General features: G+C 65.8%; 52 protein-coding genes (1 of these 52 cut by a window edge). 31 read left to right on the forward strand and 21 right to left on the reverse strand.

Features of this window, described 5'->3' with window-relative positions:
• Positions 1-54: 54 nt before the first annotated feature.
• Entirely contained in the window at positions 55-1,410 is a 1,356-nt protein-coding gene (locus U5805_RS16245; protein ID WP_322104512.1) for an APC family permease, read from the reverse strand.
• A 220-nt stretch (positions 1,411-1,630) separates the two neighbouring features.
• On the reverse strand, positions 1,631-2,467 hold the full coding sequence (locus U5805_RS16250) for a carbon-nitrogen hydrolase family protein (protein ID WP_322104513.1): 837 nt from the start codon (positions 2,465-2,467) through the stop codon (positions 1,631-1,633).
• A gap of 153 nt (positions 2,468-2,620) precedes the next feature.
• On the opposite strand from U5805_RS16250, the gene U5805_RS16255 reads away from it, so the two are divergent.
• A complete protein-coding gene (locus U5805_RS16255; RefSeq protein WP_322104514.1) occupies positions 2,621-3,472 on the forward strand; it encodes a helix-turn-helix transcriptional regulator in 852 nt (283 codons plus the stop codon).
• Between the two features lie 22 nt (positions 3,473-3,494).
• On the opposite strand, the gene U5805_RS16260 is transcribed toward U5805_RS16255, so the two are convergent.
• The 5 genes from U5805_RS16260 to U5805_RS16280 all read right to left on the reverse strand — a co-directional run bounded on the left by U5805_RS16260 (position 3,495) and on the right by U5805_RS16280 (position 6,449).
• Complete coding sequence (locus U5805_RS16260) at positions 3,495-3,974, reverse strand: rubredoxin (protein WP_322104515.1); 480 nt, start codon at positions 3,972-3,974, stop codon at positions 3,495-3,497.
• A gap of 40 nt (positions 3,975-4,014) precedes the next feature.
• On the reverse strand, positions 4,015-4,146 hold the full coding sequence (locus U5805_RS16265; RefSeq protein WP_322104516.1) for a hypothetical protein: 132 nt from the start codon (positions 4,144-4,146) through the stop codon (positions 4,015-4,017).
• Positions 4,147-4,465: 319 nt separating this feature from the next.
• Positions 4,466-5,023 carry an FUSC family protein gene (locus tag U5805_RS16270; RefSeq protein WP_322104517.1) on the reverse strand — a complete coding sequence of 186 codons (558 nt, stop codon included), beginning with the start codon at positions 5,021-5,023 and terminating at the stop codon, positions 4,466-4,468.
• 188 nt (positions 5,024-5,211) lie between these two features.
• Positions 5,212-5,625 carry a DoxX family protein gene (locus U5805_RS16275; protein ID WP_322104518.1) on the reverse strand — a complete coding sequence of 138 codons (414 nt, stop codon included), beginning with the start codon at positions 5,623-5,625 and terminating at the stop codon, positions 5,212-5,214.
• A gap of 98 nt (positions 5,626-5,723) precedes the next feature.
• Positions 5,724-6,449, reverse strand: a complete 726-nt coding sequence (locus U5805_RS16280) for a pirin family protein (protein WP_322104519.1) — start codon at positions 6,447-6,449, stop codon at positions 5,724-5,726.
• Positions 6,450-6,561: 112 nt separating this feature from the next.
• Here U5805_RS16280 and U5805_RS16285 point away from each other — a divergent pair, with 112 nt between their 5' ends.
• The 4 genes from U5805_RS16285 to U5805_RS16300 all read left to right on the forward strand — a co-directional run bounded on the left by U5805_RS16285 (position 6,562) and on the right by U5805_RS16300 (position 10,571).
• Positions 6,562-7,470, forward strand: coding sequence for a LysR family transcriptional regulator (locus U5805_RS16285; RefSeq protein WP_322104520.1), 909 nt, complete (start codon positions 6,562-6,564; stop codon positions 7,468-7,470).
• Between the two features lie 409 nt (positions 7,471-7,879).
• Positions 7,880-8,443: an alkyl hydroperoxide reductase subunit C gene (gene ahpC, locus U5805_RS16290; RefSeq protein WP_322104521.1), complete on the forward strand. Its 564-nt coding sequence runs from the start codon at positions 7,880-7,882 to the stop codon at positions 8,441-8,443.
• Positions 8,444-8,621: 178 nt separating this feature from the next.
• Positions 8,622-10,223, forward strand: a complete 1,602-nt coding sequence (gene ahpF / locus U5805_RS16295) for an alkyl hydroperoxide reductase subunit F (protein ID WP_322104522.1) — start codon at positions 8,622-8,624, stop codon at positions 10,221-10,223.
• 81 nt (positions 10,224-10,304) lie between these two features.
• Complete coding sequence (locus U5805_RS16300) at positions 10,305-10,571, forward strand: cupin domain-containing protein (RefSeq protein ID WP_322104649.1); 267 nt, start codon at positions 10,305-10,307, stop codon at positions 10,569-10,571.
• Between the two features lie 98 nt (positions 10,572-10,669).
• Here the strand turns inward: U5805_RS16300 and U5805_RS16305 are convergent, their stop codons facing one another.
• Both U5805_RS16305 and mprF read right to left on the reverse strand, forming a co-directional pair.
• Positions 10,670-12,022, reverse strand: coding sequence for a virulence factor family protein (locus tag U5805_RS16305; protein ID WP_322104523.1), 1,353 nt, complete (start codon positions 12,020-12,022; stop codon positions 10,670-10,672).
• On the reverse strand, positions 12,019-14,628 hold the full coding sequence (mprF, locus tag U5805_RS16310; RefSeq protein WP_322104524.1) for a bifunctional lysylphosphatidylglycerol flippase/synthetase MprF: 2,610 nt from the start codon (positions 14,626-14,628) through the stop codon (positions 12,019-12,021). The genes U5805_RS16305 and mprF overlap by 4 nt, the downstream gene beginning before the upstream one ends.
• A gap of 598 nt (positions 14,629-15,226) precedes the next feature.
• Here mprF and U5805_RS16315 point away from each other — a divergent pair.
• The gene (locus U5805_RS16315; RefSeq protein WP_322104525.1) at positions 15,227-16,399 is read left to right on the forward strand and encodes a porin; all 1,173 of its coding nucleotides are present in this window, start codon (positions 15,227-15,229) and stop codon (positions 16,397-16,399) included.
• Between the two features lie 138 nt (positions 16,400-16,537).
• Here U5805_RS16315 and U5805_RS16320 read toward each other — a convergent pair whose 3' ends face one another.
• Positions 16,538-16,990 (reverse strand): DUF2917 domain-containing protein, encoded by a 453-nt coding sequence (locus tag U5805_RS16320; RefSeq protein ID WP_322104526.1) that lies wholly within the window; start codon positions 16,988-16,990, stop codon positions 16,538-16,540.
• Between the two features lie 558 nt (positions 16,991-17,548).
• Between U5805_RS16320 and U5805_RS16325 the strand changes: the two genes are divergently transcribed.
• From U5805_RS16325 to U5805_RS16345, 5 genes are all read left to right on the forward strand, one after another.
• A complete protein-coding gene (locus U5805_RS16325) occupies positions 17,549-17,770 on the forward strand; it encodes a hypothetical protein (RefSeq protein WP_322104527.1) in 222 nt (73 codons plus the stop codon).
• Complete coding sequence (locus U5805_RS16330; protein WP_322104528.1) at positions 17,751-18,479, forward strand: GntR family transcriptional regulator; 729 nt, start codon at positions 17,751-17,753, stop codon at positions 18,477-18,479. Before U5805_RS16325 ends, U5805_RS16330 begins: the two co-directional genes overlap by 20 nt.
• 578 nt (positions 18,480-19,057) lie before the next feature.
• Positions 19,058-20,305, forward strand: a complete 1,248-nt coding sequence (gene frc / locus U5805_RS16335) for a formyl-CoA transferase (RefSeq protein ID WP_322104529.1) — start codon at positions 19,058-19,060, stop codon at positions 20,303-20,305.
• A 77-nt stretch (positions 20,306-20,382) separates the two neighbouring features.
• A complete protein-coding gene (locus tag U5805_RS16340; RefSeq protein WP_322104530.1) occupies positions 20,383-21,195 on the forward strand; it encodes a fumarylacetoacetate hydrolase family protein in 813 nt (270 codons plus the stop codon).
• A gap of 83 nt (positions 21,196-21,278) precedes the next feature.
• The gene (locus U5805_RS16345; RefSeq protein ID WP_322104531.1) at positions 21,279-22,229 is read left to right on the forward strand and encodes a hypothetical protein; all 951 of its coding nucleotides are present in this window, start codon (positions 21,279-21,281) and stop codon (positions 22,227-22,229) included.
• A gap of 69 nt (positions 22,230-22,298) precedes the next feature.
• On the opposite strand, the gene U5805_RS16350 is transcribed toward U5805_RS16345, so the two are convergent.
• A complete protein-coding gene (locus U5805_RS16350; protein WP_322104532.1) occupies positions 22,299-23,243 on the reverse strand; it encodes a LysR family transcriptional regulator in 945 nt (314 codons plus the stop codon).
• A gap of 379 nt (positions 23,244-23,622) precedes the next feature.
• Between U5805_RS16350 and oxlT the strand changes: the two genes are divergently transcribed.
• Together oxlT and U5805_RS16360 are read left to right on the forward strand one after the other, a co-directional pair.
• The gene (gene oxlT / locus U5805_RS16355) at positions 23,623-24,972 is read left to right on the forward strand and encodes an oxalate/formate MFS antiporter (protein WP_322104533.1); all 1,350 of its coding nucleotides are present in this window, start codon (positions 23,623-23,625) and stop codon (positions 24,970-24,972) included.
• A gap of 22 nt (positions 24,973-24,994) precedes the next feature.
• Positions 24,995-26,005: a LysR family transcriptional regulator gene (locus U5805_RS16360; RefSeq protein ID WP_322104650.1), complete on the forward strand. Its 1,011-nt coding sequence runs from the start codon at positions 24,995-24,997 to the stop codon at positions 26,003-26,005.
• A gap of 122 nt (positions 26,006-26,127) precedes the next feature.
• Here U5805_RS16360 and U5805_RS16365 read toward each other — a convergent pair whose 3' ends face one another.
• Positions 26,128-27,105 carry a 2-dehydropantoate 2-reductase gene (locus U5805_RS16365; RefSeq protein ID WP_322104534.1) on the reverse strand — a complete coding sequence of 326 codons (978 nt, stop codon included), beginning with the start codon at positions 27,103-27,105 and terminating at the stop codon, positions 26,128-26,130.
• Between the two features lie 184 nt (positions 27,106-27,289).
• On the reverse strand, positions 27,290-27,910 hold the full coding sequence (locus U5805_RS16370) for a LysE family translocator (protein ID WP_322104535.1): 621 nt from the start codon (positions 27,908-27,910) through the stop codon (positions 27,290-27,292).
• Between the two features lie 206 nt (positions 27,911-28,116).
• Between U5805_RS16370 and U5805_RS16375 the strand changes: the two genes are divergently transcribed.
• From U5805_RS16375 to U5805_RS16415, 9 genes are all read left to right on the forward strand, one after another.
• On the forward strand, positions 28,117-29,526 hold the full coding sequence (locus tag U5805_RS16375) for a DUF2252 domain-containing protein (RefSeq protein ID WP_322104536.1): 1,410 nt from the start codon (positions 28,117-28,119) through the stop codon (positions 29,524-29,526).
• A 129-nt stretch (positions 29,527-29,655) separates the two neighbouring features.
• Positions 29,656-30,588, forward strand: coding sequence for a transporter substrate-binding domain-containing protein (locus tag U5805_RS16380; RefSeq protein WP_322104651.1), 933 nt, complete (start codon positions 29,656-29,658; stop codon positions 30,586-30,588).
• 32 nt (positions 30,589-30,620) lie between these two features.
• The gene (locus U5805_RS16385; protein ID WP_322104537.1) at positions 30,621-31,385 is read left to right on the forward strand and encodes an SDR family oxidoreductase; all 765 of its coding nucleotides are present in this window, start codon (positions 30,621-30,623) and stop codon (positions 31,383-31,385) included.
• 88 nt (positions 31,386-31,473) lie between these two features.
• On the forward strand, positions 31,474-31,674 hold the full coding sequence (locus U5805_RS16390; protein WP_322104538.1) for an oxidoreductase-like domain-containing protein: 201 nt from the start codon (positions 31,474-31,476) through the stop codon (positions 31,672-31,674).
• Positions 31,675-31,979: 305 nt separating this feature from the next.
• Positions 31,980-32,864 carry an NAD-dependent protein deacetylase gene (locus tag U5805_RS16395; RefSeq protein WP_322104539.1) on the forward strand — a complete coding sequence of 295 codons (885 nt, stop codon included), beginning with the start codon at positions 31,980-31,982 and terminating at the stop codon, positions 32,862-32,864.
• A 76-nt stretch (positions 32,865-32,940) separates the two neighbouring features.
• The gene (locus U5805_RS16400) at positions 32,941-33,558 is read left to right on the forward strand and encodes a pyridoxamine 5'-phosphate oxidase family protein (RefSeq protein ID WP_322104540.1); all 618 of its coding nucleotides are present in this window, start codon (positions 32,941-32,943) and stop codon (positions 33,556-33,558) included.
• A gap of 42 nt (positions 33,559-33,600) precedes the next feature.
• Positions 33,601-34,221: a DUF938 domain-containing protein gene (locus U5805_RS16405; RefSeq protein ID WP_322104541.1), complete on the forward strand. Its 621-nt coding sequence runs from the start codon at positions 33,601-33,603 to the stop codon at positions 34,219-34,221.
• 128 nt (positions 34,222-34,349) lie between these two features.
• Complete coding sequence (gene gndA, locus U5805_RS16410) at positions 34,350-35,759, forward strand: NADP-dependent phosphogluconate dehydrogenase (protein WP_322104542.1); 1,410 nt, start codon at positions 34,350-34,352, stop codon at positions 35,757-35,759.
• Positions 35,760-35,981: 222 nt separating this feature from the next.
• Positions 35,982-36,308 carry a DUF4148 domain-containing protein gene (locus U5805_RS16415; protein WP_322104543.1) on the forward strand — a complete coding sequence of 109 codons (327 nt, stop codon included), beginning with the start codon at positions 35,982-35,984 and terminating at the stop codon, positions 36,306-36,308.
• Between the two features lie 432 nt (positions 36,309-36,740).
• Here U5805_RS16415 and U5805_RS16420 read toward each other — a convergent pair whose 3' ends face one another.
• The gene (locus U5805_RS16420) at positions 36,741-37,559 is read right to left on the reverse strand and encodes a DUF2968 domain-containing protein (protein WP_322104544.1); all 819 of its coding nucleotides are present in this window, start codon (positions 37,557-37,559) and stop codon (positions 36,741-36,743) included.
• Positions 37,560-37,688: 129 nt separating this feature from the next.
• A complete protein-coding gene (locus U5805_RS16425) occupies positions 37,689-38,009 on the reverse strand; it encodes a hypothetical protein (protein WP_322104545.1) in 321 nt (106 codons plus the stop codon).
• A gap of 273 nt (positions 38,010-38,282) precedes the next feature.
• Here U5805_RS16425 and U5805_RS16430 point away from each other — a divergent pair, with 273 nt between their 5' ends.
• Complete coding sequence (locus U5805_RS16430) at positions 38,283-39,011, forward strand: peptidoglycan DD-metalloendopeptidase family protein (RefSeq protein ID WP_322104546.1); 729 nt, start codon at positions 38,283-38,285, stop codon at positions 39,009-39,011.
• 243 nt (positions 39,012-39,254) lie between these two features.
• Positions 39,255-40,259, forward strand: a complete 1,005-nt coding sequence (ltaE, locus tag U5805_RS16435; protein ID WP_322104652.1) for a low-specificity L-threonine aldolase — start codon at positions 39,255-39,257, stop codon at positions 40,257-40,259.
• A 145-nt stretch (positions 40,260-40,404) separates the two neighbouring features.
• Here ltaE and U5805_RS16440 read toward each other — a convergent pair whose 3' ends face one another.
• Positions 40,405-41,916 carry an MFS transporter gene (locus tag U5805_RS16440; RefSeq protein WP_415914616.1) on the reverse strand — a complete coding sequence of 504 codons (1,512 nt, stop codon included), beginning with the start codon at positions 41,914-41,916 and terminating at the stop codon, positions 40,405-40,407.
• Positions 41,917-42,460: 544 nt separating this feature from the next.
• Between U5805_RS16440 and U5805_RS16445 the strand changes: the two genes are divergently transcribed.
• The gene (locus U5805_RS16445) at positions 42,461-44,914 is read left to right on the forward strand and encodes a glycogen/starch/alpha-glucan phosphorylase (RefSeq protein ID WP_322104548.1); all 2,454 of its coding nucleotides are present in this window, start codon (positions 42,461-42,463) and stop codon (positions 44,912-44,914) included.
• Positions 44,915-44,971: 57 nt separating this feature from the next.
• Here U5805_RS16445 and U5805_RS16450 read toward each other — a convergent pair whose 3' ends face one another.
• Entirely contained in the window at positions 44,972-45,397 is a 426-nt protein-coding gene (locus U5805_RS16450; RefSeq protein WP_322104549.1) for a DUF6232 family protein, read from the reverse strand.
• 205 nt (positions 45,398-45,602) lie between these two features.
• On the opposite strand from U5805_RS16450, the gene U5805_RS16455 reads away from it, so the two are divergent.
• The gene (locus tag U5805_RS16455; RefSeq protein WP_322104550.1) at positions 45,603-47,975 is read left to right on the forward strand and encodes a GNAT family N-acetyltransferase; all 2,373 of its coding nucleotides are present in this window, start codon (positions 45,603-45,605) and stop codon (positions 47,973-47,975) included.
• Positions 47,976-48,050: 75 nt separating this feature from the next.
• On the opposite strand, the gene U5805_RS16460 is transcribed toward U5805_RS16455, so the two are convergent.
• Genes U5805_RS16460 through U5805_RS16470 form a run of 3 tightly spaced genes read right to left on the reverse strand, consistent with a single transcriptional unit; the run spans position 48,051 to position 49,255 of the window.
• Positions 48,051-48,596, reverse strand: a complete 546-nt coding sequence (locus tag U5805_RS16460) for a hypothetical protein (RefSeq protein WP_322104551.1) — start codon at positions 48,594-48,596, stop codon at positions 48,051-48,053.
• On the reverse strand, positions 48,581-49,036 hold the full coding sequence (locus U5805_RS16465; RefSeq protein WP_322104552.1) for a hypothetical protein: 456 nt from the start codon (positions 49,034-49,036) through the stop codon (positions 48,581-48,583). Before U5805_RS16465 ends, U5805_RS16460 begins: the two co-directional genes overlap by 16 nt.
• 18 nt (positions 49,037-49,054) lie before the next feature.
• Positions 49,055-49,255 (reverse strand): hypothetical protein, encoded by a 201-nt coding sequence (locus U5805_RS16470; protein WP_322104553.1) that lies wholly within the window; start codon positions 49,253-49,255, stop codon positions 49,055-49,057.
• Between U5805_RS16470 and U5805_RS16475 the strand changes: the two genes are divergently transcribed.
• Together U5805_RS16475 and U5805_RS16480 are read left to right on the forward strand one after the other, a co-directional pair.
• Complete coding sequence (locus U5805_RS16475) at positions 49,245-50,084, forward strand: alkaline phosphatase PhoX (protein ID WP_322104554.1); 840 nt, start codon at positions 49,245-49,247, stop codon at positions 50,082-50,084. The genes U5805_RS16470 and U5805_RS16475 overlap by 11 nt on opposite strands.
• Positions 50,085-50,222: 138 nt before the next feature.
• Complete coding sequence (locus tag U5805_RS16480) at positions 50,223-52,265, forward strand: tetratricopeptide repeat protein (protein WP_322104555.1); 2,043 nt, start codon at positions 50,223-50,225, stop codon at positions 52,263-52,265.
• An 85-nt stretch (positions 52,266-52,350) separates the two neighbouring features.
• Here U5805_RS16480 and U5805_RS16485 read toward each other — a convergent pair whose 3' ends face one another.
• Positions 52,351-53,184 (reverse strand): IclR family transcriptional regulator, encoded by an 834-nt coding sequence (locus U5805_RS16485; protein ID WP_322104556.1) that lies wholly within the window; start codon positions 53,182-53,184, stop codon positions 52,351-52,353.
• A gap of 193 nt (positions 53,185-53,377) precedes the next feature.
• Between U5805_RS16485 and U5805_RS16490 the strand changes: the two genes are divergently transcribed.
• The 3 genes in view from U5805_RS16490 to U5805_RS16500 are tightly spaced (each overlapping or abutting the next) and all read left to right on the forward strand, a layout consistent with a single transcriptional unit that may run on beyond the window.
• Positions 53,378-54,451 carry a sugar ABC transporter substrate-binding protein gene (locus tag U5805_RS16490; RefSeq protein ID WP_322104557.1) on the forward strand — a complete coding sequence of 358 codons (1,074 nt, stop codon included), beginning with the start codon at positions 53,378-53,380 and terminating at the stop codon, positions 54,449-54,451.
• Positions 54,448-56,001 carry a sugar ABC transporter ATP-binding protein gene (locus tag U5805_RS16495; RefSeq protein WP_322104558.1) on the forward strand — a complete coding sequence of 518 codons (1,554 nt, stop codon included), beginning with the start codon at positions 54,448-54,450 and terminating at the stop codon, positions 55,999-56,001. The genes U5805_RS16490 and U5805_RS16495 overlap by 4 nt, the downstream gene beginning before the upstream one ends.
• A protein-coding gene (locus U5805_RS16500) for an ABC transporter permease (protein ID WP_322104559.1) crosses the window boundary here: on the forward strand, positions 55,991-56,989 show its 5' portion. 39 nt of this gene lie beyond the right edge of the window; 999 of the gene's 1,038 nt are visible here — the first part of the coding sequence; it begins with the start codon at positions 55,991-55,993; its stop codon lies beyond the right edge, outside the window. Before U5805_RS16495 ends, U5805_RS16500 begins: the two co-directional genes overlap by 11 nt.

Below are 56,989 nucleotides of genomic sequence, written 5' to 3' on the forward strand. Positions count from 1 at the left end.
ACGGCCGCCTGAAGCGGCGGCCGCCGGATCGCATCGGAACGAAAATCGGCTGTTTTACACCGCCATTTCGGGCGGCGCGCGGCGGAAGCAGCGCGTGATCCAGCCGAGGTAGGCGAGGCCGAGCACGAACCACACGACGCCGAGCACGATGGCCGTTTTTTCGAGGCTGCACAGCAGCCAGATGTCGGTGATCGCGCCGAGCAGCGGGAACACCAGGCCGCCCATCATGCCGAAGCCGCGCGTGCCCGGCGCGCCGCTCAGGTACTGGCGAATCACGCAGAGGTTTACCGCCGTGAACGCGAGGAACGCGCCGAAATTGATGAACGAGGTGGAAGTGGCCACGTCCAGCTTGAGCGCGATCAGGCCGACGACCCCGGCAATCACGATATTGATCGCCGGCGTGCGAAAGCGCGGGTGAATGTAGCCGAAGATCGACCGGGGCAGCACTTCGTCGCGGCCCATTGCGTAGAGCAGCCGGCCCACGCTCGCCTGCGCCGAGATGCCCGAGGCGAACTGCGCGAGGATCAGGCCCGCGAGGAAGATCGTCACGAAGATGTCGCCGCCCACTTTGCGCGCGATTTCGAACGCGGCCGAATCCGGGTCCTTGAACACGGCGCCGGGATGCGCGAGTTGCAGCGTGTACGCGGCGATCACGAAGATCGCGCCGCCGATCAGCGCGATCAGCACGATGGCGCGCGGAATGGTCTTTTCCGGCTCGATGGTCTCTTCGGTCAACGTGGATACCGCGTCGAAGCCGAGGTACGAATACGCGGCGATCGCGGCGCCCGCCATCGTCGCCGAAAGCGGCACGTGCGGCTGGAAGAACGGCTGCGCGGTGAGCAGTCCGCCGGGACCGGCCGCCGCCGAGGCGTAGTGGCAGCACAGCACGACGAACATCGCGGCAATGCCCAACTGCACGATCATCAGCACGATGTTGAAGCGCGCCGCGAGTTCGATGCCCAGCACGTTCAGGCCGCTCGTGAGCACGATGAACGCGACGATCCAGACCCACGCGGGAATGCCCGGGAACGCGGCGGTCAGATAGGCCGCGCCGATCAGCCAGATCACCATCGGCAGGAAGAAATAGTCGAGCAGCGTTGCCCAGCCGATCAGGAAGCCCAGGTGCGCGTTGAAGCTTTTGCGCGTGTACGTGTAGGCCGATCCGGCGACGGGAAAGAGGCGCGCGAGCTTGCCGTAGCTGAGCGCCGTGAACACGATCGCGATGAGCGCGACGAGGTACGCAAGCGCGGCGGTGTCCTGGCTCGCGCCCGCGAGCACGCCGTACGTGCCGTAGACGATCAGCGGCGCCATGTAGGCAAGGCCGAACAGGAGCACGGACGGCAGGCCGAGCGTGCGCTTGAGATGCGGTGCGTGTGCGCCGCTGGCGGGCGGCGTCGAGGCGGGCTTCATGGTGCGGGTCTCTCCAGGTGCTGCGGTTTGGACGGGCGTGCGCGCGCCGCGCCATCCGTGCGGGCGGCGGGCTGCGTCGCGGCGGTGTGCTGCCGTTTAGTGCGAGTGGTGCGAGTGGTGCAGGTAGTGCGGGTGGTGCGTTTAGTGCGTTTAGTGCGGATGGTGCTGGGCGCCGGCTTTGGTGGAGGGGCCATCGCGGCTCGACCGTCCGGCGCCTCGGTCAGCGCGCCGTGGCGCGCGGCCGGATATGGAGCGAGCGGCGCCCTTGCGCGTCGTTTTCGTCGGCGAGATCGAGCATGACGCGCGCATCGTGCAGATAGCTGTAGTGCTCGCGGCTTTGCGCGAGCAGCGCGCGGTCGGCGCTGGCGTGCAGCACGGCATCTTCGTTCTTCAGCTCGCAGAGCACGTCGCCGAACGGGCTGATGAGCGCCGATTCGCCGGGGAACGTGAGGTTGTCGTCGCCGTCGCCCACGCGATTCACGAGCGCCGCGAACATCTGGTTTTCCATCGCGCGCGCCACGATGGCGCGGCGGTGTACGGGGCCGAACGGGTCCATGTTGCCGTTCGTCACGATCAGCATTTCCGCGCCGAGCGAGGCCACCGCGCGGCCCGATTCGGGAAACTCGATGTCGTAGCAGATCAGCATGCCCACGGTCATGCCCTTGAATTCGCACACTTCGAAGCGCTCGCCGGGCGTGAACACGCCCACGTCGGTGGCCCACAGATGCGTCTTGCGGTAACGCAGCGCGATCTCGCCGCGTTCGTCGATCAGCACGGTGGTGTTGTAGAAGCGCGCGCCGTCGCGTTCGGAAAGGCCCACGGCAACGCCTACGCTGGCGGCGCGCGCGGCTTCGCGCACGGCGTGAAGCGAAGGGCCGTCGAGCGTTTCGGCGATATCGCGCACGTTGTCACGCGTGGGAAAGCCGGTGAGCGTGGCTTCGGGAAAGACGATCAGATCGGTGCCCGCGCGGCGCTTGCCGATGGTGTCCAGCACGCGGGCGAGATTGGGAGCGACGGCGCCGTCCACGATGGGAATCTGCGCGAGTTCGAGTTGCATGCGTGTCTCCTGTGTTGCCTGCGATGCGGCGTGTTCGTGCGATGCGCGCGGCGCGACGGCTTAAAAAACCGCGCCAGCGTTTTGAGCGGCTATTATCACCACGTTATTTTTGTCCAGAAATTACCCAGCAGGGGTACCCTGATCGGAGGACTCATGGAAGGCGACTGGCAGGACCGCGCGTTCCATCATCACATCGCCACGCTGATCGACGCGCTCGACGGCCCCGACTTCTGGACGCGTCTCACGCGCGTGATCGAGCGCTTCGTCGCGTTCGACAATTGGGTTGCGCTGGTTTTCGTGCGCGATCGCGCGCCGCTCGTTTGCGCCGAATCGCCCACGCCGGACGGCGCCGTGGACGTGCTGTTCCGCGCGTACCTGGAGGCGATGTACCAGCTCGATCCGTTCTATATCGCGGCGTGCGAAATGCCGCGCGCGGGACTCGTCACGCTCGGCGAGGTCGCGCCCGACAACTTTCGCATGACCGATTACTACCAGCGCTATTTCAAGAGCAACATCATCGGCGACGAAGTGCAGTTCAACTTTCCGTTCGCGCATGGCAGAACGCTGATTTTTTCGCTGGGCGCGCAACGTCATTACACCGAACGCGATATTGCGCAGTTGGCCATGTTCGCGCCGTGGGTGATCGCGCTCATGCGTCAGCGGCTCGCGTACGAACCGGCGGCGCAAGGCGCTGCGCACAACGCCGCGCCCGAACGCGAGACGATGCCGGAAGGCGTGAGCGAGGCGGCACTGGAGCCGGGATTCGCGAGCCGCTTCGAAACCGTCACGCAGCAAAGCGGACGCGCGCCGCTCACGGCGCGCGAGATCGAAGTGGTGCGCTTGAGTTTGAGCGGCTTTTCCACGCGCGCGATTGCGGAACGGCTCGACATCTCGTTCGAGACCGTGCGCGCGCACAAGAAGCACATCTACGCAAAGCTCGGCGTGAGTTCGCAGTCGGAATTGTTCGCGCTGTTTTACGAGCCGATGGGGCACGCGGGCGCATGAACGCGTCGCCCGCCCGGCCGGATCAGAATTCGACCAGCGCGAAGTCTTCCTTGCCTACGTCGCAAAGCGGGCAGCGCCAGTCGCCGGGCACGTCGGCCCAGCGCGTGCCGGGCGCGAGACCGTCGTCGGGCGCGCCGGCTTGTTCGTCGTAAATCCAGCCGCAGATCACGCAAACCCATTGCCTGAAGCCGCTTTGCGCGGCGGCGGCCGTGCCGTTGCCGGCCGGCGCGGGCGCCGCGCTATCGGCATGGATATGGGCATGGAGATCGGCAGGGAGATCGGCTTGCGCATCGGCATTCATATCGGCGCGGGCGCGGGGTGCATCGAGCGCCACCACCAGCGGCGCGGCCGTGGTGTCGCGCGCGGCGAGCCGGGTTTGCAGCGTGTGGAGCAGCGCGGCGGCTTCGCCGGCGGTGAGGTCGATCCAGAAGGGATCGCCTGCGCCGTCGTTCAGGCGTTCGGGAGCGAACTGGATTTCGAGGGCGACGCCTTTCTTGTACATAAGCGAAAACGGATGACGTTGCGTCCCGAACGCGCCGCGCTTAGAGGAAGTAGCGGAACAGCGCCGAGCCCGCGACGCCGGCAATGCCGATGATCGCGAGCATTTGCAGCAGCGTGATGGATTTGCGTGCGGGCGGGTTGGCCGGAGCGACGGGACGAGGGGTGGTGTTCATAGGGCTTTCGTTGCGCGCGGAATGCGGTAGGCGTTGAGCGGTAAAAATGGGGAACCGGCGCATGGCGCGGGTTCCGTCGCGCCCGGAACGGCCGGTTTCGGCCAGGGCGAGGCCCGCGAGTGTCGCACGATTTCGCTTGCGCGGGGGGCCTTCGCGCGCAACCTGCGCCGACGCGCCGCATCGCTGCAACGTCCCTATTATCGCAGCGCTCGCGCGCCGCATTGCGCAGCGTGCGGAGATGATTTATTTCGGCCCGGTTGGCAAAAATCCGCCGATAAAACCCGCCCGCCGCATTGCCGTGCGTCGTGTGCCGCGCGCCTCAAGTGTTGAAACAGCGCCGCTCGATCGCCGAGAAAATCCAGCACACGGGCACCGCGCACGCCATGCCGATGGCGACTTCGGCCACGCGAAAGAGCGCCACGTCCCACGCCGGCCCTTGCGCGGGCACGAGCATCACGATGGTCGTGGTGATCGCGCCCAGCCGCGCCGCCGTGCTGAGCCGCAAGCACCAGCAGCCGATGATGACCACGCTCACCGCCACGAGATACGCGGCGAGATTTTCCGGCCCGAGCGTGGCCGCCGCGAAACCCACGACGCCGCCCGCCACCGCGCCGATGATCTGGTCGCGCGACTGCGCCACGGTATCGGCGTAATCGTGCTGCGTGACGGCGATAGCCGTGATTGCCGCCCAGAACGCCTGCTGCGTGTGCAGCGCGTGGCCGATGCCGTAGGCGAGGCCCGCGCCGCAGACGGCGCGCAGCGCCATCAACGTGCCTTGCACCGCGCGGCTCTTGAGCGGCAGCCGCTTGAGCGCGCCGAGCGCCGATTGTTGAAGCGACGTGAGATAAGCGTAGAGATTGTCTTGCGGGTCGGCCATTGCGCGGAATCGAATCGTCGTGCCTGCGTGATGAATGAGGGAAGCTCGCACGCAAAGCATAACAAGCGCCGCTTGCAATTCGTTCGCCGCGGCGTGCTCACTGCATGCCGGACCGCGCGGCTTCGGTACGCCGCACAACGCGAACCGGCGCGACGCCCTTGCCGCGCCGCGCCGTGCGCTGAAAACGGCTATTTTCCGTCGATGGAGAAGCGTCCGGGGCCGGCGGCCGCAAGCGCCGCCAAACCGCCCGCAATGCTCACGTTCTTGTAGAAGTTGATCATGTTGGCCATTTGCTCGCCGCCGGTCATGTTCCAGAAGTGATGGCCGATGATTGCCGTGGCGAGGGTGTAGAGCGCGAGCAGCACGGCGAGCGGGCGCGTGTAGAAGCCCACGAGAATCAGAATGCCGACGCCGAATTCCATGACCACGGCAATGACCGCCGACAGCATCGGCGCGGGCGCGCCCACGTGCGCCATGTAGCCGACGGTGCCCGCAAAGCCCGTGATTTTCTCCCAGCCGAACAGCACGAACAGCGCGGCCAGCAGAATGCGCGAGACCAGCAGCGCGGCGTCGTTGCCCTGGCCGAAAAGGTTGTATCGCATGGTGTTTCTCCGAAGATTTGTTGGTTTGCCTGACGAGCCGCGCAAACGCGCGCGGCCCGCCGGATTGATTTCAGCGATGCGTTACACCGGTACAGCGATTACGACCACAACTCCGATACTTCGATATTACGCAGATCGAACACGATCACTTCCGCATCGTGCCCGTCGGTGAAGCTCAGTTCGCGCTCCGAGCGGATACGCGCGCCGTCGCCTTCGCCAAGCGCCACGCCGTTGAGCGTCACGCTGCCGCGCGCCACGTGGACGTACGCATACCGGTTCGCGCCGAGTTCCAGCTTCGCCGTTTCCGCGCCGTCGAAGCGGCCGGCGTAGACGCGCGCGTCCTGACGCAGCAGCAGCGAGTCGTCGGCGCCGTCCGGCGAGAGAATCAGGCGCAGCTTGCCGCGCTTTTCCGCCACCGCGATGTGCTTCTGCTGATAACGCGGCTGCGCGCTTTTCTCGTTCGGCGCGATCCAGATTTGCAGGAAATGCACCGGGTTTTCCGCCGAATGATTGAACTCGCTGTGCGCGACGCCCGTGCCGGCGCTCATCAACTGCACGTCGCCGGGAACGATCACCGAGCCCGTGCCCATCGAATCCTTGTGCTCGAGCGCGCCGTCCAGCACGTACGAAAAGATTTCCATGTCGCGATGCGGATGCTTGCCGAAACCGCGCGCCGGAGCGACGCGGTCGTCGTTGATCACGAGCAGGTCGGAAAAGCCGGTTTGCTTCGGATCGTAGTAATTCGCGAACGAAAACGTGTGGCGCGAGCTGAGCCAGCCATGTTCACCGCGGCCACGTTGGTCTGCTTTGCGAAGGTCGATCATGTGTTTTCTCCGTTTCGTTGTTTCGTTTCGATGGAGTGAATTCTAGGTCAATCATTTCGCGTTGAATGGACGTAAAATACGACTCACTGTCACCTGTAAGTGGACAATAAAAATGCAGCTCGACGACATGCGTATCTACGTCAACACGGTGGACGCGGGCAATTTCACGGCCGCCGCGCACCGGCTGCGGTTGTCCAAACAGTTCGTGAGCCGCCGCGTGGCCGCGCTGGAGGCCGATCTGGGCGCGCGCCTGCTCGTGCGCAACACGCGCAAGCTCGCCGTCACCGATCTCGGCCAGGAGTTCTACGAGCGCGCGAAGCGCATCCTCGCCGACGTGGCCGAGGCGGAGCAGGCCATGTCGGACCGGCGCAGCGAGCCGCGCGGGCTGCTCAAGCTGAGCGCGCCGATGTCGTTCGGCACGGCGCATCTCTCGCCGCTCGTCGCGGAATTCCTGCGCGAACATCCCGGCGTGCGCTTCGACATGGAACTGAGCGACCGCAGCGTGGACGTGATCGGCGAGGGTTTCGACATGGCGCTGCGCATCGGCCGGCTGGCGGATTCCTCGCTGGTCGCGCAAAAGCTCGTGGACGTGCGCATGCTCGCGTGTTGCAGCCCCGGTTACCGGCGGCGGCGCGGCGCGCCGCAAACGCCCGCCGATCTCGCGCAGCACGCGTGCTTGCCTTACGGCCAGCAAGGCCGCGCGCCGTGGGAATTTATCGTCGATGGCGTGCGCACGCCGTTCGAGGTGAGCGGCCCCATGCGCGCGAACAACGGCGAGGTGATCCGCGATTCGGCCATCGCGGGCCTCGGCATCTGCTATTTGCCCGACTTTATCGTGGCGGGTTCGGTCGATGCCGGGCTGTTGGTCGAAGTGCTGGAGCCGTTCATGCCGCCGCCCAATGCGCTGCACGCGCTCTATCCCCAGCACCGCGAGGCTTCGGTGACGATCCGCGCGCTCACGCAGTTCTTGCGCGAACGGCTGGCGGCCCGCGCGGCCATGGCGCGCGGCGGCGCGCTCTAGCGCACTCGCGTCGATCCAGGGCGCTGTGACTCCGGCCCAGGCCGCGCCGCGTCCTTGCGAAGCCGCGCGGCGCCATCATCTGAGGGACACGCGCCGGAGTTAGGGTCAGGCTGGCGGAACCGCCGCGCCGCGCGGCACTCTCAGCGAAGCGCGCCGCTGTCTTGTGCGCCGCCGCATAAAACGGGCGGGCCGTGGGGCGCGATGTCGCAGTTTCGTTGTATGCTCACCGCCCCGGGGTTGCGCGGGCCGCTTACGCGGCGCCCAAGCCTTGTCCGGCGGGCTTCGAAGGAAACTATGGAGCCTGATAGGCAGGGTTTATACCGGCGATCAAAGCAACCAATTTTTCAAACGGACGCGGTTCCCGTAACCTTCGTCCATACCCTTTCAACCCAGAGCGAGGAATCAACGCATGTCTCTCATCAACACGCAAGTCAAGCCGTTCAACGCCACCGCTTACCACAACGGCAAGTTCGTGCCGGTCTCGAATGAGGATCTGAAGGGCAAGTGGTCGGTCGTCGTGTTCTACCCGGCGGACTTCACGTTCGTGTGCCCGACGGAACTCGGCGATCTGGCCGACCAGTACGCAGAATTCCAGAAGCTGGGCGTCGAGGTCTACGGTGTGTCGACCGACACGCACTTCACGCACAAGGCATGGCACGACACGTCGGACACCATCGCCAAGATCCAGTACCCGCTGGTCGGCGACCCGACGGGCGTGATCACGCGTAACTTCGACGTGATGATCGAAGAAGAAGGTCTGGCACTGCGCGGCACGTTCGTGATCAACCCGGAAGGCGAGATCAAGCTGTGCGAAATCCACGACAACGGCATTGGCCGCGACGCGAAGGAACTGCTCCGCAAGGTGCAAGCCGCTCAGTACGTGGCGTCGCACCCGGGCGAAGTGTGCCCCGCCAAGTGGACGCCGGGCGCAGAAACGCTGAAGCCGTCGCTCGACCTCGTCGGCAAGATCTAAGCGTCACGCGACGCAGCAGATCGCGGCAACAGGCAGTTGCCGTCAATCGTTGTAGATCGTTGTAGATAGCAGGCAGTAAAACCGGGCCGCGCCCGCGCGGCATGCGGCCCGGCGCTTCATCCCGCTTCATCCGCTTCATTTCGCAGTCCCCGCTTCTTCTCTAGCCGGAAAAAACGCCATGCTCGACGCAAACCTCAAAGATCAACTCAAAAGCTACCTGGAAAAAGTCACGCAGTCGATCGAGATCGTTGCGTACCTGGACGACGGCGAGAAGTCGCAAGAACTCCAGCAATTGCTGCAAGACATCGCCTCGCTCTCGGGCCGCATCTCGTACGAAGAACGCCGTGGCGCCGCTGCCGGCGACGCGCGTTTCCCCTCGTTCGACATCAAGCGCGCGAATTCGGGCGAGCAGGTGACGTTCGCGGGCATTCCGATGGGCCACGAATTCACGTCGCTCGTGCTGGCGCTGCTGCAAGTGGGCGGCCATCCGGTCAAGCTCGAAAAAGACACCGTCGAGCAGGTCAAGTCGCTCGACGGCATCTTCGCGTTCGAAATCTACATGTCGCTCACGTGCCAGAACTGCCCGGAAGTCGTGCAGTCGATCAACGCCATGGCGACGCTGAACCCGAACGTGCAGGTGGTCACGATCGACGGCGCGCTGTATCAGGACGAAGTGGAAAAGCGCAAGATCATGGCGGTGCCCACGATCTACCTGAACGGCGAAGTGTTCGGCCAGGGCCGCATGGGCGTGGAAGAAATTCTCGCCAAGCTCGACACGGGCGCTTCGGCGCGCGCCGCTGAAAAGCTGAACCAGAAAGACATTTTCGACATGCTGATCGTCGGCGGCGGCCCCGCGGGCGCGGCGGCCGCGATCTACGCGGCGCGCAAGGGCATCAAGACCGGCGTGCTGGCCGAGCGTTTCGGCGGCCAGGTGCTCGACACGATGTCGATCGAAAACTTCGTTTCGGTGACGGAAACCGAAGGGCCGAAGTTCGCCACGGCGCTGGAGCAGCACGTGCGCGCCTACGAGGTCGACATCATGAACCTGCAACGCGCCGAAGCGCTCGTGCCTTCGGGCAACGGCTTCGAAGTGCGTACGCAAAGCGGCGCGACGCTGCGCGCGAGGAGCGTGGTGCTGGCAACGGGTGCGCGCTGGCGCAACGTGGACGTGCCGGGCGAGCAGGAATACAAGAACAAGGGCGTGGCGTACTGCCCGCACTGCGACGGCCCGCTGTTCAAGGGCAAGCGCGTGGCCGTGATCGGCGGCGGCAACTCGGGCGTGGAAGCGGCGATCGACCTCGCCGGTATCGTGAGCCACGTCACGCTGCTCGAATTCGGCGCGCAACTGCGTGCGGACGAAGTGCTGCAACGCAAGCTGCGCAGCCTGCCGAACGTCGCGGTTCACGTGAACGCGCAAACCACGGAAATTTCCGGCGACGGCCAGAAGGTCACGGGTCTCGCGTACCTGAATCGCACCTCGGGCGAGAAGCATCACCTCGAACTCGAAGGCGTGTTCGTGCAGATCGGTCTCGTGCCGAACACCGAGTTCCTGAAGGGCACCGTGGCGCTTTCGAAGCACGGCGAGATCGAAGTGGACGCGAAGGGCCAGACGTCGGTGCCGGGCGTGTTCGCCGCGGGCGACGTGACGACCGTGCCGTTCAAGCAGATCGTGATTGCCGTGGGCGAAGGCGCGAAGGCATCGCTCGGCGCGTTCGATTACCTGATCCGTTCGTCGGTGGAGCAGGAAGAAGACGCGAAGGCCGCCGCCGCCGTGGCGTGATCGCCGAAAGGCTTGCAGCGACGAAAACGCCGGCGGCATGCCGGCGTTTTCGTCGTGATCGAAACGGAAAAGGAGATGACCGTGGACCGTGAGACCTTCATTCGCACCCTCGCCGACGAGGGCTTTCCGGAACCGGTGCTCGTGACGCGCGAAGCGGGCACGACGGACGAGCACACGCATCCGTTCGAGGCGAAAGCGCTGATCGTGGCCGGAGAGATCGGCATTAGCGTGAACGGCGTGGAGCGGCTGTATCGCGCGGGCGATGTGTTTCATCTCGCGCCGAATCTGCCGCACGCCGAGCGCTACGGGCACGGCGGCGTGCAGTATCTGGCCGGGCGCAAAGGCTGAGGCCGCGCGCCGAGCGCAAGCCGCGTCGCCCAAAAGAAAACGCCATGTGTCCTCCGACGCATGGCGTTTTTTCATTCGATTGCGAGGAGCGGGCGAGCTTAGCCGCGCGCCGCGATCTCCTTCTTCCACCCCTGGATGATCTTCGCGGCGAGCGCGTTGTAGTCGCCGTCGAAGTGGTGTTCGCCGTTCGTCTTGACCAACTCGATGCCGGTGTTGGCCAGCGCCGGGCACAGCGTTTCCTTCTCCTGCGCGCCGTAAATGCACTGCACGATCGAAGGCGGCACCTTCGCGATTTCGGGGCGCGCCTTGAGCGCCTTGTCGCTCGCGGGCATGCCGAGCCAGCCCGTCACGCGAATCTGGAAGTCGGCGTCGGGCGCGAAGCCGAGCAGCGACATGTACGACACTTTCGCGCGCAGCGCGTCGGGCAGGCGGTTGTACGCGAACGGCATGACGTCGGCGCCGAACGAATAGCCGACGAGCGCGATGTGCTGGCTATGCCAGCGCGCGCCGTAGGTTTTCAGCACGCGCGCGAGGTCGCGGCTGGTTTGCGCGGGCGTCTTTTCGCTCCAGAAATAGCGCAGCGCGTCCCAGCCGATGACGGAAATGCCCTGCTTTTGCAGCGCTTCGGCGATGGTCTTGTCGAGATCGCGCCAGCCGCCGTCGCCGGAAATGACCACGGCGAGCATGTCGGTCGGGTGCGCGGCCGGCAATTCGACGAGCGGCAGGTCCGAAACGTCTTCCTCGCTTTCCGTTTGCGCGCGCAGATGATTCGATGCGAGCGCAACGAGTTTGTCGGCGTCGGGCGTGCCGGGCGCGAAGGCGCGCAGCGGCGCGGCCACATGCGCGTTGCTGGTCGTCACGCCTTGCTCGAAGAAGCCGGGCAGGCCCTTGCCGCGCGAGAGCGTGGGGTCGGCGGGACACGGCGCGAAGCGCGCGTCGAGCGTGCCCGACGGATCGAGCGACACCGCGCCCGCCATGGTGTTCGCGGGCGACTGCGAAAGCATGCGCTGCGCGATGAGTGCGCCTTCGCCGCTGCCGATCGCGATCGGCGCGAAATACGCACTCGATCCTTGCTGGCGTTCGAGCTGGTGGCTCAGTGCTTCGGCGTCGCTATAGAGGTTGTGGCACTTCTCGGTTTTATCGGCGGCGAGCCTGGCCGCGTAGCGCTCGGTATCCACGCCCACCACGAGCGCGCCGCGCTGCGCGAGCGCATCGGCGCGCGTTTGATCGGCGCCGCCCCAGTGTTTATCGGCGGAAAACAGCACGGCGAAGCCGAGCATCGGGCCGACCGGTTTCGTCACGGCGACTTCGCCGAAGCGGCCGCCCGGAACGTGCTGGGTCGCGGCATTGGTGGACGCGGCGTGGGCCGCGCTCGCGCCGAAAGTCGCGAGCAAAGCGGCGCCGGCTGCCGCGCGAGCGAGGCGCGGCAGCGAGAAATTGCGGTGAGTCATGAGCGCCAGCCTCCTGCCAGCAGCGATAGATCGGCGAGGGTGATGAACACGCTGATCGAGCCCGAAGCGGCCAGATAGCGCGGTTCCCAGCGCGGCGCGAACTTGTTCTTGAAGCCGCGCAGCCCCCGGAAGTTGTAGAAACGGCCGCCGAAGCGCCAGATGAAACCCGCGAGCCGATGCCACGGCGACGCGAGCGGCGACGGCCCCATGCCCGAGAGCGGCGCCATGCCGAGCGAGAGCGACTGGTAGCCGGCGGCTTTCAGATGCAGCGCGAGCTGCGTGAACAGATATTCCATCGCATACGGCGAAGCGCCGGGCAAATGGCGCATGACGCCCACGGTGGCGTCGGTGTTGAGATCGGTCGTCATGAAGGTGACGAACGCGAGCGGCTCGCCGTTCTGGCGCACGAGCAGCACCGACTGCGGGGCGAGATAGTCGTCGTCGAACGCGGCCACGGAGAAGCTTTTCTCGCGCGCTTCGCGGTCTTCCAGCCACGCGTCGGAGATCGCGCGCAGCACCGGCAGGCTTGCGCCCATTTGCGCGGGCTCGATGTGCTCGATCGAGAAGTTGTCGCGCTCGCCGCGCTTGAGCGCGTAGCGCAAGTGCGCGCGCTGCGGTCCCTTCAGGTCGAATTCCTGCAACATTACGCGCGCTTCCTCGCCGAGCTTCATCAGCGTGAGACCGGCGTCGAGATAGAGCGGCAGGGCGTCGGCGCGCACCTGATAGAACGCCGCCCGGCCGCCGTGCGCGTGCGCGAGCGTGACGAATTCGCGGATCAGCGCGGGCCATTCCTCGCGCGGGCCGACGGGGTCGTGCAGCGCCGCCCAGGTGCGGCCGCGCTTCGCGTACATGAGGAACGCGCTGCGCGTGGCGGAGAACAGGAAGCTCTTGTCGCCCATCAACGCGAGGCCCGCGTCGCTGCGTTCCTGCGCGCGCACGATGCGCGCGGCTTGTTCGAGGTCCTCGCTCGCGGGCATCACGAAGCGGCCGGCGGCGGGGCGCAGCAACTGCCACAGCGCCAATGCCGCGGCGAACACGCCCGCGCCGAGCGTCGCGCGCAGCGCACGCGGCGCGCGGCTGTGGAACGCGAACTGCCACCAGAGATGCTGCGAATACTGCACGTCGCGAAACGCGAACAGCAGCACCCATACGGCCAGCGCCATCACGCAGCCGACCGAGGCGAGCCACGCGGGCGTGAAGCGCTCGGCGAACAGCGACGAATGGCGATTGAAGCGCTTGCGCGTGGCCACGAGCAGCGCGATCAGCACGCAGAGCACGCCCGTTTCGACGAACGCGAGACCTTTCGCGAGCGAGAGCGCGAGGTTCAGCGCGGCGATGGCGAGCGCGAGCCACCACGCGGCGTCCAGGCGGCGCAGCAGGCCGCGCGCGACGAACAGCAGCAGCACGCCGAGCAGGCTGCCCATCAACTGCGAGCTTTCGAGCACCCAGAGCGGCAGGAAGGTTTGCAGCAGCGCGATGCGCTTCGAGAACGCGGGCGTCGCGCCCGAAATCACGAGCATGCCGCCGGTCACGAAGGTGACGATGGCGAGAAAGAGCGGCGCGAGCTGCGAAACGCCGTGGGCGCCGCGTTTCGCGAAGCGCGCGCCGAGCGGCGACTTGAGCGCGCGGCCTTCGAACACGGCAAGCACGGCGGCTGCGAGCAGCAACGGCGCGCCGAAGTAGATCGCGCGATAGGCGAGCAGCGCGGCGAACACCTCCGAGGCGGGCACGTGCGGCCCGAGCGCGTAGACCATTGCCGCTTCGAATACGCCGATGCCGCCGGGCGTATGGCCGATCAGCCCGAGCAGCATGGCGGCGCAATAGACGGTGAGGAAATCGCCGAAACCGATCTGGCCGTGCGGCAGCACCGACCAGAGCGCGAGCCCGGCGCCCACGACGTCGAGCGCGGCCAGCAGCAATTGCGCGATGAGGTCGCGGCGCGCGGGCACCGCGAAGCGCAGCCACGCGCGGCCGAACGGCGCGATCTCGCGCGCCGTGGCCGGGCACAGCGCGACGAGCGCCGCGCCGCAGGCGAGCAGCGCGCCGCCGATGGCGCGCAGCGCGGCGGGGGAAAGATGCAGCAGGCCGGCGAGCGTGTCGGCGGCGGCGACCATGCCGAGCGCCGTCATCAGCGCCGTGGCGGCGGCCAGCGTGACGCTCGTGAACACGGTCATGCGGCCGACTTGCGCGGCCGTCACGCCCGCGCCGCCATACGCGCGGCAGCGCACCGCGCCGCCCGTCAGCGCGCCGAAGCCGGTGACGTTGCCGAGCGCGGAGCCGGCGATGGCGCCCGTCCACAGCGCGCCGCGCGAGACGCGCGCGCCGAGGTAGCGCAGGCCCACGGCGTCGCGGCCGACGAGCGCGACGAAGCTGATCGCCGTGGCCGCGAGCGCGCCGCACCATTGCGCGGGCGTGAGCAGCCAGAGTTGGTGGATAACCGATTTGTAGTCGACCGTGCGCGAGAGGTGCTGAAACACGAGCAGCAAGAGCGCGCAGATGCCGATGGCAAACGCGGGCGCGACGCAGCGCTGCCAGGGCAGGGCGCCGGCGCGGCGGCGCAGCGCCCTGAGGGCGCGCGCCGCGCGCGGAGAATGCGATTGAGACATGGATCGGCCTGGTGACTCTGCGATGGCGCTGTTTCGCCTGCCTGGACGCCGGCGGCAACAGCGCTTTTTCGTACGTTCGCCGAAAGTCGAGCAGGAACGTAATCGTTTGGTAAAGGACTGGTAAAACGAGCAAACGCGCGGTGCTACCTGCTGGTTGACGGCCGCACGCAATAAAGCTTGAAGAGGGGCGCACCGGAGCGGTGCCGGGTGGAACCATCGCCCTTGGCAATAAGACGCAATCTAGTGCGATAAAGCGCAATAAAGCGCAATAAAGCTAAATCTCATGACGAATGACGTTAGCAAATAATTGCTTGCCGCCGAATGAACCGGATGCGGCAAAAATCCATGAGCGCGTGGCACGGCGATTAACGGAACGCTCACTTGCGCATCGGCATGAAAGCCATGCTGGGCGTGCGATTGCGCGCTCGCTGCCGCGCATGGTTTTGGAAATGGCGCGAATGCCCCATTTCGGCGCATCGCTTATTGCGAATGTCGATGTCTGTAATTCGAGACAGCCGATTTAATTCTTTTACAACGCTCGACGAGAGGTTTAGTCTGATTCACGTCAAGAGTTGTTTGACTGCGCCAGGAGAACGACGTGAAAAGACTCGCCTTGACTTCCTTCTCGCTCGCTGCCCTCGCCACCCTCGGTGCGGCCGGCGCGGCTCAGGCCCAGACCAGCGTGACGCTCTACGGCACCATCGACACGTCCATCACGTATGTGAACCACGCGTCGGGCGGCAGCAGTCTCTGGTCGCTCGGCAATTCGAGCTTCGGCAATCTCTCCGGCTCGCGATGGGGCGTGAAAGGCGCCGAGGATCTGGGCGGCGGCCTCAAGGCGATCTTCCAGTTGGAAAACGGCTTCAATCCGTCGACGGGCTCGCTCGGCCAAGGCGGCAGGCTGTTCGGACGCCAGGCGTATGTGGGCTTGACGGCGGAGCAGTTCGGCTCGCTCACGCTCGGCCGCCAGTACGATCCGCTCATTGATCTCGTGCAGGGCATCACGGCCGACAATTACTTCGGCTCCGTGTTCGCGACGGCAGGCGACGTCGACAACTACGACAACAGCTTCCGCGTGAACAACGCCGTCAAATACACCACGCCCAACTGGAACGGCTTGCAGGCTTCGGCGATGTACTCGTTCGGCGGCATTGCGGGCACGACCGGCGCTGAGCAGTCGTATTCGGCGGCGGTGGCGTACAACAACGGACCGTTCGCGCTGGCGGGCGGCTACTTCTACGCGGCGAACAGCCAGGCGCTGGGCGTGCTGCGCACCGACGGCTGGTCGAGCACCTCGGACGGCACGTTCGACGGACCGGTGAACAGCGGCTACGCTTCCGCGCATTCGCTGTCGATCGCGCGCGCGGCGGCGCAGTATCAGCTTGGCCAGTTCACGTTCGGGCTCGGCTACAGCAACGCGCAGTACGCGCCCGACGCGAGTTCGGTGTTCCGCGACACGCAGAAGTACAACACCGGCCAAGGGTTCATGAATTACCAATTGAGCACGGCGCTGCTGCTCGGCCTTGGCTACAGCTACACGCACGCGAACGGCGATACCTCCGCGAACTACCATCAGGTGTCGATCGGCGCGGACTACAACCTTTCGAAGCGCACCGATCTCTATATGACGGCCGGCTGGCAACACGCGAGCGGCGAGACCGGCGACGGCGCGGGCGGCGCCATGCCTGCCGAAGCGTCGATTGGCTCGTACGGCTATTCGGGCACCTCGAACCAGACGATGGTGAACCTCGGTTTGCGGCACAAATTCTGAGCGGTTTCGCGGACAAAAACGCCGGTTGCGCCTGGGGAGCGGCGCATCCGGCGTTTTGTTCTTATGTTTCCGCGCTCAGCGACGCCGACATTACGCTGATGCCCGAAGCCCGAAGCCCGAAGCCCGAAGCCCGGCCTTTCAGGCCTCGCGCGAACGCCGCAGCGAAAGCCGCGCGACGCACAAGCCCAGGCGCTCGCCAAAACGCCTCACGGCCGCGAACGGCGGACGCCACGCTGTCGTGATGGTCACGCGCGCGGGCGTGGCGGCTTCGGTGCTCAGCCAGATGCGTTCGTTGCGCTCGAGTCGCAGCGTGTCGCCGGGATTCAGCCAATGGTCGTAAGGCGAACGCGCGCGCGTGATCCAGACGACGCCGCCATGCACGCGCACGGCGGCGGGCGCATTGACGCGCCAAGTGAGCGTGCGCAGCGGCGGCACCGCGAAATGAACCGACTGCGCGGGCAGCGGATGATCGAAGCGGTCGGCTTCGTTGGCCGCGCTCGCTAGCGGCGCGTACGCGCCGGCGAGATCATGACGCGCCGCGCTCGCGCAACTCGACGCGGGCGGCGGGGAAGATTGTGAGGCGTCATCCATCGTTTTCTCCAAGGTTGGAGCCGACGAACGGAGCGCTGCCACCCAACAAACAAAAAGCCCCGTCGATGCCGGCGGGGCTTTGATTTGCGTGACGACCAACTCGAACTGCTAGTACGCACACCATCCCCATGGATAACCCGTACGGTTATGCCATGTGGTTTTCGTCGAATGGACGAATGCGGGGAGGGTGGAGGCGGTGTGCATGAGTCGAGTGTGCGGGCGGTGCGTGGGCGCTGTCAACAAAAACGGCGCAATGAATGCGCCGCTGCTTGCGGCTTCCGTGGCGCGAACCGGTCCGAACATGCTCGCGGCGTGACCAAACCGCGCGCCTGGACGTCTGAATGCTTGCCGGCGACACCGGTTTCTATCTAGCATTGATTGTTTCCGACAAACCGGCGATATTTTCACAATGTGGGAAGTCACTCGCCACTGTGAAAGCGAGCTAGAAGTGTTGCGGCGAAACGACTGCTTTTGATATATCACATACAAAATATTGATTTTTGTGGCAATGCAGCATATGATTGAGTCATTCGATGACTTAATCATGCGGAGCTTCAAATGGATATCGTTTCTCTTGCACTCTTCGGGGCGGCTGTTGTGGGTCTCGGCGCCGCCGCTACTGCCATCATTGCGAAGTGGCTGCCTTCGTCCGCTATCGAGGCGGCACAGCATGGCCGGTTTGTCGGGTTGGGCGAGGCGCCGCGCGTGAAGCTGGCGTATCGCACGCAATTCGGTCCGCGAGTCGGAAAAGAGGCAATGAATGTCGTCAGAACACACTGAAGCTGTAGCCACGCGGGACGCAGCGCCGCTCAAGCTGGCGTTGCAACCCATCAACGCCACGCTGAGCCTGCGCGATCAGGCTTACGCGATGTTGCGTCAGGCCATCGCCGACGCCGATATCTATCAGTCGCGCGAGGAAATCCGGCTCGACGAGCGCGTGCTCAGCGAATCGCTGGGCGTGAGCCGCACGCCGGTGCGCGAAGCCATGACACTGCTCGAACAGGAAGGCTTCCTGCGCATGGTGCCGCGCCGCGGCATCTATATCGTGCGCAAGAGCAAGCGCGAGATCGTGGAGATGATCCAGATGTGGGCCGCGCTGGAGAGCATGGCCGCACGGCTCGCCACGCTCAACGCGACGGACGCGGAAATCGCGCGCCTGCGCCACATGTTCGACGATTTTCGCGACAGCACCCCGGCGGAGCACATCGCCGAATATTCGGACGCCAACATCGCGTTCCACCAGGCGATTGTGGAACTGTCGAAGTCGCAGCTCATTCTCGACACCATCAAGAATATTTTCGTACACGTGCGCGCCATCCGGCGCATGACGATCTCGCAAAGCGACCGCGCCTCGCGATCCATCGTCGACCATTTGCGCATTATCGAAGCGCTCGAGCAGCGCGATACCGAACTCGCGGAGAGGCTCGTGCGTCAGCATTCGCTCGATCTCGCGGTGTTCGTGGAGAAGAACTGCGATTTTCTCGATTAGCCGCGAGTGGTTGCGCCGGCGCGCTTTTTTATCTGGAGCAGCGGCCGATGTCCGATGAACGGGAGGCGAAAGCCTCCCGTTTTGCGTTTACGGCGTAAGGGCGTTGGATGCCGCTAATGGAAGAAAGCCGGGCGGTTGCGGTATGGCGCTGCAAATCGGAGTCGCCCGGCGACCGCACTCATCGCGTGACCATGCACGCATCGTCCCGCCCGGCGCCACGAACTTTATGCGCATCAACTTCTGTCAGATTAGTCCGCTGCCGTAAGTGCGCATGCTGTCGCCATCAATCCAACACATCACATCCCGCATATCAGCGCCGCAAACCGGTCGGTGTTTTCCCTTGTGTGCAGCGCGTCAAAAATTTCTAAATCTCCGCAAAGCGTTACGCCATAAGCCTCGTAGACGATTTCGACGCCTCAATTGATGGGCAAATCCCCTCTTGCCTCACTCTGATATATCACATACCGTATTGCTGAAGGACGCAGATTCCGCGCCATAGCGCGAGACAGCCACTGCCCACGCAACCCCACCGATTTTTTGAAAACTCGCCCGGCCACGATTAGATAAGGAGATATGACATGGGCAAGGCATTGAATGGCGTGCGCATCCTGGACTTCACGCACGTGCAGTCGGGACCCACCTGTACGCAGTTGCTCGCCTGGTTTGGCGCGGACGTCATCAAGGTAGAGCGCGTCGGCGGCGGCGACATCACGCGGGAACAACTGCGCGATCTGCCCGAGGCGGACAGCCTTTACTTCACGATGCTCAACGGCAACAAGCGTTCGCTCACGCTCGACACGAAAAATCCGCAAGGCAAACGCGTGCTCGAACGGCTCATTCGCGACTGCGACGTGCTCGTCGAAAACTTCGCGCCCGGCGCGCTCGAACGCATGGGCTTTAGCTGGGAGCATATACAAGAGTTGAATCCGCGCATGATCGTGGCTTCGGTGAAGGGCTTCGGTCCCGGTCCGTACGAGGACTGCAAGGTCTACGAGAACGTCGCGCAATGCGTGGGCGGCGCGGCCTCCACGACGGGTTTCGACGACGGCCCGCCCGTCGTGTCCGGCGCGCAGATCGGCGACAGCGGCACGGGGCTGCATCTCGCGCTCGGCATCGTCACCGCGCTTTATCAGCGCACGCATACGGGGCGCGGCCAGAAAGTGCTCGCGGCGATGCAGGACGGCGTGCTCAACCTGTGCCGCGTGAAGCTGCGCGATCAGCAGCGGCTCGATCGCACGGGCGTCATGAAGGAATATCCGCAGTTTCCGAACGACGGTTTCGGTGACGCCGTGCCGCGCGCGGGCAATGCTTCGGGCGGCGGTCAGCCGGGCTGGATTCTCAAGTGCAAGGGTTGGGAGACGGACCCGAACGCGTACATCTATTTCATTGCGCAGGCGCCGGTGTGGGATCGCATCTGCAAGCTGATCGGCCGCGAGGAGTGGATCGATCACGCCGATTACGCCACGCCCAATGCGCGGCTGCCGCGCCTGAAAGACATCTTCGCCGAAATCGAGCGCTGGACCATGCATCGCACGAAGTTCGAGGCGATGGCGCTGCTCAATCGCCACGACATTCCGTGCGGCCCGATTCTCTCGATGAAGGAAATTGCCGGCGACGAATCGCTGCGCGCGAGCGGCACGATTGTCGAAGTCGATCATCCGGTGCGCGGCAAGTACCTCACGGTCGGCAATCCGATCAAGCTTTCGGACAGCCCGACCGACGTCACGCGCTCGCCGCTGCTCGGCGAACATACCGACGAAGTGCTCGCCGAATTCGGCTACACGCACGACGAGATCGAAGCGCTGCGCTCGACCGGCGCGATCTGAGCGCGCATTCGAACCGATAACGAATCACGACGCCGCGTCGCGAATGCGTTCGGCGCGCGGCTACGAAGGAGCGAAACATGGAGACGTGGATGCGTTTGATGGCGAGCGACGGCAGCATTGTGTTCGGTCGCGTCGAGAACGGATATCTGCACGAATACGAAGGGCTCGATCAACCGGTGCCGACGGGCGCGGTGCTTTCGCTGCGTGCGCTCACGCCGCTTGCGCCGTGCGCGCCGGGCAAGATCGTCGCGCTCTGGAACAACTTTCACGCGCTGGCCGCGAAGCTCGAAAAGCCGGTGCCTTCGCATCCGCTATTTCTCATCAAGCCGGCGGCTTCGGTGATCGGGTCGTCGGAGCCGATCCGGCGCCCTGCTCACTATGCGGGAAAGATCGTGTTCGAAGGCGAGCTTGGCATTGTGATCGGCAAGCGTTGCCGCGACGTGAGCGAGCAGGAAGCCGAGGACGCGATCTTCGGCTATACGGTCGTGAACGATGTCACGGCGGCCGGGCTCATCACCGAAAATCCGCACTTCCCGCAATGGTGCCGCGCGAAGGGATTCGATACGTTCGGATGTATCGGCCCGGCCATCGTTTCGGGCTTCGACTGGCGAAGCGCGCGCGTCGTGACGCGGCTCGACGGCGTGGAGCGACAGAATTATCCGCTCGACGACATGGTGTTCACGCCCGCGCAGCAAGTCAGCCTCATTTCGCAGGACTTGACGCTCGAACCCGGCGACGTGATTGCTTGCGGCACGTCGTTGGGCGTGGGCTCCATTGGCGATGGCGCAACCGTCGACGTGACGATCGAAGGCATCGGCACCCTCGTCAACACGCTGGCGGCGGCGCACGAAACCCATGCGCCCGAAGCTGCGGAAAGTGCGCATGGCTAGTCGTCGCATGCGTTGATCCCGACGCAAACAGGAACCGCGCGCGACCGACGTCGCATGGAACGTCGCGCGCGCGAGGAGGAGAGATGCCGGAGCAACTGGCTGTCGACCTGGCGTGGCTGGGCGGCGGCGCAACGTTCGCATGGCTAATCTGTGCAATTGCACAGGTGTCGGCGCTCGTGCCGGGCAAACGCCGGCGCGAGCGTAGGCCTTCTTGTGGTTCGCATGACGCGACGCACAAGTCGCGCGTTGCCTTGACGCTGTCGTTCGCGTTGTTCCTTACGGTGCCCGCTGGCTTGATCGCGGCGGGCAGCGCGCATGCGGTAAGCGCGACGATTGCCGTGGAAATCGGCGTGATGACGGGGCTCGTCTGCGCGAGCGGCCGCGACTTCACGGCGCGCGCGCGGGCTGTGGCGCTGTGCGGCTGCGCATTGGGCGCCGTGCTGGCGGGCGGCGCATTCTTCGCGTTTCTCTGGCGAACGGAGCTTGCGGCGCCCGCGCGTCTTGCGTGCTTCGTTGCGGTGGCGACCGGCGCGATGTCGATGGGCGGCGCGCTTGGCGCGTTCGCGCATCGCGCCCGCATGCTTCGCGCGACGCGCGTTCCCTTCGGCGGCTTCGATCGCCTCGTGCATGCCGTGGCGCTGGCGCTCGTTGCGGTGCTCGGCTTCGGATTCGTCGTGCTGCGTGCAGCGCCGGAATTCGGCGTTTCGGGGCTAATCGCGGCGGCTTTGCTGTGCGCGGCGCTCGGGGCGCGATTGATGAGCGGCGCGTACAAGTCGCCGGGCGCTCGATCACGCAGCACGCCTCGACCTTTTCGCGAGTTGTTCCGCTCGGCATTCCAGGCGAGTTTTGCGGGCGTGTCGGACGAAAGGCTCGTTGCGGCCTGCGTTGGCGGAACGTTCGAGCCTGCCTGGATCGACTCCGCCGGCGATCTGCATGGCGCCGAAACGCGGTCGCATCAGCATGCCTTGCGGAATTTGCCCAGGCGGCGGCATAGCCGCCGCGGGGCCTTGCGGCAACGTCAAGGGCCGCATTGACGGGCGTTTGCACGCATTCGGCACAAATGATTAGGCATCCGTAATGAATGCGGATGCATCCATCAGATGTTACTTATGCAAACTCGATTCGGAGACGCGCGTGATGTGTTCGATGAGCGGCGCGCCTTCTTCCATGAGAAAGCGCTTGAATGCGAGCGCCACGGGCGGCAGGCGCTTGTTCTTGCGATGCACGACGTACCAGTTGAGCATGACGGGAAAGCCCTCCACGTCGAGCACGGTGAGATGCCCGACCTGCAATTCGAGGCTGATCGTATGCGCTGAGAGAAACGCGATGCCCATGCCCGCAATCACGGCCTGCTTGATGGTTTCCGTGCTCTGGATCTCCATCGCGATCTTGAGGTTCGTGATCTTGCCCGCGAAGCCTTCTTCCATCGAATTCCACGTGTCCGAGCCGCGCTCGCGCACGATGAACGCTTCGTTCGCGAGCGTGCTGAGCTTGATGCCGCGCTTGTGCGCGAGCGGGTGCGTCGGCGCGGCCACGATCACGTAAGGGTGCGGCGCGAAGGGCTCGTTAATGGCGTCGGTGGCGTGCGGCGGGCGCACCATCACCGCGAGATCGGTCTGGTTGGTGGCGAGCTGGTGGAGCAGTTGCTCGCGGTTGTGAACGGAGAGATTGAGTTCGACGCCCTTGTAGCGGCGCGTGAATTCGGCAAGCAGGCGCGGAAAGAAGTAGTCGCCCGCGCTGATCACGGCCACGTTGAGCTTGCCGCCCGAGACGCCCTTGAGCTGGCCCATGGCCTCGTCGACTTCATGGAACTGCTGGATGATGGCCCGGCTGTAGTGCAGCATTTCCGTGCCGGCCGGCGTGAGATAGATCTTCTTGCCCAGTTGCTCGAAAAGCGGCAGGCCCGCGTGATCTTCGAGCTGGCGCACCTGCGTGGAGACGGCGGGCTGCGTGAGATGAAGTTCCTCGGCCGCGCGCGAAAAACTGAGGTGCCGCGCCACGGTTTCGAAGACTTTTAGCTGGCGCAGCGTGGCGTTTCGCATTGTCATGAGCGATCCATAAAGGAACGTGAATCCTCATAATAACAAACTTTAATTGTGAGTAATTGAGCAATCACCCTAGCATGAGTTGAAAGCCGCCCGTTGCCACATCGGGTTTTATCGTGACTTCGGGTTAACGCTTTGGAAGTGAGATTTCATAAGGGCAAACACGCAGTCCAGCCCTTGTTTCAAGCGATTTTTAAGGGATTTGCCGTCGCGGCGGGTGAATACGGATTGACGAATTGCAATTCGAATTCACGGAATTTTTCCAAATCGCCAAGCGAATAAAAAGTGGTTTGAAGCAACGGACGATTAAAACCATAAGCCGAAATTTATGCAGGCGGGCAATAACGCCGGCCGCAGTGAATGGATAGCGGAGACAAGCGATATGAATGCAATCAGTCAGAGGAGCGAAGGCGGTTCGTTCTGGACGAACCGTTGGTTTCAACTGGTGGTAGGCATGCTATGCATGGCCCTCGTCGCCAACCTGCAATACGCGTGGACGCTGTTCGTGGCCCCGATGAACGCGCGTCATCACTGGGGCGAGGCTTCGATTCAACTGGCGTTCTCGATTTTCATTCTGACTGAAACCTGGCTCGTGCCCGTCGAAGGCTGGCTCGTCGACAAGTTCGGCCCGCGCCCGGTCGTGGCGGGCGGCGCGGTTTGCGCCGGTCTCGCGTGGGTGCTCAATTCGTATGCGACCACGCTGCCGATGCTCTATGTGTCCTCGGTGATCGCCGGCATCGGCGCGGGCGGCGTGTACGGCACCTGCGTGGGCAACGCGCTCAAGTGGTTCCCGGATCGCCGCGGTCTGGCGGCCGGTCTCACGGCCGCGGGCTTCGGCGCGGGCGCGGCCGTCACGGTGATTCCCATCGCCAACATGATCACGCGCTCGGGCTACGAGCACACGTTCTTCTTCTTCGGCATCCTTCAGGGCGTGGCGATCCTGGTGCTCGCGTTCCTGCTCGTGAAGCCGGTGCCGCGCGCCGCCGCAGCGGGCCGCCGCCTCGTGACGCGAGTCGACTACACACCGGGTCAGATGGTGAAGCAGCCCGTATTCTGGGTGATTTACGTGGCGTTCGTTGCCGTGGCCGCGGGCGGCTTGATGGCGACCGCGCAAATCGGGCCGATCGCGAAGGACTGGGGTCTCGCGCGTCTGCCGATGACGGTGTTCGGCGCGACGCTGCCGCTGCTCACGCTCACGCTGTCGATCGACAACATCTGCAACGGCTTCACGCGTCCGCTGTGCGGCTTCATCTCCGACAAGATCGGCCGCGAGAATACGATGTTCATCATCTTCGTCGGTGAAGGGCTCGCGCTGCTCGGCATGATGCAGTACGGCACGAATCCTTATGCGTTCATGACGTTCGCCGCGCTCATCTTCCTGTTCTGGGGCGAAATCTTCTCGATCTTCCCGGCGATCTGCGCAGACACGTTCGGCAGCAAGTATGCGGCGTCGAACGCGGGCACGCTGTACACGGCGAAGGGCACGGCGGCGTTGCTCGTGCCGGTGGCCTCCGTGCTGTCGGCGACGGGCGGCTGGAGCGCGGTGTTCATCGCGGCGGCGGTCATCACGATCGCGGCGGGCGTGAGCGCCAAGTTCATCATCGCCCCGATGCGTCAGCGTCTCATCGAGCAAAACAGCGCAGCGCAGCAGCAGAACAGCGAACCTTCCGCGACGCTCGCGGCGAATACGGGCGCGGGGCTGCATCCCTGGACCAACCAGAGCGGCGAGTGAGGCGCACGAGTTCGCCATGTCGATGAACGTATCGCTTCAGCAACTCAAGGTGTTCGTCGCGGTGGCGCGCGCACGCAGCTTCACGCGCGCCGCACGCGAATTCGGGCTCACGCAGTCGGCGGTCAGCCGCTGCGTGCGCGAACTCGAAGAAGCGGTCGAACTGAAACTCTTCGACCGCACCACGCGGCAGGTCGAACTCACGCTCGCGGGCAGCGGTTTCGAGCGGCGCATCGGGCGCTTGCTCGACGAGATCGACATGGCGCTCAGCGAAGGCCGCGACGCGCATCAAGGCCATAGCGGCGTCGTGCTCGTGGCGAGCAATCCCGTGCTTTCGTCGACGTGGGTGCCCGCCGCGCTCGCGCGCTGCGCCGCCGCGTTCCCCTCGCTCACGCTGCAATTGCAGGACTTGCCGCAAGCGGCCGTGTTGCAGGCCGTGGAGCAGGGCGAAGCGGACTTCGGCGTGATCGCCGAAAGCGTGCCGTTCGCGAGCGGCAACCTCGACGTGCAGCCGCTTTCCGCCACGCCGCTGTGCGCGCTCTTGCCCGCGCATCATCCGCTTGCGCTGCAAGGCGCGCTGCGTTGGGACGATCTCGCGCGCGAGCCGCTCGTCACGCTCAATCGCGACGCGGGTTGCCGCAACGCCGTGACGCGCGCGCTCGACGGCTTGCGCCCGGAAGGACGACCGTTGCAGGAATTCGCACATGTGGAAGGCGTGACGCGCATGGCGCAGCTCGGCATGGGCATCGGCGTGCTGCCGGTGTGCAGCGAAGGCTCGCGCGTGGCGTGCCACTGGCCCGCGCCGGGCGGCTCGCTGGTGACGCGCGTGCTGCATCCGGTGGTAAGCGTGACGACGATGCTCGTGCGCCGCCGTCATCGTTCGTTGCGGCCTTCGGCGCAAGCGGCCTGGTCGCAGTTCGTGAGCGATGGCGGTCATGCAGATAATTCGGAGAACGAATCGTCTCGCGAGAAGCTGTCGGGCGCCTCGGGCCGGTCGCGCATTCTGGATGCAACCTCGCACGCACGCGTCGAATAACGCGGCCGGTGCCGGGCCGGAATGGATTGGCCTGCGTCGGAAAGCAAAACGGATCGCTTAAATCGGCGATCCGTTTTTTTATCGGCTCACGAAAAAAAACAGCGGCCTTGCGGCCGCCACGTTCACGCCGCCTGCAAGGCCATGCGTTCGCGTTGCTTCACGAGGGCGAGCACCGTGTCGATCGCGGGCGTCGGTTCGTTAATGAGCAACCCCATTTCCTGCACGACGGTGAGCAGCGGGTCGATTTCCATCGGGCGGCGGTTTTCGAGGTCGACCAGCATCGAGGTCTTGTGCGCGCCAACGGCGCCCGCGCCGTCGATGCGCCGCTCCACGTCCACGCGAAAATGCACGCCGAAGCGTTCCGCGATGCGCTGGCCTTCCAGCATCATCGTGCGCGCGACAGCGCGCGTGGCCGGGTCGGAGGTAATCACGTCGAGCGTCGCGTGCGTGAGCGCGCTGATCGGATTGAAGCAAAGATTGCCCCACAGCTTCAGCCAGATTTCGTCGCGGATGTTGTCGCGGATCGGTGCGTCAAAACCCGCGGCCTGCATGATTTCGTGCAGTTGCACGATGCGCGGCGTGCGTTCGCCCGAAGGCTCGCCGATCGGAAACTTCTTGCCGTACACGTGGCGAATCACGCCCGGCGACTCGATCTCCGCGGCCGGATACAGCACGCAGCCAATCGCGCGTTCGGGCGTGAGGCGCGTCCATTGCGAACCGTCCGGGTCCACGCTTTCGAGCCGCGTGCCCGCGAACTTGCCGCCATGCTGATGGAAGTACCAGTACGGGATGCCGTTCGTGCCGGTGACGATGGCCGTGTGCTTGCCGATGAGCGGTTGCATCGCGTCGATCACCGAAGCCACCGAATGCGCCTTGAGCGTGATGATGACCACGTCCTGCACGCCCAGTTCGCGCGGGTCGGAAGTGCAGCGCACATTTGCTACGTATTCCTCACCATCCATCAGCAAACGAGCGCCGTTTTCGCGCATGGCGGCGAGATGCGGGCCGCGCGCGATGAAACTCACGTCCGCGCCCGCGCGTGCGAGCTGCACGCCCATCATGCCTCCAATCGCGCCCGCTCCAAAGATGCAGATCTTCATGTTGATATCCCAATGACGTTGAAAACCGCGTGTCCATCGCGGCGTTTGCGCGGGCATTGGGGAAAAGCAGCCCGCTCGCCGAACCGTGGACGATGATTCGAGCATAGGGGGCACGGTCGATTAACGACAGTTAAAGTTTCTCGCGAAAATCATCAAGAGAAGCTTATAGATAGACGAGCCGTGCTTATGCTCGATGAACGAGCAAAAAGCTCACGCCGATGGCGCCCAGGAGCGCGCCGCACGTGCGATTGAACCAGCGGCGCACGGTCGCGCGCGTGAGAAAGCGGCCAAGGTAGACGCCCGCCAGCGCATAGAGCGCGATGGCCACGCATTCGAGCGCGAGAAAGCTCGCGCCGAGCACGCCGAACTGCGCGCCGACGGGTTTCGCGACATCGACGAATTGCGGCAGAAACGCGGTGAAAACCAGAATCGCCTTGGGATTGCCCGCTGCCACCAGGCACTCGCGCCATGCGATGCGCGCAAGCGACGCGTCGCTGTCCAGCGTGCCGCCGATGGGACTCGCGTTACTGCGCCAGAGCTGGATTGCGAGCCACACCAGGTAAGCCGCGCCCGCGAGCTTGACCAGGAAGAAGATCGCTTCGGAGGCGCGCAGCACGACGGCGAGACCCGTGGCGGCGAGCGCGATCATCGCCGCGAACGAGACGAGGCGACCCATGCCGCCCACGAACGCGCGCAAGAATCCGTGTCGCGCCGCGACGTTGATCGAAAGAAGATTGTTCGGCCCCGGCGCCATGTTGAGCGCGAAGCAGGCGGGCAGAAAGAACAGCCAGGCGGTGAAGGACATGATGGCGCGAGGGCGGGCAAAGGGCGATGCCATTCTAGCGCTGGCGCTGGCGCTGGCGCGGGCCGCGACGCCCCCCATGCGCATGCTTGCGCGAAACAGGGCCGCACGCTTAAATAACCCGACCGCGGCCAGCCACGCACGCCGGCCCGCTCATGCAGGACGAATGCCGATATCCCGACGAGAACCGACAACACGCGGAGAAGGTCATGAATGGGAGCACCATTGCGGAACGCGAAGCAGCCGGGCGCGCCGCGCGCGAACGCGCGAAACGTTCGAGCCACAAGGAAACCGGCGACCTCAAGCGCGACCCGCTGGAACTGCTGCACAAGAACAGCGAGGGCCGCGTGCCGAACCTCGTGCCGCTGCGTTATGGCCGCATGATCGTTTCGCCGTTCACGTTCTTTCGCGGCAGCGCGATCCTGCAAGCGCACGATCTCGCACGCGTGCCCAACACGGGCATGGCGATGCCGATTTGCGGCGATGCCCATCTGCTCAATTTCGGCGCGTTCGCCACGCCCGAGCGCCAACTCGTATTCGATCTCAACGACTTCGACGAAGTGGCGCCCGGCCCATGGGAATGGGACTTGAAGCGCCTCGTGGCAAGCCTCGTGGTGGCGGCGCGGCACATGCGTTATTCGCGCGGCGTGGCCGAGGAACTCGTGATGCGTGCGGTCACGAGCTATCGCGATCGCACGCGGCAATACGCCGAATATAGCGCGCTCGATCTCTGGTACGACAAGATCACATTCGACCGCATGATCGAAACGGCGCTCACGCCCGAGGGGCGCCGCCTTCTGCGGCGAGGCATGGACAAGGCCGCGGGCCGCACGCACGAAAGCATGCTGGAAAAACTCGCCCAGCGCGACGGCGAGCGCTGGACCGTTCGCGACGCGCCGCCCGCGCTCTTTCACATGCACGGCGCGAACACGCTGTTCGACCCCGAGGACGACTGGTTCGCGCTGGGCAACTGGCAAGCGCTCGTCGAACCGATGTACGCCGAATACGCCAAGGGACTCGCGGCGGACCGTCGCGAATTGCTCGATCACTTCACGATTCAGGATGTCGTGTTCAAGGTCGTGGGCGTGGGCAGCGTGGGCACGCGCTGCCTCGTGATGCTGCTTGTCGATCATCACGAGAAGCCATTGTTTCTTCAGGTCAAGGAGGCGCGTTCCTCGGTTATTTCGCAGTTCTACAAATCGCAGAAGTGCAAGCACGAAGGGGCGCGCGTCGTGCAAGGCCAGCGTTTGTTGCAGGCCGCGAGCGACATCTTTCTCGGCGCGACCACGGGGCCTTCGGGGCGGCACTTCTACGTGCGCCAGTTGCGCGACATGAAGCTTTCCGTCGAACTCGAGTTGCTCGACAGCACCTTGCTGGCGGGATACGCGCGTCTGTGCGGCTGGGCGATGGCGCGCGCGCATGCGAAGTCGGGCAAGGCGGCCATCGAGATCGGCGCATATATCGGCAGGAGCGACCAGTTCGCCGAAGCGCTCGTGAGCTACGCGTTCGCGTACGCCGATCAGGTCGAGCGCGATTACGACGCGTTCGTGAAGGCGGCGCGCAAGGGCGAGATCGTCGCGCGCGGCGACGACGACATGGCCGCCGACTTCCGCGTCTAAAGCCGTGCCGCGCGCCGGTACAATCACGCACGAACAGACGATTCGATGGAGGCGGGGTTGAAGCGGTTTGGCATCGCAGGGCGGGCGTGGTTTTGCGCAACTCAGGTGCGGGCGGTCGGGGCGGCGGCGCTGTATGCCTTCGCGTTCGCATGCACGCCGGCGGTGCATGCCGACGAGCTGGACGGCAGCCCCACGCTGCGCAAGATTCGCGACACGGGCACGATCGTCATCGGCGTGCGCGAGGCGGCGGTGCCGTTTTCGTATCGCGCGGACGGCGAGCATGCCACGGGTTATTCGTATGAGATCGCGCAACAGATCGTCGATGCCGTGCGCGAAACGCTCAACCTGCCCGGGCTGCGCGTGCGCGAGCTGAGCGTTTCGCCGCAGAACCGCATCACGCTCGTGCAGAACGGCACCGTCGACCTCGAATGCAGCACGGCCACGCACACGCGCGAGCGCGAGAACGACGTCGCGTTTTCCAACAGCATCTTCGAGTTCGGCGTGCGCATGCTGGTGAAGCGCGGCTCGCCCGTGAAGGATTTCGGCGATCTGTCGGGCCGCACCGTCGTCACCACGTCGGGCACGACGGACGAACGGCTGCTGCGGCGCTGGAATCTGGAACGCGCGATGAACATGCGCATCATCGTCGCCAGATCGCACGCCGATTCGTTCGAGGCCGTGCGTTCGGGCCGCGCAGCCGCGTTCGTGATGGACGAGCCGCTGCTGCACGCGGCGCTCGCCACCGGCTACGTGGTCGGCGACGCGCCGGGCCAGCCGGTCGCGCAAAGCGCGCGCGCCGTGGACGACGCGCGCGCGTTCGCCATCGTCGGCACGCCCGCCGCCAACGAAGTCTACGGCTGCATGTTCCGGCGCGGCGACGCGGCGTTCAAACGCCTCGCCGACCGCACCATTGCGAACCTTCAGCGCTCGGGCGAGGCGGTCGCGCTTTATCATCGCTGGTTCGAATCGCCGATTCCGCCCGCGGGCGTGAACCTCGACTACCCGCTTTCGCCGTCGATGAAGGCGCTTTTCGCGAATCCCAACGACCGGCCGCTCGATTGAGCGCCGCTCCAACCGCACAGGAAGACGCAACGATGAGTGAAACGAATCCCCGCAAGGTAGCGCTCGTGACGGGCGCGGGCAGCGGCATCGGCCTCGCGTGCGCGCGCAAGCTGCTGGCGAACGGCTATGCCGTGGTGCTCGCCGGGCGCCGCGCGGCGCCGCTCGAAGCGCTCGCGCGCGAAGCCGGGGCGCGCGGCGAAGAGGCGCTCGCCGCGCCGTGCGACGTGACCGACGCGGCCGCCGTGGAAGCGCTGTTCGAGACCGTTCGCGCGCGCTACGGCCGGCTCGATCTGCTGTTCAACAACGCGGGCCGCGGCGCGCCGGCCGTCGACATCGACGAGCTTTCGGTGGACGACTGGCGTTCCGTCGTCGATACCAATCTCACCGGCGTGTTCCTCTGCACGCGCGCCGCCTTCGCGCTGATGAAGCGGCAGACGCCGCGCGGCGGGCGCATCGTCAACAACGGCTCGATTTCCGCGCACGCGCCGCGGCCGTTCAGCATCGCGTACACGGCCACCAAGCACGCGATCACGGGTCTCACGAAATCGGTGTCGCTCGACGGGCGGCGCCATGACATCGCGTGCGGGCAGATCGACATCGGCAACGCGGCGACGGACATGGCCGAGCGCATGGCGCGCGGCGTGCCGCAGGCGAATGGCGAAATTGCCGCCGAGCCGCTGATGGACGTGGAGATCGTCGCCGATTCGCTGTTGCACATGGCGCAGTTGCCGCTTTCGGCGAACGTGCAGTTCATGACCGTCATGGCGACGAAAATGCCGTTCATTGGGCGCGGATAACGGCCGGTTCGGCGGCGTTGGCGTGCCGGGCGCGCTTTGGCGGCGTCCCGTATACTGATTGCTGTTTCATCAGGACGCCCGAGCGCCCATGCCTTCGACACCGCTTGCCCCCCACGACCCGCGCCCCGAACCGCCCGAACGCCCCAGCGACGACGACTGTTGCCGCAGCGGCTGCGATCCGTGCATTTTCGATCTGTATCAAGAGGAATTGGGACGATATCGCGCCGCGCTCGCCGCTTGGGAAGCGCGCGAGGCCGAACGGCAGACGCAACACGCGGCTTCGACGTAGCGTCGGTTTTGCTACTAACTGCCGGCGCGTTGCCGCCATGCGCGGCGACGAGCGGCGGGTAGGAGCGTGTGCGTTGGCGTGCTGAATGCCTAACGTGCCGTCGCTTCGGCTTACGGCCGCGTTGCCGCGCGATGTTGTCGTGCCGCAGCCGGTGGCAACGCCCCGCGCAGCGGTTGCTTTTGCGCGCCGGGCCCGCATCTGGGTGGTTTCGCGTCGCGCTTCGCTTCACGGCGCGCTTCGGCGCGTGCGTCGCCCGCATGTGCCCGCATGTGCATGAATCCGACCAAGGCATTCCCTCCGCCGCCATGACCGACTCCATTCTCGTTCCCCATTCCGCCAGTCTTGCCGACATTCCGCTCGCCGCCGCGACGACGATCGACGCGCTGCAAGCCTTCGTCGAGCGTCATCCCCGTCTTTTCGTGCTGACGGGCGCGGGCATCAGCACGGACTCCGGCATTCCCGGCTATCGCGACGAAAACGGCGCCTGGAAGCGCTCGCCGCCCATTACGCTGCAAGAATTTCTCGGCTCGGAAGCGTCGCGGCGGCGTTATTGGGCGCGCAGCACGGTAGGTTGGCCGACTGTCGGACTTGCGCAGCCCAACGCCGCGCATCGCGCGCTCGCGCGGCTCGGCGCGGCGGGCTACGCGCGAACGCTCGTCACGCAGAACGTGGACGGCCTGCATCAGCGTGCGGGCAGCCGCGACGTGATCGAGCTGCACGGCAGCATCGCGCACGTGCATTGCCTCGATTGCGGCGCGCAATATTCGCGTGAGTCGATCCAGCCGGAACTCGTGGCGCGCAATCCGGCGCTCGCGGGCGCCATGGCCGAACCGGCCGCCGACGGCGACGCGCATCTCGACTTCGACGGCGCCAACGCGTTCCACGTGCCCGCGTGCGCGGCGTGCGGCGGCATGCTCAAGCCTTCGGTGGTGTTCTTCGGCGAAAACGTGCCGAAAGCGCGCGTCGCGGCGGCCTCGGACGCGCTCGACGAAGCCGACGCCGTGCTCGTGGTGGGCTCGTCGCTGATGGTCTATTCGGGCTACCGCTTTTGCGCGTGGGCGCAGCAGCGCGGCAAGCCCGTGGCCGCCGTCAACATGGGCAAGACGCGCGCCGACCCGCTGCTTGCGCTCAAGGTCGAAGCGCCGTGCGCGACGGTGCTCGACGCGCTCGACGCGCGGCTTTGCGCCTGATTCCGCCGGCCGAATTCCCGTCATTCGGCTTTTTTCGACCTCGTTTCGATCGCATTCCCAACCCGGAACCGACGCCATGCTGACCACGCTGACCGAACTCGAAGCGCATTACGGCGAGCCGAACGAACGCTCGCTGCGCAAGGAAATCGACCATGTCAACGCCGATTACCGGCGCTTCATCGAAAGCTCGCCGTTCGTGGTGCTGGCGACGGGCGGCCCGGACGGTCTGGACTGCTCGCCGCGCGGCGACGCACCGGGCTTCGTGCGCATTCTCGACGAACGCACGCTCGCGCTGCCCGACCGGCCCGGCAACAATCGCGTCGACAGCTTGCGCAACGTGGTGGTCGCGCCGCAGGTCGGCCTGCTGTTCATGGTGCCGGGCGCGGGCGAGACCTTGCGCGTGAACGGCCGCGCGCGCGTGAGCACGGAAGCGGCGCTGCTCGCGAGCTTCGCCGTCGACGGCAAGCCGCCGCGCTCGGTGCTCGTGATCGACGTGGAAAGCGTCTACTTCCACTGCTCGAAGGCGATCGTGCGCTCGAAGCTCTGGGACGCGTCGCGGCACGTCGAACGCGCGGCGCTGCCGAGCGCGGGCGAGATGCTGCGGCGCGTGAACGCCGAGCAATACGGCGAAATCTTCGACGCCGACCGCTACGAAGCCGATCTCGCCGAGCGCATCAAAAGCACGCTCTACTGAGCCTCCTTTGCAAACGACATCGACATTCACATTGAAGGACGCATGACTTCGCCTCTTGCCCAGCGCCTCACCGCGCCCGCCGCCGAGCGCAACGCCGCGCCGATTCTCGACGTGTTGCGCGAAGCCTTGCCCGCGAGCGGCACCGTGCTCGAAATCGCGAGCGGCACCGGCCAGCATGCCGTACACTTCGCGGCCGCGTTGCCCGGCATCGACTGGCAGCCGAGCGACGCCGACGCCCGCGCGCGCGAATCCATCTCCGCCTGGCGCGCGCACGCCGCGCTGCCCAACCTGCGCGAGCCGCTCGCGCTCGACGTGCGCAGCCAGCCTTGGCCCGTCGGCGCGCTCGACGCCGTGGTGTGCATCAACATGATCCACATCGCGCCGTGGGAGGCGGCCGTTGCGCTGATGCAAGGCGCGGGCGCGCACGTTGCGCAAGGCGGCGCGCTCGTGCTCTACGGGCCGTACCGGCGCGACGGCGCGCACACCGCGCCGAGCAACGCGGCATTCGACGCCGATTTGCGGGCGCGCGACGCGTCCTGGGGCGTGCGCGACATGGAAGCCGTCGAGGCGTTGGCGGCGGCGCAAGGATTCGCGTGCGAGTCGCGCGTGGCGATGCCGGCGAACAATTTCATGCTGGTGTTTCGAAAGCGCGCGAGCGCTTGACGCAAGCGCGTGCCGGTTTGCGCGGGCGCGCGACGCTGCGCGCCAAAGCGCAGCGCGCGGGCGTTTCCCTTATGCTTGCACGGTTGGCGCCCCGGCGGCGCCGTCATTGATTGAAGTGGAGAAACAACATGAGCAAACAGGCAATCGGCGTGGTGGGGCTGGCCGTGATGGGGCGCAACCTCGCGCTCAACATCGAAAGCCGCGGCCATGCGGTCTCGGTGTTCAACCGCAGCCGTGAAAAAACCGACGAGCTGATCGCCGAGTTCCCCGATCGCAAGCTCGTGCCGTCGTACACGCTCGAGGAATTCGTCGAGTCGCTCGAAAAGCCGCGCCGCATTCTGCTGATGGTGAAGGCGGGCGAAGGCACCGACGCGACCATCAATCAGCTCAAGCCGCTGCTGGAAAAGGGCGACATCCTGATCGACGGCGGCAACACGCATTTCACGGACACGATTCGCCGCAATCAGGATCTCGCGAAGTCGGGCCTGCACTTCATCGGCACGGGCGTGTCGGGCGGCGAGGAAGGCGCGCTCAAAGGGCCGTCCATCATGCCGGGCGGCCAGAAGGACGCCTACGATCTGGTCGCGCCGATCCTCACCGAGATCGCCGCGAAGGCGCCGGACGGCGAGCCGTGCGTCGCGTACATGGGCCCGGACGGCGCGGGCCACTACGTGAAGATGGTTCACAACGGCATCGAATACGGCGACATGCAATTGATCGCCGAAAGCTACGCGGTGCTCAAGCAGGTGCTCGGCCTCTCGAACGAGGAACTCGGCAAGGTGTACACCGAGTGGAATCAGGGCGAGCTGGACAGCTACCTGATCGAAATCACCTCGAAGATTTTCGGCAAGAAGGACGAGGAAACTGGCAAGGATCTCGTCGACGTGATTCTCGACCGCGCCGCGCAAAAGGGCACCGGCAAATGGACGAGCCAGAACGCGCTCGACCTGGGCGCGCCGCTGCCGCTCATCACCGAAGCCGTGTTCGCACGCGTGCTTTCCTCGCTCAAGACGCAGCGCGTGGCGGCCAGCAAGGTGCTCGCGGGTCCGCAGGCGAAGCCGTTCTCGGGCGACCGCAAGGCGTTTATCGAAGCGGTGCGCCGCGCGCTCTACTTATCGAAGGTGATTTCGTACGCGCAAGGCTTCGCGCAACTGCACGCGGCCTCGGACGAATACAAGTGGGATCTCCAGTACGGCACGATCGCCAGGATTTTCCGCGCGGGCTGCATCATCCGCGCGCGCTTCCTGCAAAAGATCACCGACGCCTACGCGAAGGAGCCGAAGCTCGACAACCTGCTGCTCGACCCTTACTTCCGTGACATCGCCGCGAATTATCAGGCGGCGTTGCGCGACGTGGTGAGCCAGGCGATCGCGGCGGGCGTGCCGGTGCCGGCGTTTTCCTCGGCGATCGCGTATTACGACGGCTATCGCTCGGAGCGCGTGCCGGCCAATCTCGTGCAGGCGCAGCGCGACTTCTTCGGGGCGCACACGTTCGAGCGCATCGACAAGCCGGGCAGCTTCCATGCGGAGTGGGCGTAAGTAAATCGAAGGAAATAGAAGGACGAAAGGCCGCACTGTCGTTGCGGTCTTTGTGGGTTAAAGAAAAGCGAGCCGCCCCGGCTCGCTTTTTTATTGCGGAAACTGCAACAGAGTTTTTTCTAATTAGGGTTTTCCCTAGGGCGATAAGCGGCCTACACTTGTCATTAATCGCTGACAGACACGGTGTCCCGAGGCGAAACAAAAACAGATGGAGGTCAGATCATGAACAAGCTCATTTCCGCAGTTGCCGTTGCCGCCGCGCTTGCCGTTCCCGCAATCTCGTTCGCCCAGTCGAGCGAGCAAGGCCTGACCCGCGCCGAAGTTCGCGCGCAGCTCGTCCAGCTCGAACGCGCGGGCTACAACCCGGCCGCCGATCACGTGAACTACCCGGAAGAACTCCAGGCCGCGCAAGCGCGCGTGAGCCAGGAGCAACTGGCCGCCGGCAATACCAGCGGCTACGGCGCGCCGGCAGCCGGTTCGTCGCAGTCGGGCGCGGCGGTTCAGCCGGCCAGCGTTCCGGTGCAGCAATCGGTGTATTTCGGCCATTAAGCCAGGCGGCCGCTTCCGGTCGGCAGGCATCAGCGTGAGCGCCGACGGTTCCGCTCCGGCGCTCGCGAAAAGCATCCCCTGTAGTTCAGTTGTCGTGTCGTAGTGAGTTGGTGCAGCGAGCAGTAGATGTCGAAGTCGATGTGGATGTGGCAGTACGGCATGCGCAGTGCCGCGTAGTTGTTGCAGAGAACAGAGAGCAGTGGTTGTGGTTGTAATCGCAGTGGCTGTCGATGGTTGTAGTGCGCAGTTGAAGTTGCAGCAGGCAGTCGATGTGTCGGCAGTAAGTGGTTGCAATAAGCGGTTGCAGTAAGCGTAGTGGGCTGTCGCAGTGAGAGGTGCAGCCGTAGCAACAAGCAGTGCAAGTGCGGGCCCGGTTCTCACCGGCCCGCACTTTTTTTTGGCGCGCGGTTTTGCAGCCTGAACGCGCCCGTGTCAGCGACCGTGCAGATGCGGCACGCTTTCGTTGGCCGCCACCTTGAGTTGGTGAATGGCGCGATGCGCCTTGTTCAACTGCGCCTGCGCGGCAATGCGCTGCGCTTCCAGTTGCGCCACGTCCTTTTTCACCTGATGCTGGCGGCCCGTGACCTCGTGTTCCTGGTCCGCTTCCCGTTGCAGGTCCACGCGCAGTCGTTCGGCCAGCGCTTCCGATTCCCCGATCATCCGCAGCAGTTCCGCGTTTTGCGCGACGAGCTGGAGCCGGCGCACCTCGCCGTCGCCCAGGCGCGTGGCTTGCTCTTGCAGCAAATGGAACGCGGAGCCGGCTGCGTCGATGTCGTTGGCTTTGAGCGCGCGCCAGAGCGCGTCTTTTTGATGCAACGCCACGAAAAACCCGAGCGAGTGTGCATGAAAGTACATCGTCACCAGATAGTCGAAGCAGCCATAGGTGCGAAACGTGGTGAGCTGGCCGCCGGCGGCCAGCGCCTGGAAGGCGGCGCCGTCGGCGATCTGCACCGGGCGGCCATTGAGGTGCGCGGGCATGACCGGCACGGCGTGAAGGGTGGAAACGGGGCGCGGTTCGAGCGAGGCAGGCGATGTGGATGGCGCGAGGTTCGCGTCGTCGTCGGCGGATTCGTCGCGCGCTTCGAAATCGACGATCGATTCGGTGCCGATAGGTGCGACGACCGACCCCGGCGCGCCGGCGGTGTCGCGTGGCGAAAATGCGTCGTGCGCGGCGGCGCCGCGAGCGACGGCCACGAGACGCGAGGCGCCGCTTATCTGCGCGGCGTGACGGCGGTTCAGCAAGGTTCTCACGGCGTTTCCCCCAAATTTGGCCGCCAGGTTCGAGGCGGCCCGTACGCGAAACCGCGCCGGGCCGTCATGAAAGCGGCAGATAACGTGGGGCGGGCAAGGCGCGCGGCGCGCCGTCCGCTCCGGGCTCGCCTAGTGCAGCAGACGAGGCCGGCGTGCGATGTCGTCGAAAAGCGCACGGCCGGGTTCGAGCGCGAAAAGCCAGGTTTCGTCATAGCCGCTCAAGGTATCGAGCGCTTCGCGCAGACGTTCGATCACCACGGCGGGAATTTCCACGGTCGCCTCCACGCCGCCGGAAAGCCGCGCGATGCTGGCGTGCTGGATCAGCTCGTCGGCGGCTTCGGCCACGTCGGCGGCGAACACGAGATGATTGTTCAACAATTCGACGAGGCCGGGCGACGTCGCAACGTCTTCGACGCTGAGTTGCAGGGAAAGGAAAGTAGCTTTGTTCATCCTCGGATTCCTCAGGGGCGTGGACGGTAGCGAGAGGCTTTCAATTTCATTATCGGGGCACGTGAAATTCAGTATAGGCGAGGCGTTGTGCGAGCGTAGGCGAGGCGAGCGCGGCGCCGAAAAAAGGCCATCGCGGCGTGGACGATATAATGGGGGACGTTCGCCAATTCCGGCTTCCTGCGGAGAGTGGCGCAAGCGAACGCCTGCGGCCCGCCGCGCATCCAACATGCGTACCTTTCAATACGCAGCGAGGACCAAGCGAGGACAAGCAAAATGAATCGACAACGGCGAAACCCCGGCACCTACGCGGCACTGGCCGCGCTCACGCTCGTTTGCAGCGCCTGTACCAGCACTTACACGCCCTGGTCGGATTCCACTCCGGCCGCGCCGGCCATGTCCACCACGGGCGTGCCGGCGGGCTACTACCGCGTCAACCCCGGCGACACGCTTTCGCGCATCGCCGCCGCGTATGGTCAGCGTCCGCAAGACCTCGCGAACTGGAACCAGTTGTCGAGCGCCAACGCACAGGTGCTGCCCGGCCAGGTGCTGCGCGTCGCGCCCCCGCCCAGCTACGGCGCGGCCACGCCGCCGATGCAGCCGCCTTCTTCGGCGCCCGCCGCGAACGGCGTCGCCATGCCCGCGCCGGTCGCCGGTTCCATCGCGCTCGCGTGGCCCGTGCGCGGCCCGATCCTGCAACGCTTCCAGGCCGGCAAGTCCACGGGCATCGTGATCGGCGGCCCCGCGGGCGAGCAGGTCAAGGCCGCCGCCGCGGGCCGGGTCGTGTACGCGGGCACCGGCATTGCCGCTTACGGTCCGCTCGTCATCATCAAGCACAACGATCAGACCGTGACCGCCTACGGCCACAACAGCAAACTGCTCGTGCAGGAAGACGAGGCCGTTTCGCAAGGCCAGCCCGTTGCCGAAATGGGCGACAGCGGCGTGCAGTTCGAAGTGCGCAGCGACGGCAAGCCCGTCGATCCGCTGCCGCTGCTGCCGCGCTAATCCACCCGCGCCACCTGCGTCACCCGCGCCGCGTAAGCTGCGCGAGCGGCGTCGTTTATCCATTCGGCCGGCGAGGCGCCCGCTTTTCGCGCACCTCGCCCGCGCCGGATCGGCCAAGCCGGTAATTCGTCCGGCATTGCGCAGTCCCTCGGTTTGAAAATACACTCGATGACTTACCGCAAACGCGGCGGCGCGAATACGTGCGTCGCGCGCCATCACGAGTTCAACGAGGACTTCACCGCAATGATCGACTTGCGCAGCGACACCGTTACCCGCCCGGGCGAAGCCATGCTCGCCGCCATGACCCGCGCCGAAACCGGCGACGACGTATGGGGCGACGATCCCACCGTGCTGCGCCTGCAAGCGCGCGTGGCGGAAGAAGCCGGCAAGGAAGCGGGGCTGTTCTTCCCGAGCGGCACGCAAAGCAACCTGGCCGCGTTGATGGCGCACTGCGCACGCGGCGACGAATACATCGTCGGCCAGTTGGCGCACACGTACAAATACGAAGGCGGTGGCGCGGCGGTGCTGGGCAGCATCCAGCCGCAGCCGCTCGACAACGCCGAAGACGGCTCGATCCCGCTCGAACGCATCGCCGCCGCGATCAAGCCGCTCGACGATCACTTCGCGCGCACGCGTTTGCTTGCGCTCGAAAACACCATCGGCGGCAAGGTGCTGTCGGCCGGTTATGTCGAAAAGGCGACGCAACTCGCGCACGAGCGCGGTCTTTCCACGCACCTCGACGGCGCGCGCGTGTTCAACGCGGCCGTCGCTTCGGGTCAGCCGCTCAGGGCGCTCGCCGCGAATTTCGACAGCGTGTCGATCTGCTTTTCGAAGGGGCTGGGCGCGCCGGTCGGTTCAGTGCTGGTCGGCAGCAAGGTGCTGATCGACATCGCACATCGCTGGCGCAAGGTGCTCGGCGGCGGCATGCGCCAGTCGGGCGTGCTCGCGGCCGCGTGCCTGTATGCGCTCGATCACAACGTCGCGCGTCTCGCCGACGACCACGAGAACGCCGCGCGCCTTGGCGCCGGTCTCGCGCAGATCGAGCAGGTGAAGGTGGCTTCGGTGGCGACCAACATGGTGTTCGCGCAATTCCCGCAGGAACATTGCGCGCCGCTCGAAGCGTATTTGAAGGAGCGCGGCATCCTCACGCAGATGCTCTATGCGTCGCGCTTCGTCACGCACCTGGACGTATCCGCCGCCGACATCGACACGTTCATTGCTGCCGTGAAAGGTTACTTCGCGCGCTAAAAGTCGGCACGCAAGGCGCAAGGCGCAAGACGCAAGACGCAAGCCGGCAGGGCGCGCGGGCATCGCGCGGCGCGCGCTTTCGTTCGCCTTTGCTCTTTCGCCCTCGTTCGCCTTTGCTCGCCTTGGCTTCGAGGCGCCGGCACCGTCACCCGCGCCGCACCGCCCGGTGCGAAGGCGCGAACAGCCGCAAGCCGCTCGCCACCGCGGCCACCCCCGCGAACGCGCCGCCCAGCGCGAGCGCAAGCGTCGGGCCGTGCGCGCCCGCAATCCCGAAGCACAACGCCACCAGCGCCGCGCCCGTGGTCTGGCCGAGCAGCCGCGAAACGGCGATGGTGCCGCTCGCGCCGCCGCTGCGTTCGGGCGGGGCGCTCGTCATGATCGCGCGCAGGTTGGGCGACTGGAAAAAGCCGAAGCCCGCGCCGCAGACCGTCATGCGGATCGTGATGTCGAGCACCGAAGGATGCGCGGGCAACAACGCGAGCGACGCCATGCCCGCCGAAAGGATCGCCAGCCCGATCGCGCCGAGCAAACCCGGCGGATAACGGTCGGAAAGCCGTCCGGCGATGGGCGCGGCCGCCGCCACGACCACGGGCCAGGGCGTCATCAAGAAGCCGGTTTCCACCTGGCTGCGCATCAGCACGGTTTCGAAATAAAACGGCAGCGAGACGAACGCGAGACCCTGGGCCGCGAACGAGCACACGGCCGTGAGCGACGAAAGCGCGAACACGGGCCGCTTGAAGAGATCGACGGGCAGCATGGGCGCGGGATGACCGGCTTCGCGACGCATCAGCAGAAAGCCGAACACCACCGTAACGGCGGCCGCGATGCCCACTTCGACGCCCGGCGCGCGCTGCGCCGCCTCGCCGAGCGCGAAGATCAGCGCCGCGAACGTGACGACGTTGAGTCCCGCCGCGACCGGATCGAAGGCGTGCTTGCCGCGCTCGGTATGCGGCAGCGCGGGCAGCGCGAACACGAACGCGATCACGCCGAGCGGCACATTGATCGCGAACAGCCACGGCCAGGTGCCGGCGGAAAGGATCAGCGAGGCCATGGTCGGCCCCACGGCAAACGAGACGCCCACGATGAGCGCGTTCATGCCGAGACCGCGCCCGAGCCGGTGCGGCGGGTAGAGGAAGCGGATCAGCGCCGTGTTGACGCTCATGATCGCGCTCGCGCCCACGCCTTGCAGCACGCGCGCGCCCGCGAGCGCGGTGAGCGTGGGCGAGACGGCGCACGCGAACGAAGCCACGATGAAGATCGCCAGGCCGGCGAGATAGATGCGCCGGTGGCCGATGATGTCGCCGAGCGCCGCCAGCGGCAGCAGCGTGGCGACCATGGCGAGCTGGTACGCGTTGATGATCCACACCGAGGCGGCGGGCGCCGCGTGCAGATCGGCGGCGATCGCGGGCAGGGCGGTGTTGGCGATGGCGGTGTCGAGCGTGGCGAGCGCGACCGTGAGCATGACGGCGGCCATCGCTCGGCGGTTTTTCGCGGACATCGGCGCGTCGCCGTGCTCGCTTTCGCGCGACGCGGAACAGGTTTCGGACAAGACAGGACCCGCAAGGTTGGAACGACGATGAAGCCGCCGCGCAGTGGCCGCGCGGGCGAACCTGGCAATTGTTACAGAGCCGGCCCGGTTTTGCAGGCCCGGCTTCATGACGTGAGGCGTTTGTAAGGCGCGCGCGGCGACGCTCGGAGCCGGTCGCCGCACGCACGCGCAACGGCTTCCCGTGCGGGCTCACATCGCAACTAACAGCCAATCCGCTGCGCGTTCGCGGAGCCGCCGCGGGCCGCACGGCAAGGCGCGCGCGAAGCGGCGCGCGGCGGGGCATCGCGCGAAGCACGCGCCGCGCGCCGTATCGCGGATGTAGCGCCGATGTAGCGTCCGATCGTCTGCCGCGTCGCCGCACGACAACTGAAAATGTCCTAATCTGACAACTAATCTGCGCTCGCCGGCGGGCGGAAACGGACTCGACGCGCCGCGGCGCCGGCGCGTCGACTTGCCGTTCGCCGACCTTCACCACGCGGCCTTCGAGTTGCATCGAGGCGGCGTCAAGGTGGCGGCGATGCGGTGCCGGTCTCGCGTAAAAGCGCGACATCGTCCTCGCGCGGCGCAGCCCCAGAACAACCGCGTGCTCCGCGTGAACGCCGTGCCTGTCATGCGCCGTTCGCGGGCGCTCTGCTTTTTCCGGGAGGCATTGATGACAGCCGTCGGTCTCGAATTCGACCAGTTGAAAAGCAGCGTCGAGGCGCTGCGCCGTTCCCTTTCCAATCGCCTGATGTATGGCGTCGGCAAGGACGCCGTCACCGCGCGTCCGCAAGACTGGCTGCACGCGGCGGCGCTCGCCGTGCGCGACCGGCTCGTCGAGCGCTGGATGATCACCACGCGCCGCCAGTACGATCAGGACGTCAAGCGCGTCTATTACCTGTCGATGGAATTTCTCATCGGCCGCACCTTCTCCAACGCGCTGATCGCGCTCGGCATTCACGACGAGATGAAGGAGGCGCTCGCGAGCGTCGGCGTCGACATGGACGCCGTGATCGACTACGAGCCGGACGCCGCGCTCGGCAACGGCGGCCTCGGCCGGCTGGCGGCGTGCTTTCTCGACTCCATGGCGACGCTCGGCATTCCCGGCTTCGGCTACGGCATTCGCTACGACTACGGCATGTTCCGCCAGCAGATCGCCAACGGCGAGCAGGTGGAGGCGCCCGATTACTGGCTGCGTTACGGCAATCCGTGGGAGTTTCCGCGGCCCGAGGTGCAGTATCCGGTGCATTTCGGCGGCCGCACGATCCAGCGCGACGGGCATTCGGAATGGGTCGACACGCAGCACGTCAACGCCATGGCGTACGACACCGTGATTCCCGGCTATGCCACGAGCGCGACCAACACGCTGCGCCTGTGGTCGGCGCGCGCGGACGAGGAACTCGATCTTTCCGCGTTCAATCAAGGCGATTACGAGCGCGCGGTGGAGCGGCGCAATCGCTCGGAAAACGTCTCGCGCCTGCTGTATCCCGACGACTCCACGATGGCCGGGCGCGAGCTGCGTTTGCGCCAGGAATACTTCTTCGTCTCCGCGACGATGCAGGATCTGATTCGCCGCTACCTGCGCACGCACAGCACGTTCGGCCGCTTCTCCGACAAGGTGGCGGTGCATCTGAACGATACGCATCCGGTGCTGGCGATTCCCGAGTTGATCCGCCTGCTCGTGGACGTGCATCACTTGCCGTGGGACGAAGCGATGGGCCACGTGCGCCGCGTGTTTTCGTACACGAATCACACGCTGATGCCCGAAGCGCTGGAAACCTGGGACGTCGAACTATTGGCGCGCCTGCTGCCGCGCCACCTCGAAATCATCTTCGACATCAATGCGGCGTTTCTGCGCGATGCGAGCGATCGCGGCGCGCACGATCTCGATCTGATTCGCCGCATCTCTCTCGTCGACGAATACGGCCAGCGCCGCGTGCGCATGGCGTATCTCGCGATCGTGGCGAGCCACAAGGTGAACGGCGTCTCGAAGCTGCATTCGCAACTGATGACGCGCCATATCTTCGCCGATTTCGCGCGGCTCTTTCCCGACCGCTTCACCAACGTTACGAACGGCATCACGCCGCGCCGCTGGCTCGCGCAGGCGAGCCCGCCGCTCGCGCGTCTCGTCGACGAAGCCATCGGGCCGCGCTGGCGCAGCGATCTGTTCGAACTGGGCGCGTTGCGCAAGCTGCGCGGCGACGCCGCGTTCGAAGCGGCGTTTCATGCGGCCAAGCGCGCCAACAAGGTTCACTTCGCGCAGCGCGTGCAGGAGCGTTCGGGCGTGATGTTCAACCCCGACGCGCTGTTCGACATGCAGGTCAAGCGCATTCACGAGTACAAGCGCCAGTTGCTCAACGTGCTGCACGTCATCACGCGCTACAACCGCATCGTGGAGTCGCCGGCGAGCGACTGGGTGCCGCGCGTGGTGCTGTTCGCGGGCAAGGCGGCGTCGGCTTATCGCATGGCGAAGATGATCATTCGCCTCATCAACGACGTGGCCGCGAAGATCAACGGCGACCCGGCGGTAGGCGACCGGCTGAAGGTGGTGTTCGTGCCGAACTATGGCGTGAGCGTGGCCGAGCTGATGATTCCGGCCGCCGATCTTTCGGAGCAGATTTCGACGGCGGGCACCGAGGCGTCGGGCACCGGCAACATGAAGCTCGCGCTCAACGGCGCGCTGACGATGGGCACGTTCGACGGCGCGAACATCGAGATTTGCGACGCCGTGGGACACGACAACATCTTCATTTTCGGCCACACGGCGGATCAGGTCGATCAACTGCGCGCCTCGGGCTATCGCCCGCGCCAGGTGTATGAAGAGAACCCGGAACTGCGCCGCGCGCTCGACCAGATCCGCACGGGCTTCTATTCGCCCGACGACCCGACGCGCTACTCGGACATCTTCCACACGCTCGTGGACTGGGGCGACCACTATCTCGTGCTGGCCGACTACTCGGCGTTCATCGCGGCGCAGGAAGCCGCCGACGAACGCTTCGTGAACGTGCCCGCGTGGACCGGCAGCGCCATCGAAAACGTCGCGGGCATGGGCCAGTTTTCGTCGGATCGCGCGATCGCCGAATATGCGCGCGACATCTGGCGCGTGAAGCCGATCGAGAACGAGTGAGCGCCGGGCGGCGCGCCCGGGTGCTCGGGGCGCGTTCGAACCGCGTTCGAACCGCGCTCAGGAGGCGGCGGAGCGCGACGTTCCGCCGTCGCCCGAAGCAACCGGCGCGGGCTGCGCGGCCTTGGCGGCGCGCACGGCCGCTTCCACGCGTTCGAGAAAGGCGCGGTCGCCGCTCGTGACGGCTTCGCGCGATTCGCCGCCCGTCACCACGTAGAGCCGATGGATGGCTTCCTGCCAGATCCACGCGAGCCAGCCCACCACCACCAGCATTACGCCGATTGCAAGACCGGGCGCCGAGCCGAACACCGCGCCCACGGCCGCGAGCGCCACGCCCGCGAGGCTGATGCCGACGGGCACGCCGCGATTGCGCCGGCCCGTTACCACGCGCACGTCGTCGATCTCGCGCAGCGGGAAAACCTGGCCCGCGGCCGAAAGCGCGCTGCGCGTGACCGAAACGGCGGCTTCGTTGAAAGGGAGTTCCATCGTTTGAAAAAGCGGCAAGGGGAAACGGTGCAGCGTACCAGATGCGCGCGCCGCCGCGCGCTTTCACGAGAGCGCGGCCGTTTTCGCCCATGCGTGCGACGCCATGCCGCCACGCCGCCGCGCAAGCGGCCAGGATGAAAAACGCGCAGCGCATGAGCGCTTGCCCTATGCTCTTTCGTGACGGTAAATCTCACGAGGGGTGCCTGTGACCGTACGCAATCTCGATGCCTTGTTCCAGCCGAAATCCGTCGCCGTGATCGGCGCGTCGCGGCGGCCCGGCAGCATCGGCAGCATGGTGTGGGAGCGCTTGATCGAAGGCGGCTTCGCAGGGCCGCTATGGGCGGTGAACCCGCATCACGCCGGCGGCCCGGCCGCGTTCGACGGGCGCCCCGTGCTCGCCGATGCGGGCGACTTGCCCGAAGCGCCCACCGTCGCGATCCTTTGCACGCGTCCTTCCACGTGGCCCGCGCTCGTGCATCGGCTGGGCGGCATGGGCACGCGCGCGGCGATCGTCGTGGGCGAAGTGCGCGACGAAGCCGATCGCACCGACCTGCGCCACGCGCTCGCGGCGGCGCGTCCGCATTTGCTGCGCATCGTCGGGCCGGGCAGCCTCGGCGCGCTGACGCCCGCGCTCAACGCGCAGCTCGGCGCGGCCGCGTCGATCGCGCGCAAGGGCGGCGTGGCATGGGTTTCGCAGTCCAACGCGCTCACGAACGCCGTGCTGCGCTGGGCGGGCGCGCGCGGCCTCGGCTTTTCGCACGTTATTGCGTTGGGCGGCGAATGCGATGTCGATGCCGGCGACGTGCTCGACTATCTCGCGAGCGATCCGTCCACGCGCGCGATTCTGCTCGAAGTGGACACGATCCGCGCGGCGCGCAAGTTCATGTCGGCGGCGCGCGCGGCGGCGCGCAACAAGCCCGTGCTCGCGCTGCGCAGCGGCCGCGACGACGCCGGCGACGCGCTCTACACGGCGGCGTTCCGGCGCGCGGGCCTCGTGCGCGTGGACACGCTCGACGACCTGCTCGACGAAATCGAAACGCTCGGCGTGGGCCGCGTGGCGGCGAGCGACACGGCCACGCTCATCACCAGCGACCGCGGCGTGGCCACGCTCGCGCGCGACGCGTTCACGAAGGCCGGCGACACGCTCGCGCACTGGAGCGACGAAGCGCTCGCCGCCGTCGAGGCGGCGCTGCCGCACGCGCAAGCCGGCAATCCGCTCGTGCTCGGCGACACCGCGAAGCCCGAGCATTTCGGCCTCGCGCTGCAAACGCTCGCGCCGCAGCGTTCGAGCGGCACCGCGTTCGTCGTTCACGCGCCCACGCACAGCGCGCCCGTGGAAGCGGTGGCGCGCACGCTCATCGAGCATCAGCGCTTTGCGTATCGCGGCATGCTGGCGTGCTTTTTCGGCGGCGTGGACGAGCCGACCCGCGACGCGCTGCACGCGCACGGCATTCCTGTTCACACCACGCCGCGCCGGCTGGCGCGCGCCTTTGCGCGTCTCGTCGACTACCGGCTCGGCCGCGAGTTGCTGATGCAGACGCCGGAAACCATGCCCGCGCAAGACGCGGCCGTGATCGAGGCGGCGCAGGGCGAGGCGCGCGCGGCGCTGGCGCAGGGAAGCGCGGAACTTGCGGGCGAAGCGGCGGCGCGGCTGCTCGCGCACTTCGGGTTGCATTGCGAACCGGAAGCGCCCGGCGCCGCGCCGGGCGTGAAACCGGTGGTGGACGTTGCCGTGGAGTTCCGCGACGACGACAACTTCGGCCCCGTGTTCCACTTCATCGCGCCTTCGCCGGACGGCATCTCGCCGCCGCTGCGCGTCTACAGCCTGCCGCCGCTCAATCCGGTGCTCTCGCGCGATATCGTGGCGCGCTCGCCGTATGCGCGTTTCGTCGCGCCCGAGCCCACGCTCGCGGCGCTCACGCAGCTTTCGCAAGCCGTGTGCGAAGTGCGCGAGATCGTCGGGTTGCATTTGACGCTGCGAGTGCTGCCCACGGCCACGTTCGTCGTCGCGCCGCACGTGCGGCTTGCGGGCAAGCGCAGCCGCTTCGCGATCATGCCGTATCCGCGTCGCCTCGAAGAAACGCTCGACTGGCATGGGCAACGCCTCACGATCCGGCCGATTCGCCCCGAAGACGAAGAACAGCACCGCCAGTTCGTCGAATCCATGACGCCCGACGATTTGCGTTTGCGGTTCTTTTCGGCGGTGCGCAGCTTCGACCACACGCAGCTCGCGCGCATGACGCAAATCGACTACGACCGCGAAATGGCATTCGTGGCAACGGTTCTCGACGACGACGGCAAGCCGCGCACGCTGGGCGTCGTGCGCGCGGTCGCGGACCCCGACAACGAAACCGCCGAATTCGCCGTGGCGATTCGCTCGAATCTGAAAGGGCGCGGTCTCGGGCATCTGCTGATGTCGCGCATCATCGACTACGCGCGCTCGCGCGGCACGCACTGGCTGCTCGGCGAGGCGCTGCGCGAGAATGCGCCGATGATCGCGCTTGCGCGCCACTGCGGCTTCACCGTGACGCCAACCGACGATCCCGGCGTGGTGGGTTTTCGCATGGCCCTGGAATGAGCGCGACGATCACGTAAAAAGGGCGCGCGGTTTTCGTCGAACCGCGCGCCCTTTTATGACACGAGCCAGACGGCGCTACGCCGCGAGCTTCGCCAGCGCTTCGTCGATCTGGCCGCGCGTAAGCGACAACTCTTCGATCCATGTTTGCGGGTACTGCGCGCCCGTTTCCTTTTCGAGGCGCGCGATGGTCGCGGCGCAACGCGCGGCGTCCTTCGGCGTGGCGATGAACGCTTTCACCGACTGGCCGCCCTGGAACGCCTCGAACAGCGGCGTGCGGATCTCGTCGGGCAGCGCGCGCGTGGTCCACTGATGCGTCTTGCCGTTGAACGTGAGCGAAGGCGGCAGCACGCGCTCCTTGCGGGTCGCCGGAATCAGGCCGAAATTGCGCGCCGCTTCCGCGATCTGTTCTTGCGTAAACAGCTCCTCGGGCGCGATGTCGAATTGCGCGATCGCGGTTTCGACGGTCTTCATCGCGTCGGCGCGATCGTCGCGCTTTTTCTGCGCGCGCGCGACGATGTCGCGCAGTTCGTCGGCTTCGTCAGCCGTGATCGTGAAGCTCGCCTGTTTCTGCTGAAGCTCGGAAAAGCGCTGGAATTCTTGATCGGTCAGGAGTTTCGCCATGGGTTTTCAGGGTTTTCGCATGCGCGGCCGCCATTTGCCGTGAAGCAAAGGCGCGCGGGTTTTTGAAAGGGCCGCCATTCTAACTGGTTTTGGAAATGCACCGACTTCGTCATAATGTGCCCCGGCATGCCGAGGTCGTCGGTTTGTCTGAATACACCTGGGACAGCGGAGCGCGGTCGAGCGGGAACGTCGGCGCAACGGGGATGATGCGTACTCGGCCCGAGGGGATTACAACTTGAAATATCAAGACTCCTAACATTAATCAAAATGACAATATCCAAACAAAAAATAATCAAATCGCTTACTGTTGTTCTGGCATCGTGCGGTTTCCTGCTCGCGGGCTGCGGCGGTTCGGGCTCGTCGGCATCGGCGGGTGCTTCGGCGGGCGCTTCGGCGGCAGCCGCCACGCCGTTAACACTCGCGGCGGGCACCACCACCAACCTTGCCGCGAACACCGATTATCTGGTTCCCTCCGGCACGACGGTCGCCGGGCCGAACAACACCTCGGTAACCATCAACGGATCGTCGAATGCGATCAACGCGCTGGTAGGTTCGCTCGCCACGGTGCCGGCTACCGCAACCGGCCCGGCAACGAACCGGGTGGCCACGACGACAACCGCTGCGGCCGTGGGCATCCCGGCGCCGACCGTGTCCGTCATTGCGGGTTCGGCTACCAGCAATACCACGCCCGTGGACGGTACCGGCACCGCCGCAGTTTTCTGGGGCGGCGGCGACATGGTGCTCGACCCCGTCTCGGGCAATCTTCTGGTCAGTGACGTTGGGCGTTTGCGGCAAGTCACGATGTCCGGCCAGGTGACAACGCTGGATCAAACGTTCGCGTGGACTGGGCTGGCGATGGATGCCTCGGAGAATCTCTACGGTTCGCCGCAGACCAACAAGGAGCCGAATTATCCGTTTCTCGTGAAGCGCACGCCTGCCGGCGTGATCCAGACGCTAATACCGCCGGCGGCCGCGAGCAGTCCGGATATCAGCCTGAGCAGCATTGCCGTTGATGCCTCGGGCAATATCTATGGCGCCGACACGCAAAATCGCCAGATTATCCGCATCACGCAGGCAGGCGCGATTTCCGTGATCGCAGGCAGCGGCGCAAATGGCTCGGCAGACGGCACCGGTACGGCGGCCAGCTTCTCGGACCCGTCGGGCATTGCTTTCGACCCGGCGGGCAACCTTTGGGTGGCCGACAACGGCAACGGCGTGCGCAAGATTTCGCCCGATGGCGTCGTGACCACAGTGATGCCCGGGCTTTCCCTCTCGGCGATTACGGTGGACCACGCTGGAAATGTCTATGCGTCGTCGGGATTTAATCTCGTCCGCATCGACACGACGGGCAAACAGGTCACTTACAATTTCATTGCGGGGGCGGCGGGTTCGAACTTCCTCGGCGCGCTGGCGACCGACAGCAACGGCGCGCTGTATGTCGAAACGCGCGGTGCGGGCGCGCAGATCGTGAAGATGACGTTCAATTGAACCCGTAAAGCATGAGCGGGCCGGCTCGGCGCCTGCGTTGCCGCGGGCATCGAGCCGCTTCGCATGCGCGGCGTTCTCACTCGCCGATGTAGGACACGTCCGATTTTCGCCTGCAAGCGCGCTGGCTAACATCGCCGGATGAACTCCTCCCGCCATTCCTCCGCTCCCCGTTCGCATGCCGATACGCTGCTCGAGCGCGGCATCGAACATCTGAACGCCGAAAAATACACGCATGCGCAAGCGCTCTTTTGCGAAATCCTTTCGCAAGATCCACAGCATGCCGAAGCGCTGCATCAGCTCGGCATAATCTGCGCGCGCCAGCAGCAATTCCCCGAAGCCGAAAAGTACCTTCGCGCCGCGCTCGCGCAGCGCGAAAGCGGCGCGCTCCGCCGCGATCTCGCGTGGAGCCTGCTTTGGCAAGGCCGCGACGGCGAAGCGATCGAGGCGTATCGCGCGGCCATCGGCCAAGGCGTGCGCGAGGCGCGCGTGTTCAACAACCTCGGCAATCTGCTGAAGAAGCGCAATTCGATTCCGCAAGCCGAGGCGTGCTACCGCGAGGCCATCGCCACCGACGCGCGTTACGCCGTCGCCTACAGCAATCTGGCGATGCTGCAACAGGACGCGGGTCAGTTCGAAGCCGCCGAGGCCAATCTGCGCGCAGCGCTCAAGCTCGACGGCAATTCGGCGCATCTCTGGCAATGCTTCGGCGGCTTGCTGGAGCGCATGGACCGTCTCGACGAAGCCGACGAAGCTTATTGCCGCGGCGGCCGCTGGGAAGCCGCGCAATACGTGCGGCGATGCGAGGCGCACTGGCAGCAGCTCGACGAAATTGATTCGGCCGCGCTTTCCATGGTCGCGCAAGGCATGGCGGACAATCTCACGCCGTGGTGTCTGATCGGCATTCCCGCGCTTACGCCGGAATTGCACCGCGAGGCGGGCGCGCGTTTCGCGCAAAGCCGCTGGCGCGGCGAACTGGCGGCGCCGTTCATGGTCGCGCGCGGCGCCGGGCTGCCTGCGGCGCTCGCGCGTTTCGAAGCGGGCGAGCGCTTGCGTATCGGCTATCTTTCGTCGGATTTTTACGATCACGCCACGCTGCGCCTGCTCGCCGGCGTGCTGGAATTGCACGATCCGGCGCGCTTCGCCGTGCATCTCTACTCCTACGGCCCCGATCCCGACGCCACGGCGCGCGACCGCTTTTCGCACGTTCCGGGCGTCTGGCACGACGTGAGCGCCGTGTCCGACGCGCAGGCCGCCGCGCAAATCGCGCACGACGGCATTCATCTGCTCGTCGATCTCAAGGGCTACACCACGGGCGCGCGGCTCGGCATCACGGCGCTGCGGCCCGCGCCCGTGATCGTGAGCTGGCTCGGCTATCCGGGCTCGCTCGGCCACGCGCGCCTCGCCGATTACGTCGTTTCCGACGCCATCGTCTCGCCGCCCGCAACGGCGGCCGGCCACTACAGCGAAACGCTCGCGCTGATGCCGCGTTGCTATCAGCCCGTCGATCATCGCCGGCAAAGCGCGCCGCCGCCCACGCGCGCGCAGGCGGGCTTGCCCGAAACCGGCTTCGTGTTTTGCAGCTTCAATCAGGTGTTCAAGTTCAACGCGCGCATCTCCGCCATCTGGGCGCGGCTGCTCAAGTCCACGCCGGGCAGCGTGCTGTGGTTGCTCGACCCGGGTTCGGAGCGCGCGCGCGGCAACTTGCGCAAGTTCTACGAGTCGCAGGGCGTCGACCCGGCGCGCGTGATCTTTGCGCCGAAGCTGCCGTACGAACTGCATCTTGCACGGCTGGCGCTGGCCGATCTCGCGTTGGACACGTTGCCGGCGGGCTCGCACACCACGGGCAGCGACGCGCTCTGGGCCGGCGTGCCGATGGTGACGGCGCTCGGCACGTTGTTCGCGGGCCGCGTGGGCGCGAGTCTGCTGCATGCGGTGGGTCTCGAAGAACTTGTCGCGCGCGATCTCGACACGTATTTCCAGATGGCGCTCGGCTTCGCGCTGGACGCGCCGTGGCGCGCGCGCGTGCGCGAAAAGCTGGCGGCGGCGCGCAAGGCGTCGCTGTTGTTCGACACGCTCGCGTTCACGCGCGATCTCGAGCGGCTCTATGTGGCCATCGTGCAGCGCGAGGCGCAAGGCCTGAGCGGCGATCGCACGCCCGTCGTGGCGCGACCGGTCGCGTAGCACGTCGAGTAATAAATCGAGAACAAGCCGCGCGATAAATCGAGTAATAAGCGCGCCGCGCAATCCCCGCGCGGCGTGACGCCGTTCACGCCGCGCTTTCCTCGCGCAACATCGAAAGTTCCCGCACGGTCTCGCGCAACATGTGCGTGGCTTCGTCGAGCGAAGGCGCGACGTATTCGTCGATGCGCTTCAAAAACGGGCAAGTGAGCGCCGCGATCGCTTGCCCCGACGGCCCCAGCACGGGAAACGTCACATCCGTCACGCCGAAAATCTGCTGACTGTCCTTGCGCGAGAAACCGGCTTCGCGCACCTGCTCGCATGCGGCCTCGAGCGCCGCATGGTCGATCGTCACTTCGCCCTTCACCTTCGTATGTTCCGCGAGCATGTGCGCGCGCTGCTCCGGCGTTTGCCATGCGAGCAGCGTGCGGCCCGAACTCGTGTCGACGAGACCCACGCGCGAACCGAGCCGCACCGCGATCCCCCACGTGCCCGGCCCGTCGACCTGCGCGATCACGAGCAGATTGCCGCGGTCATAAACCGTGAGATGGCACGACTGCTCGGCGTCGTTGGCGAAGCGCTGCATGAGCGGCAGCGCCTCGGCGATCAGCCGCTCCATCGGCGGATGACGGTGCGCGAGCGCGAATAGCTTGAGGCTCAGCGCGTAGCGGTCGCCGGCCTCGGAGCGCATCACGTACTGGCGCGCGACAAGCCGCTCCAGCATGCGATAGATCTCGCTCGCGTTGCGCCCGAGCGCCTTGGTGATTTCCGCGCGCGTGAGGCCGCCGCGCTGCTCCGCGAGCAGTTCGAGAATGTCGAGCCCTTTGTCGAGCGCGGGCGCGCGGTAGCGGTCGGCGTCGTCGCGATCGTCCTTGTCGTCGTCGGGCGCGCTTTCCGTCGGCGATTTCGCGTTGTTCTTCATTCGGCGTTCCCAGGGAAATTACGGACCGATGCTGCACCGCACATTCCTTGACCTTGTGCGATGCGTATATGAATAATACGTTCACTGGTGAACATACACCAGCGACGTCTGGAAAGGGAAGCGGCAACACAACGACAGAATCCGACGCACCGACCTGACCATCAGGCGACGTGCGACCCACAAGGAGACAGACATGGCGTTCGCATCCGGGCTCGTTCAGGCCCGCTCATCCACTCGAACCGGCAAGGCGCGCCGCCTGGCGCGCGCGGCGGCTCTCGCGACCAGGGCGCTGTGCGTCACGGCCCTGTGCGCGGCCGGCGCGGCGCACGCGGCGGACGTCGGCAAGGTCGGCCTCGGGTTGCCGCTGCTCACTTCGCCGTTCTGGCAGTCGTACAACAACTACCTTGGCGTCTACGCGAAGCAGATGGGCATCGACATTCTCGCGCCCGTCAATTCGAACAACGACCCGGCCCAGCAGATCACGGACATGAACAACATGATCAATCTGGGCGCGAAGGGCATCGTGGTAGGCCCGATCGATTCGGCGGCGATCAGCCGCGCGCTGGACAGCGCGGCGCAGAAGAACGTGAAAATCGTGGCCGTGGACGTGGCGCCCACGCAAGGCACGGTGGCGATGGTCGTGCGCGCCGACAACCGCGCGTATGGCGAAAAGGCGTGCAAGTACATCGGCGAACATGTGAAATCGGGCAAGGTCGTGCAGATCATGGGCGATCTGGCTTCGGTGAACGGCCGCGACCGTTCCGAGGCGTTTCGCGCTTGCCTGAAGAATTATCCGGGTCTTTCGCTGCTGGAAATTCCGGCCGGATGGAAGGGCGACGTGGCGGCGAGCGCGCTCGACAGCCTGCTGACCGCGAACCCCGACGTGAAGGCGATCTACATGCAGGCGGGCGGCGTGTATCTCTCGCCCACCTTGCAAACGCTGCGCCGCAAGCAACTGCTGTTTCCCGCGGGCGACCCGAAGCATATCGTGATCGTTTCCAACGACGGAATTCCTCAGGAGTTCGAAGCAATTCGCAAGGGCGAGATCGACGCGACCATTTCGCAGCCCGCCGACGCCTATGCGAAATACGGCCTTTACTACATGAAAGCCGCGCTCGAAGGCAAGACGTTCAAGCCGGGCAAGACCGATCACGACAGCAATATCGTCCAGTTGCAACCGGGCGTGCTCGAAGATCAATTGCCCGCGCCGCTCGTGACGAAGCAGAACGTCGACGACAAGAACCTCTGGGGCAATACCGTCAAATGAGCGCCCAAACGAGCGATCGAACGAGCGGCCGGTTCGCGGCGCCGGAGGCGCCGCCTGTGGTCGAGGCGAGCGGCGTGACGAAGCGCTTCGGCTCCACGGCGGCGCTTGCCGGCGTGAGCTTGCGCGTGATGGCCGGCGAGTCGCATGCGCTCGTCGGCCGCAACGGCGCGGGCAAATCCACGCTCGTGTCGATCCTCACGGGCCTGCGCAAACCCGACGAAGGCGGCGTGCGCTTCAACGGCGAAGCCGCGCCGCCCATCGCCGACCGTGACGCGTGGCGCGAGCGCGTCGCGTGCGTCTATCAGCATTCGACGATCATTCGCGATCTCACGGTCGCGGAGAATCTGTTCATCAATCGCCAGCCGAAAAAACGCGGCGTGATCGACTGGCCGACCATGCGCCGCGACGCGCGCGCGTTGCTCGACCATTGGCGCATCGACGTGCGCGAGGACGCGCGCGCGGGCGACCTCACCGTGGAAGCGCGTCAACTCGTGGAGATCGCGCGGGCGCTTTCGTATGGCGCGCGTTTCATCATTCTCGACGAACCCACGGCGCAACTCGACGGCGAAGAGATCAAGCGCCTCTTCAAACGGATCGACGAATTGCAGCGCGAGGGCGTGACGTTTCTCTTCATCTCGCATCATCTGCAAGAGGTGTACGAGATTTGCCAGGCCGTGACGGTGCTGCGCGATGCGCGTCATATCGTCAGCGCACCGGTTGCGGAATTGCCGCGCGAACGGTTGATCGAGGCGATGACGGGCGAGCGCGGCGGCCTCAACGTCGCCGATGCCGCCGCGCGCGCGGCCTTGCCCGCCGACGCGCCGCTTGCGCTCGAAGTGCGCGCGCTTTCGGGCCACGACTACCGCGACGTCTCGTTCGCCGTGAAGCGCGGCGAAGTGGTGGGCATCGCGGGCGCGACGAGCAGCGGCCGCACGAGCGTGGGCGAAGCCGTTGCGGGACTCACGGCGCAGCAGTCCGGCGAAATTCGCGTGAAGGGCGTGACGCTCGCGCCCGGCGACGTGCCCGCCGCGCTCGCGCACGGCGTGGGCTGCGTGCCGAAGGATCGCCATCACGAGGGTCTCGTGCTCACGCAGTCGATTGCCGAAAATGCTTCGATGACGATTGCGGGCCTGCTCGGCCGCTTCGGTTTCGCGCCGCCCGCGAAGAAGCATGGCGTGGGCAAGCGCATGATCGAAGCGCTCGGCATCGTCGCGCAAGGACCGGATCACGTGGTGTCCGGCCTGTCGGGCGGCAATCAGCAAAAAGTCGTCATGGCGCGCGCATTGGCAAGCAGTCCTGACGTTCTCGTGCTGATCGATCCCACGGCGGGCGTGGACGTCAAATCGAAGGAAGCGCTGCTTTCCGTGGTGGATCGCGTGCGCGACGAAGGCAAGGCCGTGCTCGTGGTGTCCAGCGAACTCGACGACTTGCGCACCTGCGACCGCGTGCTCGTGATGTTTCGCGGCGAAGTGGTGGCGGAAGTGCCGGCGGGTTGGCAGGACCACGAGTTGATCGCATCGATTGAAGGAGTCGATCTTCATGAAGAATAGTGTTTCGACGTCCGCGTTCGCGACGGCGCAGGCCGATTCGGCCGCCGGCCGCCGCGTGCGCCCTCGCATCGAACTGGCGCGCTTGCGCGACTTCGCGCTGTTGCCCGCGCTCGTGTTGCTGATCGTGATCGGCGGCTTCGTGAGCCCGAGCTTTCTCACGCGCGCGAATCTCATCAGCGTGCTTGGCGCTTCGGCGGCGCTCGCGCTCGTGGTGCTCGCCGAATCGCTGATCGTGCTCACCGGCAAGTTCGATCTTTCGCTCGAATCCACGGTGGGCATCGCGCCCGCCGTCGGCGCGATGCTCGTGATGCCCGCGGCATCGGCGGGATTCGGCTTGCAATGGCCCGCGTTCGCAGGCTTGATCGCGATTGTAGTGGTGGGCGCGGCGATCGGCTTCATCAACGGTTTTCTGGTCGTGCGCCTGCGCCTGAATGCGTTCATCGTCACGCTCGCCATGCTCATCGTGCTGCGCGGCATGCTGGTGGGCGCAACGAAGGGCGGCACGCTGTTCGACATGCCGTCGTCGTTTTTCACGCTCGCCACCACCATCGTGCTGGGCTTGCCGCTTTCGGTGTGGCTCGCGGCGGCCGCGTTCGCCATTGCCGCGTTCATGCTGCGCTATCACCGCGTGGGGCGCGCGCTTTATGCGATCGGCGGCAATCCCGATGCGGCGCGCGCCGCGGGCATTCGCGTGGAGCGCATTACGTGGGGCGTGTTCGTGCTCGGCAGCATTCTCGCGGCGCTGGGCGGTTTGATCGTCACGGGCTATGTGGGCGCGATCAACGCGAACCAGGGTAACGGCATGATCTTCACCGTGTTCGCGGCCGCCGTGATCGGCGGCATTTCGCTCGACGGCGGCAAGGGCACGATGTTCGGCGCGCTCTCGGGCGTGCTGCTGCTCGGCGTGGTGCAGAATCTGCTGACGCTCGCGCAAGTGCCTTCGTTCTGGATTCAGGCGATTTACGGCGCGATCATCCTCGGCTCGCTG

The sequence above is a fragment of the Paraburkholderia sp. J41 genome (genome assembly GCF_905220235.1).
Taxonomy (GTDB): Bacteria; Pseudomonadota; Gammaproteobacteria; order Burkholderiales; family Burkholderiaceae; genus Paraburkholderia.

Coding starts and splice junctions, on each gene's coding strand:
- U5805_RS16390 (WP_322104538.1), top strand. CDS start 31,474: ATGCCTTCGACACCGCTTGCCCCCCACGACCCGCGCCCCGAACCGCCC.
- ahpC (WP_322104521.1), top strand. CDS start 7,880: ATGTCTCTCATCAACACGCAAGTCAAGCCGTTCAACGCCACCGCTTAC.
- U5805_RS16280 (WP_322104519.1), bottom strand. CDS start 6,449: ATGATCGACCTTCGCAAAGCAGACCAACGTGGCCGCGGTGAACATGGC.
- U5805_RS16415 (WP_322104543.1), top strand. CDS start 35,982: ATGAACAAGCTCATTTCCGCAGTTGCCGTTGCCGCCGCGCTTGCCGTT.
- U5805_RS16450 (WP_322104549.1), bottom strand. CDS start 45,397: ATGGAACTCCCTTTCAACGAAGCCGCCGTTTCGGTCACGCGCAGCGCG.
- oxlT (WP_322104533.1), top strand. CDS start 23,623: ATGAATGCAATCAGTCAGAGGAGCGAAGGCGGTTCGTTCTGGACGAAC.
- U5805_RS16340 (WP_322104530.1), top strand. CDS start 20,383: ATGGAGACGTGGATGCGTTTGATGGCGAGCGACGGCAGCATTGTGTTC.
- U5805_RS16425 (WP_322104545.1), bottom strand. CDS start 38,009: ATGAACAAAGCTACTTTCCTTTCCCTGCAACTCAGCGTCGAAGACGTT.
- U5805_RS16260 (WP_322104515.1), bottom strand. CDS start 3,974: ATGTACAAGAAAGGCGTCGCCCTCGAAATCCAGTTCGCTCCCGAACGC.
- U5805_RS16470 (WP_322104553.1), bottom strand. CDS start 49,255: ATGACGGACACGGTCGGCGCCGGGATGCCCACGGCCGCAGCGGTTGTC.
- U5805_RS16345 (WP_322104531.1), top strand. CDS start 21,279: ATGCCGGAGCAACTGGCTGTCGACCTGGCGTGGCTGGGCGGCGGCGCA.
- U5805_RS16395 (WP_322104539.1), top strand. CDS start 31,980: ATGACCGACTCCATTCTCGTTCCCCATTCCGCCAGTCTTGCCGACATT.
- U5805_RS16245 (WP_322104512.1), bottom strand. CDS start 1,410: ATGAAGCCCGCCTCGACGCCGCCCGCCAGCGGCGCACACGCACCGCAT.
- U5805_RS16360 (WP_322104650.1), top strand. CDS start 24,995: ATGAACGTATCGCTTCAGCAACTCAAGGTGTTCGTCGCGGTGGCGCGC.
- U5805_RS16365 (WP_322104534.1), bottom strand. CDS start 27,105: ATGAAGATCTGCATCTTTGGAGCGGGCGCGATTGGAGGCATGATGGGC.
- U5805_RS16480 (WP_322104555.1), top strand. CDS start 50,223: ATGAACTCCTCCCGCCATTCCTCCGCTCCCCGTTCGCATGCCGATACG.
- U5805_RS16265 (WP_322104516.1), bottom strand. CDS start 4,146: ATGAACACCACCCCTCGTCCCGTCGCTCCGGCCAACCCGCCCGCACGC.
- gndA (WP_322104542.1), top strand. CDS start 34,350: ATGAGCAAACAGGCAATCGGCGTGGTGGGGCTGGCCGTGATGGGGCGC.
- ltaE (WP_322104652.1), top strand. CDS start 39,255: ATGATCGACTTGCGCAGCGACACCGTTACCCGCCCGGGCGAAGCCATG.
- U5805_RS16385 (WP_322104537.1), top strand. CDS start 30,621: ATGAGTGAAACGAATCCCCGCAAGGTAGCGCTCGTGACGGGCGCGGGC.
- U5805_RS16350 (WP_322104532.1), bottom strand. CDS start 23,243: ATGACAATGCGAAACGCCACGCTGCGCCAGCTAAAAGTCTTCGAAACC.
- U5805_RS16495 (WP_322104558.1), top strand. CDS start 54,448: ATGAGCGCCCAAACGAGCGATCGAACGAGCGGCCGGTTCGCGGCGCCG.
- U5805_RS16400 (WP_322104540.1), top strand. CDS start 32,941: ATGCTGACCACGCTGACCGAACTCGAAGCGCATTACGGCGAGCCGAAC.
- U5805_RS16405 (WP_322104541.1), top strand. CDS start 33,601: ATGACTTCGCCTCTTGCCCAGCGCCTCACCGCGCCCGCCGCCGAGCGC.
- U5805_RS16330 (WP_322104528.1), top strand. CDS start 17,751: ATGTCGTCAGAACACACTGAAGCTGTAGCCACGCGGGACGCAGCGCCG.
- U5805_RS16460 (WP_322104551.1), bottom strand. CDS start 48,596: ATGGCGAAACTCCTGACCGATCAAGAATTCCAGCGCTTTTCCGAGCTT.
- U5805_RS16440 (WP_415914616.1), bottom strand. CDS start 41,916: ATGAAGCCGGGCCTGCAAAACCGGGCCGGCTCTGTAACAATTGCCAGG.
- U5805_RS16305 (WP_322104523.1), bottom strand. CDS start 12,022: ATGACTCACCGCAATTTCTCGCTGCCGCGCCTCGCTCGCGCGGCAGCC.
- U5805_RS16490 (WP_322104557.1), top strand. CDS start 53,378: ATGGCGTTCGCATCCGGGCTCGTTCAGGCCCGCTCATCCACTCGAACC.
- U5805_RS16285 (WP_322104520.1), top strand. CDS start 6,562: ATGCAGCTCGACGACATGCGTATCTACGTCAACACGGTGGACGCGGGC.
- U5805_RS16270 (WP_322104517.1), bottom strand. CDS start 5,023: ATGGCCGACCCGCAAGACAATCTCTACGCTTATCTCACGTCGCTTCAA.
- U5805_RS16370 (WP_322104535.1), bottom strand. CDS start 27,910: ATGTCCTTCACCGCCTGGCTGTTCTTTCTGCCCGCCTGCTTCGCGCTC.
- U5805_RS16485 (WP_322104556.1), bottom strand. CDS start 53,184: ATGAAGAACAACGCGAAATCGCCGACGGAAAGCGCGCCCGACGACGAC.
- U5805_RS16250 (WP_322104513.1), bottom strand. CDS start 2,467: ATGCAACTCGAACTCGCGCAGATTCCCATCGTGGACGGCGCCGTCGCT.
- U5805_RS16275 (WP_322104518.1), bottom strand. CDS start 5,625: ATGCGATACAACCTTTTCGGCCAGGGCAACGACGCCGCGCTGCTGGTC.
- mprF (WP_322104524.1), bottom strand. CDS start 14,628: ATGTCTCAATCGCATTCTCCGCGCGCGGCGCGCGCCCTCAGGGCGCTG.
- U5805_RS16320 (WP_322104526.1), bottom strand. CDS start 16,990: ATGGATGACGCCTCACAATCTTCCCCGCCGCCCGCGTCGAGTTGCGCG.
- U5805_RS16430 (WP_322104546.1), top strand. CDS start 38,283: ATGAATCGACAACGGCGAAACCCCGGCACCTACGCGGCACTGGCCGCG.
- U5805_RS16255 (WP_322104514.1), top strand. CDS start 2,621: ATGGAAGGCGACTGGCAGGACCGCGCGTTCCATCATCACATCGCCACG.
- frc (WP_322104529.1), top strand. CDS start 19,058: ATGGGCAAGGCATTGAATGGCGTGCGCATCCTGGACTTCACGCACGTG.
- ahpF (WP_322104522.1), top strand. CDS start 8,622: ATGCTCGACGCAAACCTCAAAGATCAACTCAAAAGCTACCTGGAAAAA.
- U5805_RS16325 (WP_322104527.1), top strand. CDS start 17,549: ATGGATATCGTTTCTCTTGCACTCTTCGGGGCGGCTGTTGTGGGTCTC.
- U5805_RS16445 (WP_322104548.1), top strand. CDS start 42,461: ATGACAGCCGTCGGTCTCGAATTCGACCAGTTGAAAAGCAGCGTCGAG.
- U5805_RS16375 (WP_322104536.1), top strand. CDS start 28,117: ATGAATGGGAGCACCATTGCGGAACGCGAAGCAGCCGGGCGCGCCGCG.